Source organism: Streptomonospora salina (genome assembly GCF_014204715.1).
GTDB lineage: Bacteria > Actinomycetota > Actinomycetes > Streptosporangiales > Streptosporangiaceae > Streptomonospora > Streptomonospora salina.
In genome coordinates, this window is sequence record NZ_JACHLY010000001.1 from 2812501 (window position 1) to 2868150 (window position 55650).

Below are 55650 nucleotides of genomic sequence, written 5' to 3' on the forward strand. Positions count from 1 at the left end.
GGTGTGCGGTTTGATTTGTGGATAGTGTGCGCGAGCATCTTGTATCTGCGGTGGCCAAGCAAGAGTGGCATACGGTGGATGCCTTGGCACCAGGCGCCGATGAAGGACGTGGGAGGCCGCGATAGTCCACGGGGAGCCGTCAACCGGGCGTTGATCCGTGGGTGTCCGAATGGGGGAACCCAGCCCGAGTTGTGTCGGGTTGCCGCCGTCTGAATGTATAGGGCGGTCGGTGGTGACGCGGGGAAGTGAAACATCTCAGTACCCGCAGGAAGAGAAGACAACAGTGATTCCCTCAGTAGTGGTGAGCGAACGGGGATGATGGCTAAACCGTGCGCGTGGGATAGGCGGCAGTCGTTGCGTGTGCGGGGTTGTGGGGTATGTCTGTTCCGGGTCTGCCGATCCGGTCCGTGGTGGTGTGTGTCAGCCGAAGCCGTTGGGAAGCGGCGCCGGAGCGGGTGAGAGTCCTGTAGGCGAAGGCGCATGGCATCGTGGTGGGCGTGGCCCCGAGTAGCGCGGAGCTCGAGGAATTCCGTGTGAATCCGGCAGGACCACCTGTCAAGCCTGAATACGTCCTGGTGACCGATAGTGGACGAGTACCGTGAGGGAAAGGTGAAAAGTGCCCCGGTGAGGGGTTGTGAAATAGTACCTGAAACCGTGTGCTGTCAAGCCGTCAGAGCTTCGCTTGAGTGCGGGGTGATGGCGTGCCTTTTGAAGAATGAGCCTGCGAGTCATGGTGTGTGGCGAGGTTAACCCGTGTGGGGTAGCCGTAGCGAAAGCGAGTCTGAACAGGGCGGTGGAGTCGCATGCTGTGGACCCGAAGCGGAGTGATCTACCCATGGCCAGGGTGAAGCGGAGGTAAGACTTCGTGGAGGCCCGAACCCACCAGGGTTGAAAACCTGGGGGATGAGCTGTGGGTAGGGGTGAAAGGCCAATCAAACTCCGTGATAGCTGGTTCTCCCCGAAATGCATTTAGGTGCAGCGTCGTGTGGTGCTCCCCGGAGGTAGAGCTACTGTTTGGCCGATGGGCCCGACCAGGTTACTGAGGTCAGATAAACTCCGAATGCCGGTGGAGTGAGCGCGGCAGTGAGACTGCGGGGGATAAGCTCCGTGGTCGAGAGGGAAACAGCCCAGACCTCCGGCTAAGGCCCCTAAGGGTGCGCTAAGTGGGAAAGGTTGTGGAGTTGCTGAGACAACCAGGAGGTTGGCTTAGAAGCAGCCATCCTTGAAAGAGTGCGTAATAGCTCACTGGTCAAGTGATTCTGCGCCGATAATGTAGCGGGGCTGAAGTGCGCCGCCGAAGCCGTGGGGCCGGCACGTTGGTGTCGGTTGGTAGGGGAGCGTCGTGCGTTCGGTGAAGCCGCCGGGTGACCGTGTGGTGGAGGGCGTGCGAGTGAGAATGCAGGCATGAGTAGCGATACCGGAGTGGGAAACTCCGGCGCCGATTGACTAAGGGTTCCTGGGGCAGGTTGATCCGCCCAGGGTGAGTCTGGACCTAAGGCGAGGCCGACAGGCGTAGTCGATGGATGACGGGTTGATATTCCCGTACCCGTGCGCGTGCGCCCGTGTCGATAGCCCTGATGCTGACCATGCATGCCCGTCTTCGTGCCTTCGGGTGCGGGGGTGGTGGTGTGCCTGGGACCCGAGGGGTGTGTAGGCAAGTGATGGGGTGACGCAGTGGGGTAGCTCTACCCGGCGGTGGTTGTCCGGGGGTAAGCGTGTAGCCCGGGGTGGTGGTAAATCCCTGCCCTGTTACAGGGGTGAGGCGTGATGCCGAGCCGTTTCGGCGAAGTGAGTGATCCCGTGCTGTCGAGAAAAGCCTCTAGCGAGTGCGTGTGCGGCCAGTACCCGAAACCGACGCAGGTGGTCAGGTAGAGTATACCGAGGCGTTCGGGTGATCCGTGGTTAAGGAACTCGGCAAATTGTCCCCGTAACTTTGGGAGAAGGGGAGCCCTGTCCGGTGATCAGGTTTTCCCTGTGAGCGGGGCGGGGTCGCAGATACCAGGGGAAAGCGACTGTTTATTAAAAACACAGGTCCGTGCGAAGTCGTAAGACGCTGTATACGGACTGACGCCTGCCCGGTGCTGGAACGTTAAGAGGACCGGTTAGCGCTTGTGCGTGAGGCTGGGAATCTAAGCGCCAGTAAACGGCGGTGGTAACTATAACCATCCTAAGGTAGCGAAATTCCTTGTCGGGTAAGTTCCGACCTGCACGAATGGCGTAACGACTTTCCCGCTGTCTCAACCGCGGGCCCGGTGAAATTGCAGTACGAGTAAAGATGCTCGTTTCGCGCAGCAGGACGGAAAGACCCCGGGACCTTCACTATAGCTTGACATTGGTGTTTGGGATGGTTTGTGTAGGATAGGTGGGAGCCGGTGAAGCCGCCACGCCAGTGGTGGTGGAGGCGTTGGTGAAATACCACTCTGGCTGTTTCGGGCATCTAACCTCGGGCCGTGATCCGGTCTGGGGACAGTGTCTGGTGGGTAGTTTAACTGGGGCGGTTGCCTCCTAAAGGGTAACGGAGGCGCCCAAAGGTTCCCTCGGCCTGGTTGGCAATCAGGTGGTGAGTGTAAGTGCACAAGGGAGCTTGACTGTGAGACGGACGTGTCGAGCAGGTGCGAAAGCAGGGACTAGTGATCCGGCGCCGGCGTGTGGAAGCGGCGTCGCTCAACGGCTAAAAGGTACCCCGGGGATAACAGGCTGATCTTCCCCAAGAGTCCGTATCGACGGGATGGTTTGGCACCTCGATGTCGGCTCGTCGCATCCTGGGGCTGGAGTTGGTCCCAAGGGTTGGGCTGTTCGCCCATTAAAGCGGCACGCGAGCTGGGTTTAGAACGTCGTGAGACAGTTCGGTCCCTATCCGCTGCGCGCGTTGGAGACTTGTGAAGGGCTGTCCCTAGTACGAGAGGACCGGGACGGACGAACCGCTGGTGTGCCAGTTGTTCCGCCAGGGGCATGGCTGGTTGGCTACGTTCGGGAGAGATAACCGCTGAAAGCATCTAAGTGGGAAGCTTGCTTCGAGATGAGGTCTCCTGCCCTGTGGTGGGGGTAAGGCCGCCAGGTGATGACTGGGTTGATAGGCCGGGTGTGGAAGCCTTGTGAGGGGTGGAGCTGACCGGTACTAATAGGCCGAGGGCTTGTCCGCCGTGGATGCTGGGTGCTCGCGCATGCTATGTTTTCTCCTGCTGGCCTGGTGTGTGGGGTCGGTGGGGGTTCCGCAGGTTTCGCCTGTGCGTCTGCCGTTGTTGGCGGGTGTGTGGGTGGTGGGTTTTGCGGTGGTGATAGTGGGAGGGTCACACCCGGTCTCATTCCGAACCCGGTCGTTAAGTCTCTTTGCGCCGATGGTACTGCCTCCATGGTGGGGGTGGGAGAGTAGGTTGCCGCCGCATTTCTTTGTAGAAGGGGGCGGGTCGTCGTCGGGCGGCTCGTCTCCTTCTTTTTTTGTGTCCGGGGGTGTGACTGGGGGTTGCGGTGCGGGTGCGTAGTGTCACAAGCCCGGGCTGGCCGGGTCGCGGGTGCTCATGGTGGCGGGTGTTCAGGGGTGGGGGGCGGTGGTGGGTGTGTGCAGGTGGCGCTCCCACGTCCGACACCCCACCGGGCGGCCGCTCGCGAGGTTGGCGCCGGTGCGGAAAGCCGAGGCGGTCTTCCCTGGAATCGGGACCTTCTTCACCGGCCGCTGCCGGCCCCGGATCCGCTCGTAGGAGGCGGCGAGGCTCTCGACCGACCTGACCTCGGGGCCGCCCATGTCGTGTGCACGGCCCTCCGGACTCTCCCGTGCTAGCCCGACGAGGCGCTCCGCGACCTCGTCGGCGGCCACCGGCTGGAACCAGAACCCCGCCGGGACCGGAACGAACGGCAGGCGGACCACACCGCTCAGCAACCGATCGACGAGTTCGTGGAACTGTGCGGTGCGCAGGATCGTGAACGCCAGCCCGGACTCCTCGATCAGATCCTCCACCGCGAGCTTGCTTCGGTAGTACCGGAGCGGCACATAGTCGACCCCCACGATGGAGATGTAGAGGAAGTGTCTGATCCGGGCGCGCGTCGCCTCCGTCAGCAGATGCGCGGCGGCCGATATCTCCTCCAGCGGGAACGCGGGGGCGTGGGCGCAGTGCACGACGGTATCGACACCGTCCAGCGCCCGCCTCAGCCCGCGGCCCGCGGCGAGATCGCCGGTGAACCACCTGGCTCCGCGGCTCTCAGCGGGGGCGGCCCGCCGGCTGAGGACGCGGACCTCGGTGTCGTCGTCCTGCACCAAGCGCCGGACGACGCGGCTCCCCAGCGTTCCGGTCCCGCCTGTGACCAGTGTCGGTGTCGGGTTGATCGCCATGTCCCGATTCTCCTCCGCCGTCGCCTGCCCGGTGTGCCGCCGCGCGCAGTCGGGCGCCGGCGGACTGTCCGGGGTCGCTCCCCCACCTGCGACTAACCACTGGTCCGGCCGCAACCACGTGCGCGGACGACCCGAGAGTCGTCAAGGGGCGCGCCGTGCGCCGGCTACGCGCCGCCCCGCCCGGGGACCGGGGGGACGAGGAGCCCCGGCGAAAGGAGAGGCCGAGACAGGGTCGGCTCCTGGGATGGTGGTCGGTACGTCGACATGTCCGGGAAGGGATTCATCGATGGTGGTCGCCGTGGATGACGGAAGGCTCCGTGTGGCACGGATGCATGCGCAGCTGCTGATGGGGCCGCCTGCCGCCGGGGCGGCGGGGGCGGTGCGGGCGGCCGCGGCCCTGCAGGCCCAGGACGCCTACGCGGTCCGAGCGGCGATCCGCGCCCGGACCGCGGGTTTGGAGGCCGCCGACGTCCGGAGCGCGATGGTCCAAGAGCGCTCGATCGTGCGTACGTGGGCCATGCGGGGGACCCTGCACGCGGTGCCCGCGTCCGATGCCGGCTGGATCGTGGATCTGCTGGGGCCGGTGTTCGTGCGCCGGTTCCGTACCCGACGCTTGGCCCTGGGGCTGGACGACGCGTTGTGCGAACGCTCCGAAGCCGCGATCGGCGAGGTGCTGTCGGGCGGTGCGGCCCGGACGCGCGAGGAACTGATCGAGGATCTCAACGGGATCGGCGTGCCCGTCCCCGAAGGCGGGCAGGCACCGGCGCACCTGGTCGCCTATGCGGCGTTGCGCGGGATCGTCTGCCGGGGGCCCGACACGGCGGGCGGCGACTCCGGCGAGCCGACCTATGTCCTGATGCGCGACTGGGTGGGCCCGTGGGAGCCCCGCGACACCGGTTCCGCGCTGCTGAAATTGGCGCGACGCTACCTGTGGGCGCACGGGCCCGCGGCGTTGGAGGACTTCGCGGCGTGGTCCGGGCTCCCGGCGCGCCCTGCGCGCCGCGGCTGGGACCTGGTGGCCTCCGAAGCGGCCGAGGTGTCTACGAGCCGCGGTCCGGCGCTGGCGCCGCGGGAAGTCGCCGAGGCGCTGCCCTCCGCGGCACCGGCGCCTGCTGTGCGGTTGGTCGGAGCGTTCGACGCCTGTCTGCTGGGCTACAAGGGGCGCGATGTTGTGGTGCCGCCGCAGTATGCGCGCCGGATAGCGCCGGGCGGCGGGATCGTCCACCCGGCCGTGCTCGTCGACGGGCGCGCCGTGGCGCGGTGGAGGTGGGGGCGCGGCGGCGCAGCGGTGGTGGTCGAGCCCTTCGAACCCGTTCCGGACCGACTCCGCGAGCGTCTGGAGGACGAGGTGGCCGATATCGGTCGGTTCCTGGGTGCACACTCACTGCGGCTGGATCTGCACGAGCCGAACGGACGTGACTGACCGGACGGGGGCACGGCCGCCCTGCGGGTCCGCGGCCGCGGCCGCGGCCGGCGCTTCGGCACTGGCGGCCCCGCAGATGTCGGCGGTCGGGCCCCGACGGGGCCGGACCGCGCGACCGGAAGCGAGGTGTGCGATCGCACGGTCGGAGAGGACCGGGCACACACCTCTGCACACGGGAGCGGGAATCGCGCCCGCGTTGCCGTCGACCGGGAGTACGAGAGTGCCGGCGGGGGCTACTCTTCGTCGGACTCCGGCCCTGTCGGGGTTTCCATCAGCTGGCGCACCAGCGCCATGAACTCTTCGTCGCTCATCGCGGCCCAGTCCACACGCTCGTTCATGGTGGCCCGATTCCCCGGATTCAAGATCAATAAGCCTGAATCGGTCCCACGGCGGGCCAATTCCTGGTAAAGGATCGGTAGCCGACGGTAGGCGCGACGTCGCAGCGCTGCCGCTGCGGCTGTGACCTCCGGAATCGCCGCGGGCGCGGCTGCGGTGGCGCGGCCGATCGGGCGGAGGGCCGCGGCGTCACAGCCGGCGGTTCACCGCGCCTCGGCACTGCGGGCAGCGGCAGCGCTTGTTGTACGCGGTCAGCGTGCCGTGGGCAAGGTCGGGGTCCCGCTCGGCCGTGAGTGTGGCGTCGAGCTGCTCGCCGAAGGTGGTGAGGATGCGTGCCGCAGAGAACACGCGTTTAGGGCTGACACCGAGATCGCGGGCTGCGTCGTCGATGTGGGCGCCCTTGCGCAGCTTCGCGATCAGGCGCGAGCGCGTCGGCGGAGGAAGCTCCTCCTCGGCGTTGGCGATGAGCTGCTCGGTGTCGTCGATCGGATGGCTCATTGGGTTCCTTCACCTGTGCACGGGTGCATGCTCCCGTCGGTCTCATTGCATCGTATGCGGTCACTGCGACGGTTCGGCGCGGAGGTGTCGCCGAACGTGGCCCCGCCGTCACATGGAATAGGAGCGCTTGCTGAACGGGTTGCCCGGTTCGGGCGGGGCCGACCCGGCCGCCCCCGGACGAGGTGCGCCGTACCCGGTCAGCGACAAGACGGCGTGGTTCGGAGGCGTCATGGCCTGGCTGTTGCTGGTGGTATCCGGAATGCTGGAGGCCGTCTGGGCGCTCGCGCTGGCCGCGTCGCACGGTTTCACGCGCCTGTGGCCGTCGCTGATCTTCGCGGTAGGGCTCACGCTCAGCATGTCCGGCCTCGCGGTCGCGCTGCGCTCGATCCCCGTCGGCACCGGATACGCCGTATGGGTGGGGATCGGCGCCGTCGGCACCGCTGTCGCCGGGATGGTGTGGTTCGGTGAGCACGCCAGTGTCGCGCGGGTCGTGTGCCTGCTGCTGATCGTCAGCGGGATCGTCGGACTCAAGCTGCTGCACTGAGCGCCGGCGGCGGCCGCGCCGCTGCCGGGCGGAGTCCGCAGTGTTGTTCCCGACCGGACCGGTGCATTCGGTTGTGCTCCGGTCCGGGATTCGGGACAGCACCGAATTTCCGTTCCCCATTCCGGGGAGCGCCGGCGGCGATGCCGGAATCGGTGCCGCTCGCGCCCCCGATTCCCGCTGGTCAACCAGGGCGATGCACGCGAAACCCGAGCCGCGGCGGCTGCTGCCCCCGGATCCCGAACCCCGTGGTCACGGTCGGATTTCTAGAAACGCATTGCTAGAGACTAGGTCGCGTGCTTCTCTGGAGCCACGTATCCAGTACTCAGCGTGTACGGGACGGGCCGCTATGACCAGCCCCACTGTCCGCCGCCGCCGGCTCTCCGCCGAATTGCGCCGGCGGCGTTTCGAAGCGGGATTGACCCTAAGCGACGTAGCGGACGTCCTCGAGTGGTCCCCGGCCAAGCTCGGCCACATCGAGACCGGCATACGGAAGTGGCCGTCGGTGGTGGAGGTATCCGCGCTGCTGAAGCTGTACGGCGTGACCGGCGGGCAGCGCGAGGCCGTTCTCACCATGGTGCGTGAATCACGGCTGCGCCCGTGGTGGACGGAGTACGAGGACGTGATCCCCTCGGCCTATGTCGGCAACGAGGCGGGGGCGGTGGCGATCGACGCCTACGGCGGGACGCTGGTCCCCGACCTGCTGCAGGTCCCCGAGTACACGGCGGTTCTGGCGCGCGCGCAGGGGCACGGCGACACCGGTACCGAGCGCATGGTCGCCGCGTCCCTCAAACGCCAGGAAGCCCTCGACCGGGGCACACTGGAGCGCTACCACGCGGTCGTGGACGAGGACGCCCTGCGCCGAATCAGCGGCGACACCGGCCTGCTGCACGCCCAACTCCGCCGCCTGATCGACCTCGGCCGCCGCCACGACCGCGTCGCCATCCGGTTGCTGCCGACCTCGGCCGGACCGCACGCCGGCAGCGCCGGGCCGTTCAGCGTCTTGGGGTTCGACGAGGGCGAGGCGTCTCTGGCCTTCGTCGAGGCGACCCACGGCGGCGGGATCGTAGAGTCCGAAGAGGGGGTTCGCGCTTGCCGGCGGGTGTGGCTCCGCCTGGTCGAGGCCTCCAGCGATCCCGAGGCCACGGTGACGACACTCAACCGTATGGCGCTGCTGACCTGAATCCCCGGCGGCGCGGGGCGGGAACGCGCCGACGGGTTGCTAGTCTGCTGGGAGACAACCCCATAAAGTTCTCTAGTGGCGCCTTCCGCACAGCATGCGGGAGTCGGCGGGAAGTATCCCTACCGCACTCCCCCGACCGGGCGGTGGCGCGCATGACCCGATTATCCGTATCCGAGACCAAGAAGGGGTGCACGCCATGAAGAAGATCGTCGTTCTGGTGCTGGTGGCACTCGGTGCGTTCGCCGTCTACCGCAAGATCCAGGCGGACCGCGCCGAGCTCGACCTGTGGACCGAGGCTACCGCGGGCGACGCCTGAGCCTGGTCGGTCCCATCAGCCACGACGCGTCCGCGTGTCGTCGGCTGTTTTCGGCGTACCCGAAGACGTGGGTGGACGTCGTCCCCTGCGGCCCCCACGCTTCCGGGCCCGAACAGCGAGTGGTGCCTCCTCCAGACCGAGCGCTGCACCGGAAAAGAGCGACCGGCACTGCCCGCCGCACGGTATGATTGACACAGATCAAACCGGGGCCATAGCTCAGCTGGCAGAGCGCCGGTTTTGCATACCGGAGGTCAGGGGTTCGACTCCCCTTGGCTCCACGGTTGTTTTCGCTGCTCAAGCGAACACACGACGGCCGCCCGAGGTTCGCCCCGGGCGGCCGTCGTGTGTCTGATGCACATTCAATGCACACGGCTGGGGACTACCCCGCCTTCTTTCGGCCCCGAGCCCCGGCGGACTTCGCCTTGCGGAGCGCCGCCGCGCGCTGGTCGCTCATCTGCTTGGCGACCTCGTCCAGGCGGTCCGGGAAGAGATGCCCGTAGGTGTCGAGCGTCATCGTCGCGGTCTTGTGGCCGAGCATGGTCTGAATCACTTTCACATCCGCGCCCGAGGCGATCGCCAGCGAGGCGGCCGTGTGCCGGAGCTTGTGCGCGGTCAGGTTGAGACTGGCCAGACCGGCCGCGTCCACCGCAGGTCCGAAGACGCGGCGCCGGAAGTTGTCGTAGTGCAGCGGCCCGCCCTTGGGCGCGGTGAACGCCAACTCGTCGGTGTCTCTGTCCTTGAGTAGCCCGTGCAGCTCCCCGGCGAGGAAGACCGGAACGGGAACCGCCCGTTGTTCGTGGTTCTTGGGAGTGTCGACATAGATCTCTCCCGACTCGCGGCCGTGCGTCTCCTCCACGTGGATCCGCCGGCGGTCGAGGTCGATCCGGCCGACCTTGAGCGCCGAGGCTTCGCCCCAGCGAAGGCCGGTGTAGGCGAGCAGGAGCACCAGGAGGCGGTACTTCCCCGAGTGCTCGGCGAGCCGCTCGGTCTGGACAGGGTCGAGGTAGACGTGTTCGCCCGGCTTGATCAGCGGGAGGCTGACGCCCTTCGCGGGGTTCACCATGATCCGCCCGGACTTCACCGCCCAGGACAAGACGTGCGAGAGCGTGTAGTAGACCTTGCGCACGTAGGACGGGCTGAGCGTGTTTCCCCGCTTGCCCGGTTGCCGAACAAGGCGGATGACCCAGTCGGACACGTCCTCGAAGCCGACCTTGCTCACGGGGACCGCGCCCCAGGTCGGGAGGACGTAGTTGTCGAGGTATTCGCGGTAGTCGCGGCGCGTCGAGCGCTTGAGATGGTGCTGGGCGTCGAGCCACTTCTCGGCGACCTCGGAGACGGAGACCTTGCCCGCCGCAGGGTCGCGGAAGGTCCCGGTTTCGAGCTGTCCCTCGATCTCTGTTTGCCGACGCTCCGCTTCGGGCTTCTTCTTGAAGGTTCCGCCGCTCTTCAGCTCACCGGTTGCCGAGTAATAGCGGACCAGCCAGCGCGCCGGAGGGGTGCGCTTGGCCGCCTTGGCGTTGGCGACTTGGTCGCGATAGCGCTTGTCCTGCTGCCGGTCGTAGATCCAGGCCCGAGCCATCTGGGCCGCTCCTTTCCGTGTATCCGATGGTTCAGGGCTGTTGCAGGACCCACGCGTGGACCTCGTCGGGGTCATAGCGGACGTAGCGCCCGACGCGGTGCGAGGGAGGGCCGGTTTCCAGGTAGCGCCACTGGTAGAGCGTCTTCTCGGGCACGGAGAGGAAACGGGCAGCCTCACGGACCGACCAGAGGTGAGCGTCGGCGGCTGCGCTGGTGGTTCGACTTGAAGCGGTCGCAGGCATCAGGCGGCACCTTCCATTGCCGAGAGTTCGTCGGTTCGCTGTTGCCGAGCGGCGTCGAGCTGGGCGCGGCGTTTGAGCGCTTCGCCGACCGCGCGGAGTAGGCGGTGTTCGCGCGGTGGGACGTCGGGATCGGTCGGGCGGGCGAGTTCCCAGGCGTGGTTGCCGGAGGAGACCGAGGAGAGGGCGGGAGCGGCGTTGTCGCCCTGGCCCTCGTCGGCGTCGGGATCCACGCCGAGCTTGTCCAGCACCCACCGCAGCCGGTCGGCCTTGTGGTCGGCGACGGTCTTGCCGGACCACTTGCGCGAGACCAGGACGCGGCGCCCGGCGTAGCCGAGGTGTTCGCGCCGGTGGGCTTTGTTGCGGCAGAAGCCGGGCACCATGCCCGCTTTGGCGTTCTCGGGTTGGACGCCGTAGCGCAGCCAGTTGGCGCAGCGCGGCGAGCAGGGTTCGTACCGCAGGGCCTCGACGAGGCGTTCCACGTGCCGGGCTTGGGCGTCGGTCTCCACGGCGTGGCATTCGGCGATGTCCTTGGTGAGGTACTTCGCCAGGTAGCGCACGCATCGGTCGGCATCCTCGGTGCCGGCCACCACGCCCTTGGCATCCACCTGCGGCCCGAAGCGCACCACGTGCATCGGTTCCGCGTCCGGGTCGGCGTCGAGGGCATCGAGCGCCTGTTCCCAGGTGGGCAGCACTTCGCCGGTGGTCATGTCGACATAGCCGCCGATCGACTCGTCCCAGGCGGGCAGGTTCTCGCCCGTGTAGACGGCTTCGTCGGCGTTGGGCCACCACACCTGGTGATACGTGGCCGCCGCGATCTGGCGCAGTTCCGCGCGTGGAATGGTTCCCCGCGTGGCCATGTGCAGGTGCGGCGCCAGCCTGCGTTGCGGTTCGACGGTGGCGAAGTACTGCACGTCGAACCCGGCCACGCGGCGCAGGTTCTGCACGAACCGGTCGACGAGCTTGGAGAAGTGCAGCGCATCCCGCGCCGCACGCCGGTAGTCATAGGTCGACGAGTCGACCGGAGTGCCGTCCGAGCGCACCCGCCCGTAGGTGTCGCACGTCAGCGTGAGGAACAGCGAGGGCCGGAAGGTCCTGCCGGTCGCCGGATCCTCGTAGGCGCGCCCGACGGTGGTCTTGGCCATCTGCCGTTTCGGCAGGTCGGGCGCGTCCTGCCGCCGCTTGGTCGAGCGCACCCGCCGTGAGGTCGATGACGAGGAGGAACCCCGTGAGACCGAGCCGCGCATGCCCGAGTCCGCGATCTCGGCGTCCAGGTCGGCGATGGCCTGATCGAGCGCGGCCACTTCGTCGGCATCGGCGTTGCCCGCGTCGACGAGCCGGTCCCGCTCGGCCGTCACCACGGCACGGCGTTCCACCCACGCGCGTTGCACCTCGGAGGGATCATCCGGGACGACGGTCGGTTCTTCGTCGAGGTGCCAGCCCTCTTCGCACTGGCTGCGCCGGATCGAGCGCTTGCGCTTGGCGCAGGAGGGGCACCGGGATTCCAGCGTGGAGCTGCACGGCACGTCCACAATCTCGGTTCGACCCGTGGCGATGTCGGTGCGGCGCAGGGAGACGGGACGGATGCACACGCCTTTGTCGGCGGCGATCTGTTCGGCCACCTCACGCGCCAGCGGTTGCGCCTGGCGCTCGGCCCGTGTGGACTTACCGGTCGGAGTGGGCACTATGCACCTCCCGACGAAACGAGGTTTGGCAGCGCGTATGCGAGAGCGACAGAAGCGCCGACGAGAGATCGCGTCGGGCCTCATGCTGGGCGTGGCATGCGCGCTGATGACGCCCGTGGCATGGGAGAACGGCGCTCGGGTCTTGCTCGCATTCACGGGTGCCGCCTGCGTGATGAACCTGGCTTTCAGCGCGGTTGCCGCGATACGGCTCAAGCGCATGCCCCGTCATGAACAGTCCTCCGGTCCGGACGAGGTGATCGAGGAGGACTTCCCGTAGTCGGTTGCCATGTGGTCGATGTCGGTATCGGTGACGAAGGCGGCCCGCACCCGTACCGGAGTCGGGGAGCCTTCCAGCTTCACGAACGCCACACCTGGCAAGTCGGGGTCGATCAGGTGGGCGTTGGCGCCCCGGTCGCGTGCGCCGTCCCCGAGCACCATGTCCACCTGCGACGCCTCGTCGAGGCGCAGGGCGATCTTGTCGGGGAACAGGTTGCGCAGGTTCAGCACCTCCTTGCGCGGATCCTGGAGCGCCGCCAGGACACAGAAACCCACCGAGCGCCCCTGACTGGTCAGCGTGGCGATGGCGTTCTCCGCGCGGCGGCGGATGTCGCGCTCGGGGTGGTAGGCGGTCAGGAACGCGACCTCGTCGAGCACCACCACGACGAACGGATCCCGCGTGCTGGGCACGTGGACCCGTTTGCGGCCCGCGTAGCGCTCGGCCCGCTCCTGCATCGCCCCGACAGCGTCTTCGAGGAGGGACACGGCCTCGTCGGCGGCGTCGGCGTAGCGGGCGAACAGCCGCCGTCCGTAGGAGAGTTCCATGCGCTTGGGATCGATCGCCCACACCTGCGCCGTGCCCTTCGAGATGGCGGGGGTCATGGCGCGGATGGCCGACCACAGCACCGACCCCTTGCCCGCACCGGTCACACCTACGGTCAGCACGTGGGTTCCGTGCAGCCGCAGCCGCCACGGTTGCCCGTCCTCGCAGCGGCCCACGGGCAGCGCGGCCAGGTCCACACCCTGGGGATCGTCGGGCACGGGTAGCGCGTCGATGGGGTCGGCGAGCATGTCGCGGCGGGGGAACTCCAGCACCAGATCCCGCGGTCCGCGCACCTCGACGCGGCAGGAGGGGGCGCCGAAGCCGTGCGCCAGCTCGGACACCCGTTGTTCGAACTCGGCCGGGGCGGTGCCGGCCACCAGCTTGACGCGGACGCGGTCGGCCCAGGCCGAGCAGGTCACGCCCCGGATCTGGGGCAGGTACTGGCGTTCGAGGTAGGACTCGGCCAGCCCGGAGACGACGAGGACGGGTTGCCAGTGGCGGCGGTAGATCCAGAACCGGCGCCAGGTCGCCAGAGCCCGCAGCGCCACACGAGCCTTGAACGAATGTGGCCAGCGCCGCCACCACACGAGAAGGCCGAGGTCGACCACCGTCCACAACACCGCCAGGCCGACCCAGCCGGTCAGCACGTAGGCCGCAACCGAGCACGCCACGACGGCGACCGAGACCGGGAACTGGACCGGAAGCAGGAGGCACAGGCGCAGGAAGCGCCAGAGCCACCCGGTGAGGATGAAGATGCCCGGCGTCTCCACCACGGGCGTGGTGAAGCGCACCGCCTGTGCGGGCACGGGCGCGGTGGGCCGCTGGACTTGGGAGGCGCCCGCTTTGGAGTTGCCCAGCATCACCGACCACCCCCGAACGCGGCGTCCGTGCGGACCTGGGCCAGCTCGGCGCGCGCCTGCTCGGCGACCGCGTTGGTTTCGGTGTCGTCGGTCTGGGCGGCGATCCGGTCGAGGATGGAGGACTTCCACGCCAGCAGCGCCGCGTCCGGTTGCGGACGGCCGTTGAAGGCGGCGGTGCGGTGGGCGCGGACCGCGTCCATGAACGCGGTGATCTCGCGGATACTCACCCGCGCGCTCTGGTGGGACATACTGGGGACACACCTCTTCCGTGGTCTTCAGCGAGGTACACGAGGGGTTGGAAGGGGCGGCCGCAGGTGTTGGCGCACCAGGCCGCCCCGCTTACTCGGCAGGCAGGTTCAGCCCGCGTCCTTACCGCCGGAGCCACCGGCACCAGCACCGGAAGCGGCTGGAGCCTTGCGGGAACCACCGCCGCCGGGGGTCTTCACCCCGCGCGCCCGCAGCGAGTAGGCGACGCGGGGCCGGCGGCCGGAGTCATCCACGTAGGGCATGACCGACATCTGCTCGAACTCCACCGGCCGGAAGGGCAGGCCGGGCACCTCGTCGGGCAGGGTCGGGCAGTGCTCGGCGGCCACCTTGACCTTCACCGACTTGGCCTTGCCCCTGGCTTCCGGATCGGCGTCGATCACGTCCACCGCCCACAGCGGCAGCCCGGACACCTTGTCCATCTGCGGACGCTTGGTCTCGAAGTCGGTGATCGCCTCCACGCCGAGCGCGTAAGCGCCGTGCGGGAACACCGTCCCGAACTCGATCGGCAGCGCACCCTGAATCGCCATGGCGTTTCTCCTCAACATTTCAAACGGTCGACCACTCGTCCAATCAAGTGGATGCTTGAAATGTAGCCTACCCGACTCGTCCGATCAAGTGGTTAAGTCGCGGGTAGGTGCGCCGACTCAGGTCGCGGGATAGCTGTCCTCAAGCTCGTGCAGGTCACCCGGGAGAGCGATGTCGGCCACCGCGATCGCATCCCCGGACGCGTCGAAGACGGTCGCCAGCACGCCGAGCACAGGGGTCCCCGCCTCAAGGTGCAAAGCCTCTTGTTCGCCAGGTGTGGCCAAGCGCGCCGAGAGGCGTTCCACGATCCGCGCCGGGCGGACCTGCTTGACCGCCTGGAGGTGTTCACGCGCGCCGATGGCGATCACCTCCCTTGCGCTCAGGTCGGTACCCGAGGCGACATCGAGCGGGAACCACAGCGTCACCAGCTCACTCGGCGCACCCTCCTCCGAGATGACCCGCTGGCGCACGATGGCCGGCGAGCCCTGCGGCACGCTCAGCACCTCGGCCACCGCAGCCGGAGCGTTCGCGCGGCCAGCGTGCGTGATCGCCGTATCGGCGGCGTTCTCGGGAGCGTCGAAGGCGCTTGCACCGGCGCGCGAGCGTTCGTTCGACTGGGCGGGGATCCCTTTGACGAAGGAGCCGCGCCCGTGCTCCCGATCGATCCACCCGTGCATGCTCAGGATCTGCAACGCGCGCACGACCGTGCTGCGGCCGGACCCGAACTCGCGCACCAACTGGGATTCGGAGGGCAGCATTCGCCCCACGGGATAGGTGCCGTCCTCGATGCGGGCTTGGATTGCCTGCACGATCTGGGCGTACTTGGGTGGAGCGAACTCCAGGTTCGACATCACGACCGTCCGGTGACTCTAGTACTCGTCTGGTCAAGCAGCATACGGGTGAGGGGGTGGACTGTCACCGCCGGGGCAGCACAAACGCCCATGACAGCGGCGCAGCAGGGGATGCGGCACACCCGAACCGAGCCCCCTCAGAAGCGGGGCGGGCGTGCGGACCCGCCAGAGGTAGACAGCGGTGTTCGCACGCCCGCGAACGCGCGGCCGGCGGGAAGGCCGTTACCAGGGCTACCGGCCGCGCGGGCTTCACCTACGTGTGGGGCGGGGTGTCCTGCCAGTACACGCCATCGCCGATCTCGAAGAGCTGTTCGGCGACCCACGGTGAGGAGAGCAGGGACCGCGAGGAGCCCCCGGCGCGGGCGGGCGGATCCTCCAACTGCTGCACGAACCGCTCGACGTCGGGTTCGATCAGTGTCGGGGCGTGCTCGGCGTCGCGGTCGACGGCCGTGGCGACCCAGAGGTGTTCGGTGCGCCGGATGGTCCAGCGTTCGCCGTAGCGGGACCGTAGCAGCGCCAGCAGGGCGTCTTTCGGGGCGTTCATGCGAGCACCCCCGTACCGGCCAGGGCGACGGCGGTCGCGCGGCGGCGTTCTTCGCGCCGAGCCCGTTCGGCGGCTTCGCGTTCGCGCATGCGCCGCTCGTGGGCGAGCACGTAGGGGCGGACGTAGGACGCCCGCGCGTGCCGGGCCGGGTAATAGGACTGGGGGTGCGGCGTTAGCCTTGTCATCGTTCCACCTGTCTCAGTCAGGTCGGGACCACGCCCCCGGACGGCGCCCACCGTCGCGGGGGTCTTCGCTGCCGGAGCAGCCGGACGGATGCGAAGCCGCAGGCGAAGGAAAGAACGCCGGCAGTTCAGCGCGCCGAGCAGTCGTTCCGCCGGAGGCTTGTTGCGCGGGAGTCACGCGGCAGACGAGACGCCCGTGCCACGACAGGCCACGCACACGACAATCCGCACCGGGATACCGGTGACGCCGGACCCGACGACGACCAGCTTCCGCGGTCGCACCGTCTTGCGGCCCCGCCCGCGGCAGGAGCGGCACTTGGGGGTTGCTCGCGTGTCTCCCATAGGACCCAGCATCCCGAGCAGTAAGGGACGATCAAAGGTCCTCCATAGGTCTCATTGAGGACTCTCATAGGACTTTCTCTGGATTTTCTCGGGCCGAGAGTCCGTTCGGTGCCCTCTTGAGCGCTATGGTCGAAGGACGGGACGAGCCCAACCGGAGGTAAGAGAACATGGCCCGCTCGGCTGGCAACACTCGACTGAAAGCAGCCCGGCAGCACGCCGGTTACGCGTCTCAACAGGCCCTCGCCGATGCGATGACCGCCGCCGCACCCATGCTCGGCATCCGCACCATGCAGGTCAGCGCCCGTCAGATCCGGCGTTGGGAGTCGGCGAACCCACCGTGGCCGCGCAACGACCATCAGCGCATCTTGGTGCACCTGCTCCAGCTCCCGATCGAGGAGCTCGGGTTCACCTCCCCGTGGAGTGAAGCGGAGGCCGAAGGGTCGCCGGCGCGGGCTTCTGCTTCGGTGCCTTACATGCCAGCCAACTCAGGCGGATCGGCCTTGCCTCTTCCGCACGCCAATGTGGCCGTCCAACCGGCGACGGCGGGATCCGACTTCGCCGCGATCAACGCGGCATACCGACGCTTGTACTTCACGGTTCAGCCCGCCCAGCTCCACCCGGCCGTCTCCGAACACACGCGCTTGGGCACGCAGCTTCTCGCCGAAACCACCGGCGTACCGCGCCGCATCCTGGCAGCAGCTCTGGCCGAGTCGCTGCTGCTGGTGGGGCGCATCGAGTTCTTCGACCTGCGCCAGGAGTCCGACGCCGACGCGACCTATGTCCGCGCCCTCCAGGCGGCGGGAGAGGCCGACGACCCGCTCATGGGTTCGGCGATCCTGGCTCACGCGGCGTTCATCCCCGGTTGGGACGGCGACCGCGAAAAGGCAGCCGAGCGCATGCGCGCATCACGCACCTACGCGCGGCGCGGTCAGCCCTCGGCCGAGTTCCTGGCGTGGCTGGACGCCGTCGAGGCCGAGTGCGAGACCCTGTGCGGCTACCCGCGCGAAGCGTTGCGCCTGATCAACCACGCCGAGGCGGTGTTGGCCGAGGCGGGCGACGAGGCGTCGCCCGAGTGGTTCAACTGGTTCTCGCCGGTGCGCTTGGCGGCGTTCAAGGGCAACACCCAGCTCAAGGCCGGACAGCCCGCCCAGGCGAAGGAAACGCTGTTGGGCGCGCTGGATGTGATCGGCGCGGAGAGCGGCAAACAGCGCTCGGTCGTTCTCGGCGATCTGGCGGCGGCCGCAGTCGCGCAGAAGGCCCCCGAGGAGGCGTGCAGGTACGCCGAGCAGGCGTTGAACCAGCTCGCAACGGCGTGGTACGCGACCGGCATGGACCGCATCAACGAGGTCCGCCGGTCGTTGCAGCCGTGGGCGGACACCGATTGCGTCCGCCGCCTCGACGACCGCCTCTACGGCTGGGAGGCGACGCTCAGCGCACTTCGGCGTTGAAGTCGGCGACGCGGCCCGGCAGCTCGGAAAGGGTATCGATCCGCATCGTGGGGATGCGATCGGCGTCCGGGTCGCCCTGCTGAATGGTGCCCCACGGCCCCCGCCTGATGAGCGCGGTAGGCAGCCCGACCGCAGCCGCCGGCATGACGTCGTTGTCCAAGCGGTCGCCCACATACAGAATCTCGTCGGCCGCGCACGGCGCTTCCTGCACGAGGCGTCGGAAGAACCCCTGGTCGGGCTTGGACACGCCCCAGTCGTCGGACGTGGCGATCATGTCGTTGGGCAGGTCGAGCGAACGCAGGATGCCCCCAGCCCGCACGGTCTGATTGCCCGCGATGCCGACCCACAGCCCTTGCTTTCGCAGCTTCGCCAGCGACGGCCGCACGTCGGAGTAGAGGTCAGCTTCGCCGAAGGTCTCGGGTTGACCGGCCTCAGCCCGCTTCTGCCGCTGCTCGGCCAGGTCGAAGCCGGGTTGGAAGACCTGGAAGGTCTCCCGGTAGTCGAGTCCCCGAGCGATGATCGCCCCGAACATCGCCGAGAACGTATGACGCGGCACCCCGAGCCAGTCAGCCCACGTCCCGTACTCGGTCGACTCGTCCACCAGGCACTCACCGACATCGAACACCACAGCACGAATCATGCGGCCAGCCTAGGACGCAACCGCCCGACGAGCAGACAGCGCCCCAGCGTTGCCGAATTGGGCTATGTGAGATCAAGGCGACGGCGCTCCGCGCCGTCGCTACCGGCTTGCCGTCCGCGCGCTCGGGCTGCGGGCTGCCGCCCGGTCCCGAGCGCGCGGACGCCCGCCGGGGACCGCAGTACCGCGCGCCGCGTGGACCACCTTCGACCCATGGCAACGTGCCGTCGCGAAACTAAGGCAGTTCCCAAGCTCCTAAATCCTCCGTTTTTGATCCCTCGGCGTGTATCAGCCGCGCATGGAATACTCCCGACCATGAGTGAGGAGACATGGCGCCCACTGGGCGTCGACACGGAAGAGCAGATAGCCGCTTATGACGCCCTCCATGACGGAGTGCCACCTTGGATGCACGCTTCGTTCTGGGCGTGGGTGGCTGAAGCCATTTCGGTATCTATGCGCTATCGGGATGGTAGTGGACGTGTGCCCATGCTCGATACCGATCTGGCCGAGCAGATGAGTCATAGACTTCAAATTTCTTTCCCTAATTTGCGAGCGCAAGTAGTTGATCACGGCGTCGGACAACGTCAGATCAATGACGCTTTAATTGTGTTGCTTAAGTGTGAAATTCCACTGCAGATTGCCGATTATCTGTTGGCTCATGAATGTCACGCAAGGCCGGACGATTTGAATGGTTTGTTGGGGCGCAGCAAGTCGGCGTGGGAAGTCGGTATTCGATCGGGGCGACCAGGACTAATCCGACGAGTCCCTCTCGGCGTCCAAGCCGCCGCCGACAGCATCATGGAACGAGCCGGTCGGTCCGGTGTGCGGCTGGCCAAGGCTTGGGAGGAACTCTATGGAGTAGTTCCTAACCCAAGCGAGGCTTACCGACTGGCAATCTTGGCTGTCGAGGATGCGGCCGTTCCGGTCGTTTCTCCCACGAACTCGAACGCAACGTTGGGGACAGTGCTCAGGCAAATCGAGGATCAGAAGAATTGGCGCCTACCGATGGACCGCGAATATCCCGATACTAGCTCGGGAGAAACCCTCGTGAACATGATGCGTATGCTCTGGCGTGGCCAACATGATCGGCACGGTGGCCAGCCATCTGCGCCTGGAAATGTTTCCTTTGATGAGGCGACAGTGGCTGTGTCGCTGGCCGTGACCCTCGTTCACTGGTTTGATGCGTCTCTGCCGCAACGATCGACATAGAACCATTTCATTGGGTGCGACTGCTGGAGCAATTTGCAAGGTAGGTATTTCTATCAATCGAATCAAGCCGGTTAGATATGGTCGGTAACAGGGCTTTGGTTATTCCTCGGGTCATTGACGTTCTTTATCCCGAGGCACTCGGTCGCGCGACCCTGTCTGTCTTGGGTGGCCGGCACCAGCGCGACCAAGCACCTCGGACCGGGACCGTGGTTGCCGAGCGATCGGGGTTGCTGCGGCCGTGGCGTAGGGTCGGCGGGCAGGTGCGGCGGCGTTGGTGGCGGGCGCATGGGCTGGGGAGACGAGCACACCCGTGATGCACATTTGATGCACACGCCGTCGGGAGACCAGGGGAAAGCGCGGGAACCGGCGGGAGGCATCCGCCCAGGCAGAGAGCGGTTCCGCTTGATCATCCCAGGTGCCAAAGCCGCCCCCAGGCGATTTGCATACCGGAGGTCAGGGGTTCGACTCCCCTTGGCTCCACGGTTGTTTTCGCTGCTCAAGCGAGTACACGACGGCCGCCCGAGGTTCGCCCCGGGCGGCCGTCGTGTGTCTGATGCACATGCGATGCGCATGGCTCCGCGCCGCCCGCCGACCTCTTCGGGGCCGGCGGCACCCCTCCAGAGCGAGGAGCCGCATTCGGCGGGCGGGTCCGGGAGTGCGCGGCCTCACCGGCCGCTGTTGCGTTCCTGTACCAGCTCGTCAGCGGCGATCCCGCTGCGGCGCCCCGCACCAGGGGGGTCGGCCAGGGTGACGCCGGCGTCGGTGAGCATGGACAGGTCCAGGGTCCACGTGCGTGTGGAGCGCTGTTCCCAAACGGCGAAAGCCCGCTGGACGTGGGAGTCGGCCTGGTCGGGGGTCATGCCGGTGACCGCGCACAGGTGCTCGAAGGCTTGGTCGGCCCGGCCCTTCACCCGGGCCAGCCCGAAGTGGGTCGTGCGGTGGCAGTCGGTGCACAGGCAGATGAGGCGGCGCAGCGCCTGGACTGAGCGGCGCTCGTCGTAGGCCCACCGCTCGTGGGCCTCCAGCCACCGCTCGGCGGCGCGGTCTTCGCCGCGCCCGCAGATCTCGCACAGGTGTCCTGCACGGTCCAGAAGCATCCGGCGGAGCCGTTCCCAGTCGCGTTGGGAGACGCAGGTGCGAACGTTGGTGAACCAGCAGGAGCTGGGGACCACGTCGACGAAGAGGCCGGCGCCGAACGAGCGGTCCTCGCCGGGGAGCAGCGCGGGGATCGCCGGGCGGGCCGCCCAGGGGTGGAGGGCCCCGATGCCGGGACGCGGCGCATACCACCGCTTGGCGTGCGGGTCCCAGCGGGCACCGGCCGCCTTGGCCTGGTCTTTCTCGTTGTAGGGGACGTCGAGCCAGATCCGTTCGGCCACGCTTTCGGTACCTTCCGTTATCGCGATGGTGCGGAGCCTGAAGTTCGGGGGAATCAGCCGGCCGCCGTGTCGGAAAACTACGGGGGAGGATGCGACTGTTCGCTCGGTGGTGGCCGGAATCGGACGGATTCTCCTGCACGGCGTGCCCCGTGCAGGGAGCGGCACACGGCGGCCGCCCGGAGCGCGCACCCGGGCGACCGCTCGGTCGGGGGTGTTCGGGTGCGCGCCGGCGGCGGTGCCGTCGTCGGATCAGGCGGGCTGCTCGGCGCGGACGGCGGTGAGGTCGTCGGCGGGCGGCCCCGGGGCGGGGGACGCGTGGGTGCGCGGGCGGGGGCGCAGGGCGCTGCGCGAGCACATCCGGCACGGGTTCGTGTCATGCGGTGTGTTCGTCATACTCCGATTCTCGTCTTTGCCACCGACAAGAACCTGAGTACCGGCACCCAGATACGGAGTGTGGCCGGACTCGGCCATCCGGGGATTCAGCCGCCGCCGAGGGCGCGGCCCAGCAGTTCGCGGAGCCGGTCGCGGTCGGACCCGTCCAGCCCGTCGAGGACGCGCTCCTCGGCGTCGGCGACCAGGCGCCGACCGCGTTGTTCGGTCTCGTGTCCGGACGCGGTGACGGTGAGCAGGTTGGACCTCCGGTCGGCCGGGCTGCGCCGCCGCTCGACCAGCTCCCGCTCGTCGAGGGCGTCGACCACGCCGACGACGGTGGTGCGGTCGACGCCCATGCGCCGGCCGAGCTCCTGCTGGGTCATCGGGCCTTCACCGACGAGCACGCTGAGCGCGGCGTGCTGCTTCACGCCGACGTCGAGCTGCGCCAGTCCTTCGTCTTCGGCTTCGAGGGTCAACAGGTGGAGCTTGCCGAGGAGGAAGCTGAGTCGGCCGAGTAGCGGCGGAGGGAACCCGGAAACCATGGCTCGACTCTAGCCGCACCGAATTCATGTGCCTTAGCTGATAATCAGTATCGCTGTTATATTAGTCGTCTGTGTGCGAGCGGTCGCCGCTTCAGCAGGTCGCGGCCGGCGTACCGGCCCGGCTCGATGCGAGCGCCGCCGATCCGCGAAAGGCAGGAAACCGTGCAACAGGTCGAGGCGGCCCGGTTCGGCGGGCCGGACGTACTCCACGCTCGCGAAGGCCCCGATCCCGCCGCCGGGCCGGGCGAGGTCGTGCTCGGGGTCGCGGCGGCCGATGTGCTCATGCTGGACGTCCTCGTGCGGCGCGGATCACCGGGGCCGTGGAACGTCCGCCCGCCCTACGTCCCCGGTACGGGCGTCGCCGGGACCGTCGCCGCCGTCGGCCCCGGAGTCGACGCCGCGTGGGTCGGCCGGCGGGTCGCGGCGAAACCGGGACGCGCCGTCGCCGCGAGCGCCGGTTCCGGGAACGTCGCCGACGCCGCCGAAGGGTCGGCTCCGGTCGGCGGATACGCAGAGCTGGCCGTGGCGCCGGCCGCAGCGCTGGTCGCCGTTCCCGACGGTGTGGGGCTGCGCGAGGCGGCCGCACTCGTCAACGACGGCATGACCGCGATGCTCATCGCCCGTGCGGCGGCGGTCCGCGGCGGCGAGAACGTTCTCGTGACACCCGCCGGCGGCGGTCTGGGGAGCCTGCTCGTGCAGCTCGTCCGTGCTGCGGGGGCGACCGTGATCGCCGGAGCGGGCGGTCGGTCCAAACTCGACCTCGCGCGCGGACTCGGCGCCCACCACACCCTCGACTATTCCTGCCGAGGGTGGGTCGCCGCCGTCCGCGACGCGACCGGCGGCACCGGGGCCGACGTCGTGCTGGACGGCGTGGGCGGCGAGATCGGGGCCGCCTCCTTCGACGCGGTGGCGCGGGGCGGCCGCTTCTTCGCCTACGGCGCCCCTGCCGGCGGCTTCACTCGCGTAGAGCCGCAGCGGGCACGGGAGCGGGACGTGTCCGCGGTGAGCCTGCTGGAGGTACCGATGCGGGCCGGCGACCACACGAGGCTGCCCGAAGCCGCGCTGGCCGCGGCCGCAGCCGGGACCCTCGCCCCGACGATCGGGCAGGCGTTCCGGCTCCGCAGCGCCCGCGACGCCCACCGTGCGATCGAGGACCGTGCGGCTCTGGGCAAGACCCTGCTGCTGCCCTGACCCTGCGGCACCGCGCCGGCCTTCCGTTCGCCTGCGGCGTTGCGCCGCCCGGCCTACCCGCCCCGACCGTCGGGCCGGTCGCCTGCGGGGGAACGCCCCGTGCGGGGCCCGGGGAGGCGCGGCGCCGCGCCTCCCGTCGGGTGGTCGGCTCCCCTGACCAGGTAGGCGATCTCCACAGAGCAGTCGTGCCCGCGGGCGCGGACCGGCCCGTCCAGATAGAACTCGAACCGCCCGCCCCACACCTCGTTTCCGCCCTGCCCGCGGTTCATCCACGCGAGCCCCCGGTCGGAGGCCCAGGACTGCAGACGGGCGTGCGCTCCGTCGATGCGCTCGGGGTCGCCGGTGTGCACCAGGGCCACGTAGTCGCCCGCGGGTACGGAACCGGCCACGACGCGGCCGTCGCCGGGGACCGGTTCGCCGACCGGCGCGCCCACTTCCAGGATGTGCTCGCGTTCTCCGCCCCCGATCGTCCAGTAGCGGAAGAACGGCGGTCCGGCGGCGGACACGCCCGCGCCGTGCAGCCAGTCCTGGACTTCGGTGACGAGCGCGGCCGCCTTCGGCCGCTCCCGCGGTGTCACCTTCGCCGGGATCGCGACATAGGGCTGCTCCGCGCGCACCTCATGCCTGGGCCCGCTGGTCATCGAGACTCCCCCGGTATCCTGCTCGCGTCGTCGCCGCCGCTCCGCATGCGGCGTCGCGGCGGCCCGACGACTGGTCCTGCTCGGAACTCTCCCCGGTCGCGGCGCCGATCGCCCGGAGGCGCACGGCGGGGCGCGCCGACCGCTCCGCTACCCGCGCCGGCCGCTGGGCAGTCCCGTGTCCGCGGACCGCCCGGCACAGCGGTTCGCGGGTGTGCACACCGCCTGGCGGCCACCGCCCCACCGCATAGGATGGAGAGTCGAGAACGGCGTCCGGGCGAATCCGCGAACCAGGGAAGCCTCAGGGGCTTCCCCCATATCCTGCGTGCCGCCGATCGCGCACCATGGAGATGGGACCTACCCGCCGTGCCGTCGGCGGCGCCCGAGCGTCGAGGAGTTGAGGGTGGCTGTGCACGAACCTCCGTCTCCACCGCCCCCGGGCGGGCGGTGGAACCCGGTCCCGCAGTACCGCCGCGGCGGCGGCGCGGAGCTGCGGCTGACCCACGCCGACCGCGACACCGCGGCCGAGACTCTGCGTGATGCCTACGCCTCCGGCCAGCTGGACGACGACGAGTTCGAAGAGCGCCTCGATCGTGCCCTGAACGCCAAGTTCCCGTCCGACCTGGAGCCGCTGCTGCGGGACGTGGCGACCGCCGGGAAGGCTGCGGCGGCCGTGGAAGGGCCCCGCTCCGGGGGCGACCGCCTGTACGCCGGCGCAGGCCACCTCGCCGGGTATTTCACGTTCCTCGGCCCGCTACTGCTGCTGCTGACCAGCCGGGACATCTCACCGTTCGTCCGCAGGCACCTCACCGAAGCGCTGAACTACCAGATCACCGTCGCGGTGGCCTCGGTCGTGGCGATGGGCTTGGGGTTCTTGATCCTGCCGCTCGTCGTGTGGGGGGTGATGATGCTGGGCTGGGTCTTCCTGCCGGCGATCGCCGCGTTCACGGCTCTGCTCGGCGGCGACATGCGCTATCTGTTCACCTGGCGCCCGGTGCGCGACGACTCGGAGTCCGGATCCTGACGAACGGTTCCGGACCGCCGTGACCGACTCGGGTTCCGCTGCCGTGTGCGGACGCGGCGCGGGGGCGGCGGGGCCGCTGTCCGGAAACGACGACGGCCCCGCCGCGATGCGGCGGGGCCGTCCCGTCCGACTCGGGGATCACCCGGGCGTTCACGGGTTGGCGCGTCCGTCGAGGTCGCCGGCGGCCTGCGTGGACCCGGCTGCCGCGTCGTCATCGGCCTCGTCGGCGTCGGCGCCCGACACCTTCTCCTTGGCGCTCTTGGCCTTGGCGGTGAGCTGGTCGCGGGTTTCGCGGACCTGGTCGCGCGCCTGGTCGAGGTTGTCCTGCCAGCGAGCGTCCTGCGCGGCTCGGCGCAGCCGGACCACGCCGTACAGTGCGGCGGCGCCGGCCGCGGCGGCTCCGACGTAGACGAGGGTACGCGGCACCTTGCGGCCGCCGCAGCACGACAGGAGTCCGCGCTTGACCGGACGGGGCTCCACTCGGGCGGCGGCGTCGCTGAGGAGGTCTGCTACGCGGGGCGCGACGGTGTCCTCGACACGGTGCGCCGCGGTTTCCAGACGGGGGGCGGTCCATCCGCGCGCCTGGTAGAGGCGCTCGGCGGCCGTCTGCCGAGCCTGGTCGGCGTAGGGGCCGAGCCGCTCGGACTGTTCGCGTGCGAGCTGCTGCAGTCGGGCCATAGCCGCCTCAGTCTCGAAGTCGCCCTTCTGGCGCTTCAGCGTTTTGGCCACGGTGACCTCCTTTTCTTCCAGTTCCTATGTGCCTCTGCCCGGTACTGGGCGGCCTATGCGCGGGCGTCCGGCGAGACACGTCACCGATGGAGCCGCCTGCGGTTCCGCCGTTTCCCGCCGTTAGAGCGCTTTTCCACGTTATCGACGTGTTGGCCCAACATACTCCGACCCGGCGCGGAGGCCGGGCATTCAACACGCAGCCCCCGCTCGGCCGGTCCGGAAGCGGCGGCGGCAGCGATGCGCGCCGGAACCGTGGAGCACGGTTCCGGCTCCGGTGGGCCGCCTTCGGGCCGCGGTGGGTGGCACCGTGGGGCCGCGCGCCCGTTTGGACGGTGCGCAGGAACGCGATCCAGGCCACTGCGGGTAACGTGGAACGCGCAACTGCAGACAACGGAAAGGCACACCCAGGTGTCCGAGGTCAACGGTCAGCCCCGCGCGCGGCTGAACACCACACAGGGGACGATCGTCGTCAAGCTCTTCGCGGAGCAGGCGCCCGAGACAGTCGAGAACTTCATCGGCCTCGCCGAGGGGACGAAGCAGTGGATCGACCCCACTACCGGTAAGCCCAGCAACGCGCCGCTGTACAACGGCACGATCTTCCACCGGATCATCGACGGCTTCATGGTCCAGGGCGGCGACCCGCTGGGCAACGGCCGCGGCGGCCCCGGGTACAAGTTCGCGGACGAGTTCGACCCGTCGCTGAAGTTCGACCGCCCCTACCTGCTGGCGATGGCCAACGCCGGCCCCAACACCAACGGCTCGCAGTTCTTCATCACGGTCGGCACCCCCGACTGGCTGAACCGCAAGCACACCATCTTCGGCGAGGTCGTCTCGGGCACCGAGATCGTCGACACGGTCTCGAAGGTCGCCACCAACGCCCAGGACCGTCCGCTTGAGGACATCACCCTGACGTCCGTCGAGATCGAGCGGTCCTAGGCGGCGGCTGCTCCGATGGCCTCCTCCCCCGCCGACGGCCCCGGTCCGGACGCCGCGGACGACGTCCCCACGTGTTACCGGCACCGCGGCCGCGAAACCTACCTGCGGTGCTCCCGGTGCGACCGCTCGATCTGCCCCGACTGCACCAACGACGCGCCGGTGGGCCAGCACTGCCCCGAATGCGTAGCCGAGGGCAATCGGAATCTGCGGCGTTCGCGCACCGTCCTCGGCGGCCGCGTCGCTTCGCGGCCCACCGTCACGTGGGTGCTGCTCGCCCTGATGGGGGCGGGGTTCGCGGCCCAGCTCGCCCTGCCCGGCCAAGGGCTCGCCGCCGGCTTCGGGATGTACGGACCGATGGCCGTGTTCGAGGGGCAGTGGTACCGGCTGCTCACATCGGCGTTCCTGCACGGCGGGGTGATGCACCTGCTGTTCAACGGGTTCGCGCTGTACATCGTCGGTCGGCAGGTCGAAACCGTGCTGGGCCACGCCCGCTATGCCGCACTGTGGGTGCTGAGCGCCCTGGGCGGGTCGGTGCTGAGCCTGCTGCTGGAGCCGGAGACGCTGTCGGTGGGGGCTTCGGGCGCGATCTTCGGCCTGTTCGGCGCGATCTTCGTGATCGGGCGCAAGCTGCAGATCGACACCCGGTTCATCGTGGGTCTGCTCGCGGTGAACCTGCTGATCACCTTCGTCGTGCCGAACATCGCCTGGGCCGGGCACCTCGGCGGGCTCGGCGTCGGCCTGCTGATGGGGGCGGCGTACGCGTACCTGCCGCTGGGCGGCAAGCGCCCCGGCGGGGACGGCGACCGCCATCTGCAGCTTGTGCACGGACTGGCCACCGCCGGAGTCGTCGCCCTGCTCGCTGCGGGTGCGATGGCAGGGGCGATGCTGCTGCAGGCCGGAGTCGTGCTGCTCGGCCTGTAGCGGACTCGGCAGGCGACTGCAGCGTGCGAGGTGCACGCGTGCACACAGTATCCCCCGGGCGTGTTCCGCGCCCGGGGGATACTGCTTTCCGGCGGAACCGCGGGTCGGGCGCGGCCACGCGTATGCCTGCGCCTCCGCGGTCGGACATGCCGAAAAGAGCTACCCACAACGTGTGGATAACTCTGTGGAAAACCGTCGGTCCGGTTATGTCGGGACGCGCCTGGAGGTGCTTTCGCCGCAGGAGGCGGCCGCCGCCGTGGCGCCGCGAGGCGAATCCGAGAGAAAGCGGAATCCCGCCCGCGCGTGGCCGCTCGACGCGTCAGTGCCAGCGTGTGCCCAGGATGAGCGCGAGGATGATCCCGCCGAACCCGATGGCCAGGTTCCAGTTCCCCAAGTCGCTCATGTAGGGGATCATCGAGCCGGCGATGTAGTACACCGCGATCCACACCACGCCGAGCACCATCACCGTGACCAGCGTCGGCAGCAGCCAGCGCGGACTCACCTGGGGCTTGGTGGCCGACGGCGGCGGCGTGTAAACGGCCTTCTTCTTGCGATCGTTGCGGGACTTGGGCACGGTCGCTGCTCCAAAAACGAATCGGCCGGGAACTGATGGATCTCGGTCGTTACCAGTCTACGCCCAACAAGGCGCCTGCGGGACGGTCGAATCAACCGCCTCACCGGGTGCAATGTCTATGACCTGCACGGATGTGGCTATCCGGCTCCAGGTCGTGGACGCCCCGGAACCCGACGTCGGCTCCCGCCCGGGCCGGGGCCGCGCCGCGCGGCACGCCCCGGCCCGGGGGATCACTCTTGATCGGGCGGCCACGGGAGGTCGCTCTGCCAGTCATCCGGAGTCTCGTTGCCGTCGCCCTCCGGAGTTGTCGGCGGGGTCTCGGGCGGAGACTCCTCCCCCTCGTCCTCGTCGTCTTCGGGCTCGGTGGCCACCCACACGGTTACGGAGCTCTCCGGGTCCACCTCCGTGCCGCCCCCGGGCTCTTGGCGGGTCACCCGGCCCGGTTCCACGTCTTCGCTGGACTCCTCCTGGAAATCGCCGTTCAGCCCCGCGTCGCTCAGCGCACCCTCGGCTTCTTCCCGCGTCATCTCGGACAGGTCGGGCACCGCCACCTGTTCGGGGCCGGAGGAGATCACCAGGTCGATCCTGCTTCCGGGATCGGCGGACTGGCCCCCGGGCGGGCTCGTGCGGACGACTTGGCCTTCGGGGTAGGAAGCCGACGCCTCCTCGCTGGTATCGCCGACCTCGAACCCGGCCTCCTGCAGCGTCTGCGACGCGCCGTCGCGGTCCTGGCCCACGACGTTGGGGATCTCCGCAGACCCCGGACCGCTGGAGATCAGCAGCGTGATGTCGCTCGTGGCGGCGCGCTCCTCGCCGGCGGCCGGCTCGGTGCCGATCGCGTCGCCCTCGCCGATTTCGTCGTGGTTCTCCTCTTCGGCGGAGACGTTCTCGAATCCGCGCTGGTCGAGGCTCTGCTCGGCCTCGGACTGCGACATCCCCTGGACGTCGGGGATCTCCATGGTTTCAGCGGGGTCCGGCCTGACCAGCCAAAGCGTGAAGGCGAGGGCGGTCACCACGGCGATCCCGAGCAGGACCCACAGTGCGGTGCGGCCGCCCCTGCCCTCGCGGCGGTCGTCGTAGCCGTCGTCGTAATCGTCGTAGTCGCCGCGCCCGCGGTCGTCCACGGGCGGAAGCGACGACGTCGCGCCGGCGGCCGCCATGGCCATCGTGCCGGCCTCGGTGGTCATCCCCTGCAGGCCGCGCTGGATGTCCTGGCGCATCTCTTCGGCGGTCTGGTAGCGCCGGTCGCGGTCCTTGGTCATCGCGCGCAGCGTGATCTGCTCCAGCCACGCCGGGATCTCCGGGTCGGCCTGCGACGGCGGCACCGGCTCTTCCCGCACGTGCTGGTAGGCGATCGAGACCGGCGAGTCGCCCTCGAAGGGGGGACGGCCGGTCAGCAGCTCGTACAGGACGCAGCCGGTGGAGTAGATGTCGCTGCGGGCGTCGACCCGCTCACCGCGCGCCTGCTCGGGGGAGAGGTACTGGGCGGTGCCGATGACCTGCGAGGTCTGCGTCATCGTCGCCTGGTTGTCGTTCATCGCGCGCGCGATGCCGAAGTCCATCACCTTGACTTCGGCCTGACGCGTCAGCATGACGTTGGCCGGCTTGATGTCGCGGTGCACGATGGCGTTCTGGTGGCTGTACTCCAGCGCGCGCAGGATGCCGTCGGTCACCTCGGCGCAGCGCTCGGGCAGCAGCCGCCGGTCGTCGTCGAGCAGCTCTTTGAGCGTGCGCCCGTCGACGTGCTCCATGATGATGAACGGAATCGCCAGCCCGTCGACCATGTCCTCGCCGGTGTCGTACACGGCGATGATCGACGGGTGGTTCAGCGATGCCGCCGATTGGGCCTCGCGCCGGAACCGCTCCTGGAACGTGTGGTCGCGGGCCATGTCGTGGCGCAGCATCTTGACGGCCACCATGCGGTCCAGCCGCAGATCACGGGCGCGGTAGACCTCGGCCATGCCGCCGCGCCCGATGAGTTCGTCGAGCTCGTAGCGACCGCCGAGTAGCCGTGGCTGAGACATGTCGTGAACTGTTCCTCGTAATCTGCGCGGGTATGCGGGGGCCCGCGTCGCCTGGCGAATGTCGGATCGTCGCGTGCTCTGCGGTCAGCCTTCTCCCGAAACGTCTTCGGAGTCGCCGCCGGTGCCGTCGCCCCCCGATTCGTCTTCGGAACCGCCCTCGGTGCCGTCGTCGCCCGATTCGTCTTCGGAACCGCCCTCGGTGCCGTCGTCGCCCCCGCCGGGGTCCTCGGTCCCGGTCGAGTCGGGATTCGGGCCGGTTCCGGCGGTCCCCCCGTCGCCACGGCCGTCACCGGGCGGGCTCGCCGGTGCCGTGGACGTCGGACCGGGATCCGGCTCGTAGTCGGATCCGCCGTTGTCCGGCGGCGTGTAGTCCTCGGTTCCGGAGTCCTCCACGGAGGTTTCCTGCTGTGTCGGCGACGGCGGTGGTTCGGACGAGCCGCTCTGCGACTGTTCCGGTTTCGGGTCGTCTACATTGCTGCCTTCCGCCTCGGGCCAGCCTAAGCCTTCGCGTCCGGCCCAGACCGCCCCGAGCACCAGCACGACGGCGGCCGCCACCGCGACGAGGACCAGGGGTAGGCGTGCCCGGGACCTCCGCGCGGGAGCCGGGCCAACACTATCGGACCCCTGCCGGCCGTCACCGTACCCCGGCCTACCTCCGTCCACCGGGGTGGCGCCATCGGCCGCGGCGGGCGCGCCGGCGCCGGCCGTCCCCACCACCGTCGTGTGCGCGGGGTCGGGAAGATCCATGGCCGTGGTCCCGCCGAGCACGGCGCCCAGGTCGGCCCGCAGTCGCTGGGCCGACGCGGCGACCTCGCTCGTCGAGGCGGGGCGGGCCTCCGGCGACTTCTCCAGCAGCCGCTCGACGAGAGCGGCTGCCTGAGGAGGGACGGTGTCGGGCAGGGGCGGCGGCGGTTCGCGGGTGTGGGCCAGCGCCAGAGCCAGAGGGGTGTCGGAGGTGAAGGGCGGCTGGCCCGCCAGGCACTCGTAGGTCACCACCCCCAGCGCATAGATGTCGGAGGAGTGGGTGGCCGGGCGGCCCGAAGCCTGCTCCGGCGAAATGTACTGGGCGGTGCCCATCACCATGCCGGTCTGGGTGAGGGTGACCGACTCGTTGCCGCGGGCGATACCGAAGTCGGTCAGCTTGACCGTGCCGTTCTCGGTCACCAGCAGGTTGCCCGGCTTGATGTCGCGGTGGACGACGTCGCGCGCGTGGGCCGCCGCCAACGCCGCCGCGGCCTGGCCCAGGATGTCCAGTGTGACGCTGGGCTCCAGGCCGTCGTTGCGCCGAAGGATGGACGACAGGGGCTCGCCCGGAACGAGCTCCATGATCAGAAACGCGTGCCCGTCCTGCTCGCCGTAGTCGTAGACCTGGGCGATGCCCGGATGCGACAGTCCGGCGGTGATCCGCCCTTCGGTGCGGAAGCGTTCGCGCGAGGTGGGCTCGGCCATCTGCGCGGGGTGCAGGAGCTTCACCGCGACTTCGCGGTTGAGCAGAGTGTCCTCGGCGCGCCAGACCGTGCCCATGCCGCCGGAACCGATCTGCTCCTGAAGGCGGTAGCGGCCGCTGAGCACCGTTCCGGCCACGGCGCCCGCGCCGGGCGGTCCCGCGTCGTTCTCGCTCACTCGTCGATCACAGCTTCCATCATCCCCTTGGCGATCGGAGCCCCCAGCTCTCCGCCGCTCTGGTCGCCGTTCTCGACGACGACCGCGACGGCGACCTGGGGGTCGTCGGCCGGCGCGAAGGAGATGAACCAGTTGTGCGTGTGCCCGGTACCGGTCTCGGCGGTGCCGGTCTTGCCGGCGACCTGCATCCCGGGGATGGCGCCGGCGGGCCCCGACGCTTCGTCGCCTTCGGTGACGCCGATCATCATCTGGGTCAGGTCCTCGGCGGTGCCGGAACTGACGGCCTCGGAGAAGACCTCCGGCTGGGCGGCCTTGACCTCTTCGAGGTTCGAATTCTGCACCGAGTCGACGAGGTAGGGCTTCATGACGTCGCCGTCGTTGGCCACACCCGAGGCGACCATGGCCATCTGCAGCGGCGTGGCCTCGACGTTGGCCTGGCCGATGCCGTTGCGGCCCAGGATGTTGGGATCGGTCTCCAGGGGTGCGGAACTCTCCGTCACATCCACCGGGACTTCCATCGGCCCCTGGTTGAACCCGTACGCCCCGGCCTGCTCGTGCATCTTCTGGCCACCGAGCTCGATCGCCCAGTTGGCCATCGAGGTGTTGCAGGAGATCTCGATGGAGTGCGCCAGCGAATCGGGGGCGCCGTTGTTGCACGAGGCGTCCCAGGCGTTGGTCAGCGGAGCACCCAGATCCAGGGACTCGGGAGCGTCCATCGTGGATTCGGGGGTGGCCCCGTCCTCCAGCGCCGCGGAAGCGGTGACGACCTTGAACGTCGACCCGGGCGGGTAGACCTCGTTGAAGGCGCGGTTGAGCAGCGGCTTCTGCTCACTCGCCTCCAGCTCCTCCCACTTCTTGCCCGCCTGCTCGGTGTCGGTGACGCTGGCGACGCTGTTGGGATCGAAGCTGGGGGTGGAGTAGGAGGCCAGCACCGCGCCGGTGCTGGGGTCGAGGGCGACGGCGGCGCCGTTCTTGCCCAGCGGATCCAGTCCGTCCATGGCGGCCTGCTGGACTTCGGGATCGACGGTGAGGTAGACGTCGGCGCCCTTGGGCTCTTCGCCGGTGAGCATGTCGCGGAAGTTGTTGACCGCCAGCAGCTGGTTGGAGCCGTCCAGGAAGGAGTTCTCCGCCCGCTCGATTCCGGTGGCCGAACCCGCGCGGAACGCCCCCACGACCGGGGCGTACAGCGTGCCGTTTTCGTACTTGCGCTGGAACTGGTCGCTGTCGCCGCCGACGGGGTCGGAATAGGCGACCTCTTCGCTGCCCACGAGGATGGAGCCGCGGTGCTGGGTGAGGCTTTCGATGAACTGGCGGCTGTTGTAGGGGTGCTCCTGCAGGCTCTCGGCCTGGAACGTCTGGATCCAGGAGATGTTGAGCATCAGCACCCCGAAGAGCGCCAGGGAGAAAATCGCCAGGCGGCGGATGGGTTTGTTCATCGGGAGATCACCTGTGTCGCGCCTTCGTCCTGGATGGCCTGCGGGGCCGGCTTGCGTGCGTTGTTGCTCATCCGCATCAGCAGCGCGAGCATGACCCAGCTCGAAAGCAGGGCCGAACCGCCCTTGGCGACGAAGGGGATGGTCGCACCGGTCATCGGGATCACGCGGGTGACCCCGCCGATGACGACGAATGTCTGGAAGGCGATCAGGAACGAGATGCCCGATGCGAACATCTTGATGAAGAGTTCCTTGGAAGCCAGCGCGATGCGCATGCCGCGCTCGACCAGCAGGGCCATCGCCATCAGCATCACCATGCAGCCGGCCAGGCCCAGCTCTTCGCCGAACGCGACGAAGATGAAGTCGTTCTGCACCTCGGGGACGAAGCCCGGTTTCCCGCCGCCGAGCCCGGCACCGGTCATGCCGCCTTCGGCCATCGCGAACAGGCCCTGCACGAGCTGCTGGCTGTTACCGGCGGTCTGGCAGAAGGATTCGGGGTCGGCCATCGCCTCGTCGGTGCAGAACACGTCCGGGCGGAACGCGTCGAGCCAGGTGACCATGCGCACCCGGAAGTGCGAGACGAACGGGTAGATCAGGGCGCAGGCGCCGAAGAACGCGGTGAGCCCGATCACCAGCCAGTTGCTGCGGTGGGTGGCGACGTAGATCATCGCGAGGAAGGTGCCGAACAGCATCAGCGCCGTGCCCAGGTCGTTCATCAGGATGACCAGGACGATGATGCAGAAGCCCCACATGGCCGCCATCGGCGCGAGATCGCGGGCGCGGGGCAGGTCCAGCACCTTCAGCGGCCCGATCTTGACCTGCCGCGAAGCCAGGGCGAGCACGTCGCGCTTGGTGACCATGTAGCCGGCGAGGAAGACCACCAGGGCGATCTTGGCGAACTCCGAGGGCTGGAGGCTCGTGAATCCGAGGTCGACCCACTGCCGGGCACCGTTGATGCTCGTGCCGACGATCGGGAGCAGCGGCGTGAGCAGTAGCACCACGGCGGCCAGCGCCATGATGTAGGGGTAGCGCTGCAGCGTCCGCGGTTCCTTGAGGAAGAAGACCAGCGCCGCGAACACCGCCATGCTGGCCGCTGTGAGGATCAGCTGGTCCTGGGCGCTGCCCTGCTCGGTGTCTCCGGTGGCCTCGAAGAGCCGCCAGAGCATCGCGATGCCCAGGCCGTTGAGAAGCGTCGCCAGCGGCAGCAGCAGGGGGTCCGACCACGGTGCGAAGTAGCGGATGAAGACGTGCGCCAGCATCGCCAGTCCGCCGAAGAGCACGGCGTAGACGAACAGGCTCGCCGGCATCTCGCCGTTGCGGGTGAGCCCGGCCTCGATCATCGCGAACAGCGTGATCGCCACTGCGCCGAGCGTCATGACCAGCTCGGCGTTGCGCCGCTTGACGGGCGGCAGCTGGGTGGGAGCTTCGGTCGTCACCTCATTCCCCTCCCGTCGGGGTCGCGATGGCGTCGGCGGAGTCCTGCGTGCTGTCGCCGCCCGCGTCCCGCTGCCCGGATCCGGCGGAGTCGAGTCCGCAGGACTCGGGGTCGGCCGCGCAGTCGTCGGCGGTCCCGCGCAGTTCGGCGATGCGCGCGTCGGCTTCGTCGCTGTCGTCGAGGGGGATGGTGGCGTTGACGGCGTTGCGCTGGGTCTGGGGGAGGCCGTCGAGGGGGATGTCGGTGCTGCGGATCTGCTCGGCGAGGTCGTAGCCGGCGACGTCGGTGTTGAGGCCCTGGTAGACGGCGACGGTGGAACCCTCCTGGGAGGGGCCGATGAAGAACTGGCTGCTCAGGTAGCGCGAGCCGAAGTAGAAGCCGGCCGCGGCGACGGCCGCGACGATGACCAGGAAGGTGACGACCATCGGCCACCATCTGCGGGTGCGTCGATCGGAACTCGGCCCGGTCCCGGAGCCGGGGCCCGAACTCGGGGAATCCTCGCGGGCGTCTTCCGCCGGGGGGATGCGGTCCATCTCGGCGGTGTCGCCGGACGATCGGTTCAGTCCCTGTGCGCGGCCGGCCGGGGTGTCGGGGGTCATCACGGGTTCGCGGCGCTGGTCGGCGGCGCCCGCGATCGCCGGTGCCTGTGTGGGGCCGCCCTGGTCGGTGGCGGTGTCGATGATGTCGGCGACCACTGCGGTGATGTTGTCGGGGCCGCCGCCCCGGTTGGCGAGGTCGATCAGCCGCCGTGCGGCGGCGTCGGGGTTGGCCTCGGTCTCCATCGTCTGGCGGATGGTGTCGGTGCTGACCACCCCGGACAGGCCGTCGGAGCACAGCATGTAGCGGTCGCCGACCCGGGCTTCGCTGACGGAGATGTCGGGGTCGACCTGGCTGCGGCCGTCCAGCGCGCGCAGCAGCAGGGACCGCTGGGGATGGGTGGCGACCTCTTCTTCGGTGATCTTGCCTTCGTCGACGAGGGTCTGCACCAGTGTGTGGTCGTGGGTGATCTGCCCGAACTCGTCGCCCCGCAGCAAGTAGGCGCGGGAGTCGCCGACGTGGACCATGGCCATGCGCGCGCCCGACCAGAGCATGGCCGTTAGAGTGGTCCCCATGTTCTCCAGGCGGGGTTCGTCCTGGACCCGCTGGGCCAGCGTGGCGTTGGCGTTCTCGACGGCCTGCTGGAGGGATTCGGCCATCTCCTCGGTCGAGGGGACGTCCTCGTCGAGCGCCGCCAGTGTCGACACGGCGATGGCGCTGGCGATCTCACCGCCGGCATGACCGCCCATTCCGTCGGCGACGGCGAGGAGGTACGGGCCGGCGTAGGCGGAATCTTCGTTGCCTTCGCGGAGGCATCCTACGTCGGAGTACGCCGCGTATCGGAGAGCGATTGTCATTTGCGCAGTTCCAGGACGGTTTTGCCGATGCGGATGGGTTGTCCGACCGAAATGGGCTCAGGGCGGGTCAGCCGCTGCTGACCGAGGTAGGTGCCGTTCGTCGACCCCAGGTCCTCGACGATCCAGCGGCCTTCGTCGGAGAAGATGCGGGCGTGCCGACCGGACGCGTAGTCGTCGTTGATGACGAGGGTGGAGTCGTTGGCGCGCCCTATGACGATCGGCTGCGAGGTGAGGTTCAGCGAGGTTCCGGTGAGCGGTCCCTTGGTCACGACGAGTGTGCGCGGTTCGTTGCGGCGCGCCTTGGGCGCGCGGGAGGGCCGCGCGGGACCGGAGGAGCGCTCCTCGCCGCGTTTGCCGCTACTGCGCTTGGACTTGTTCTTGGCGGGGCCGAGGAGATCGGTACGGATGACGCCGACCGCCATGATCACGAACAGCCACAGCACGCAGAGGAACGTGATCCTGATCAGCATGAGGGTCAAGTCGGACATTGAACTGCTCTTCAGCCCCTGTCGTGCTTCGGCGAGGTGGCGGTCATCGGAGCCGCCACCGCGTCTGATCGGCGTCGGACCCTACGAGATCGTGTCGGAAAAGCCGAACGAACTCAATGGAAAGGGATCCTAGAGGCCGCCGCCGGATGATTCGGCCGCCGTCTGCCGTGTGGTCGGAGGCGGCGCTTGTGGAAGGTCTCTCTACGTCTGCTGTGACGCGGCGGGCGCGCGTTTGGTTGCGGGGGTCCGGGTCTACGGGGGCGCCCGGATCGCGCTCCGGGGTCAGTCGCGGCGGAAGGTCATGGTCGTGCGGCCCAGGCTGATGCGGCTGCCGTCGACCAGGCGCGCACGCTGCACCTGCTCGCCGTTGACGAACGTGCCGTTGGTCGAGCCGAGGTCGACGAGGACCGCCTCGGCGTCCTCCACCCGGATTTCGGCGTGGTGGCGCGAAACGCCGTTGTCCACCAGCCGCAGGTGGCAGTCGGTGCCCCTGCCCAGCAGGGTCACCTGGGTGTTGAGAACGAAGGACTGCTGCATGCCCTGGCCGGCCGTCGAGCCCTCGGTAGGCGCTCCGCCCGGTGAGATCAGCAGGCGCGGCTGCCCTTGGACGTCGGCGGAGCTGCGCGGCTGGTCGCTGACCGGCTGCCGGATCTCACCGCTTTCGACGGTGGATCCGCGGATCACCCCGGAGCGGATACGGAAGCGGCCGATCTGCAGGTCGCCTTCGGACTTGAAGTGTACGCGAACGGGTCCCACGAAGGAGTAGCCCTGCTCGGTCGCGTAGTCGCGCGCGAGCTTGGCCAGTTCCTGGCCGATGGTGTCGGCCAGAGCGTCCATCTGTTCGGCGTCCTCGCCGGAGAGCTCCACGACGAAGTCGTTCGGCACCAGGGTGCGCCCCTGAGCGACGATGGCGGCGCGCTCGTCCATCTCGCGCTGGACGGCACTGGCGATCTCGACCGGTTCGAGCTTCGACTTGAAGGCCCGCGCGAAGGTGCCTTCGATCATGCCTCCAAGCCTGCGCTCGAAGCGTTGGAGCACTCCCACGAGGTACCTCCCTTACTCCACTCCGGATGTACTCACGATCGTAACCGGGCGATCGCCCCCTTGAACTCACGCGCGCCCGCCGGTGGAGATCCGGCCGGGGCCGCGGTCCGCCGCCTGGCGGAGTGGAGCACAGCGGCGGAGGAGGAAGCGTGCACAGGCATCCCGGCGGTCGTGCTAATCTGGACTTCGTCGCCGGGAAGGGACGGACTCCGGGCCTTCGGGCCGGTACCGGACTCCCGGCGGATCCACTGTATATGTGTGCAACCATATACGGGTTCACCCGGGCGGGTGGCGGAACGGTAGACGCGCACGGTTCAGGTCCGTGTGTCCGAAAGGACGTGAGGGTTCAAATCCCTCCTCGCCCACCGAAACGACGGGCCCTGCCGCATGAGGCGGCGGGGCCCGTTTTCGTGTCACCGCCCGTCGCAGCGGCGTGCGGGCGTGCCGCCGCGGGCCGAGTGCGCGGCGGCACGCCGGACGGTCCCGTCACGGGGCCAGGACCGCGCCCAGGTCGTCGTAGCGCTGCAGCTCGCAGCCGTCGGCCCGGGTGATCTCGGTGTCGATCGGGGTGTCGCCGACATGGCCCTCGACGCGGGCCACTTGCGGGCCGCCGTAGATGAAGGTGCACGGACTGTTCTCGGGGACGTCGTCGAACGCGTCGGCGCCGCCGGCTTCGGCGAGGTCGGCGCAGGCGTCGTCGGGCGCGGGATGGTCGCCGCCCGCCGGTTCGCAGGTCAAGCGCCATGTCCGGGGTTCGTCGGGTGACGGGCTGGGAATCGGGGAGGGGGTCGCTTCGCCGCTGGGGCCGCCCTCGGGGTCGGCCGTGATGCGGACGGTGAGCTCGGTTTCGGGCGGCGGGCCGCCGGTGCCGGAGCCCGAGGGCGCCGTGTCGGTCGGAGGGGACGCCGGCGTGGTCACGTCTTCCCCGCCGCACCCCGCCGCGGCCAGTCCCAGGCCGAGGGCGAGTAGGGCGGTCGCTGCGGTCGGCATGCGCATACCCTGTCCGACGTGGCGGGGCGCCGGGAAGTTCCTTCGGTGAAACCCGCGCCACGCACTGTCGCCGCCCTGCGGAGCGTGTGTCCGCCCGATGCCCCACGTCAGAGGGCTCGGTCGGGGCCCGCGTCCGCGGAGACGCACGAGAAGATTCGAGGAGTATCCGGTGTTCGCTGAGAGTGTGCCCGTGGTCGAGGTCGGTTCGGTGCCGCCCGGCGGCTACCTGCTCGACGTCCGCGAGGACGACGAATGGGCGGCGGGCCACGCGCCCGAGGCCGTGCACGTCCCGCTGGGGCGCCTGGCCGAACGAGCGGGCGAGATCCCGCAGGACCGGCAGGTCTATGTCGTCTGCCGGGTCGGCGGGCGGTCGGCTCAGGCGGTCCAAGCCCTCAACGAGGCGGGCTGGCAGGCGGCCAACGTCGCCGGCGGGATGCAGGCGTGGGCGCTGGCCGGCGGCGAAATGGTCAGTGAGAGCGGGGACGAGCCGCGCGTGGCCTGACCTGGCGCCACCGCGTCCGCTGAGCAGCCGCGGTCGGCGCGGAACGGGCGCGGCGCCCGGGTTTTTCGGAGGATGGCCGACCGCGGGGGCGGTCCGGGGTGGCACTATGTCGAGGTGGCCCCCGATCACTTCGCCCCAAGCGCCGACGCCGTACTGGCGTACGCCGCCGACGCGATCGTGGCTGTGGACACCGACCAGCGGGTCGTGCTGTGGAACCCGGCCGCCGAGCGCATGTTCGGCTGGACTTTCACCGAAGTGGCCGGCCGACCGCTGCCGATTGTGCCCGACGAGCTGATGGCCGAGCACCACGCCGTCCTGGAGCGGGTGCGCGCCGGCGACCCCCTGTCCATCGTCAGCCGTCGGCTGCGCCGCGACGGATCCGTCGTCGACGTCCGCATCGACTCCAGCTCCCTGTGGGACGAACAGGGCAACCTCACCGGCTGGATCGACGTTTTCCACACCTACGAGGAGATCGGCGCCGTCCAGAGCCACATGACGGAGCGGGCGCGCCTAGTGCGCCGGCTCACCGACGTGATGGCCGACATCAACGCCGACCTCGACCTCGACGCGGTGCTGGATCGCATCGCCCACAGCCTGACGGAGCTGACGGGCGCCGACGCCGGCGGGTTCGCGCTGATCGAAGGCGACCAGCTGCGGCTGGTGAGCCTGACCCAGCTCTCCGACCACCTGCGCGGCTACCAGGGCCCGCTGGATTCAAGCCTGTTCGGGGAGCTGCTGCGCAGCGGGAAGACGGTGCTGCTGGCGACCGACGACACCCGCAGTCTCGACGACCTCATCTGGGCCGACCTGGAGGGGCTGCACACCATCGCCCTGGGGGTCTCCAACGTTCAGGGGCGCCCCTACGGCGCGCTGTACGCGCTCTACAGCAGGCGCAAGGTCGGCCACGTCGAGTTGGAGCTGCTGGAGCTGCTGGCCGCCCACGCCGGGGTCGCACTCGGAAACGCTATGGCGTACCGCGAGATCGTGCGGCAGCGCGCCCACGAGCACGCCGTCGTCGACTCCAGTGCCGACGGCATCGCGGTGCTGGGGGCCAACGGGCTGGTGCGCAAGTGGAACCGCTCGGCCGCGGAGCTGACGGGCTATGCCATGGCCGACGCGGTGGGCCGCCACCCGCCGTTCCCGCTGCCGGCGCACCAGGGCGAGAACATCCGCCACCGGCTGGACAACGGCCGCTGGTTGGAGATCCTCATCACCGACATCCCCGAGACGGGCGAGCGGGTGGTGGACTTCCGCGACATCACCGAGGCCAAGGCGCTGGAGGAGGAGAAGGACCTGTTCCTGGCCACGGCCGGGCACGAGCTGCGCACGCCCATCACGGTGGTGCAGGGGTTCGCCAGCACCCTGGTGCGGCGCTGGGAGCAGCTCGACGACGACGCGCGCCGCAGTGCCGTCGACACCATCGCCGAGCGTTCGGGCACGCTGGCCCACCTCGTGGAGAACCTGCTGCTGGGATCCGACGCCCGCGAAGCCGAGCAGAAGACCGGCAGCCACCCCTTCGACCTGGAGCGGCTGCTGCGGGACTGTGCGACGGCGTTCCAGCCGTTCTCCGACCGGCACACGCTGGAACTGGATCTGCCCGGGCAGTTGCCATTCGCGATGGGCGACCGGGCCGCCACCGACGTGATCGTGGGCCAGCTGCTGGAGAACGCTTTCAAGTATTCGCCGGAGGGCGGGCGCATCGTGCTGCGCGCGTCCGCGGAGGACTCCCGGGTGGCGGTGTGCGTCGAGGACGAGGGCATCGGGCTCCAGGGCGGCGACGAGGAGCGGATCTTCGGGCGGTTCGTGCAGGGCGAGGCCGGCGATCGCCGCAGGTTCGGCGGTATCGGGCTGGGGCTCTACATCGCCCGCAGGCTGGCCCACGCGCAAGGCGGCGAGGTCACCGCGCACGCCAGGGACGACCGTGGGACGCGGATGAGATTCACCTTACATTCGGTCCACGCCCCGAATCCTGGCGATACCGACATCCCGGACCAGTAGTCGGGTCGCGCGGCTCAGGGTGCGACCGCTCGCAGACCGGTGAGCGCAACCGGTCGGACGAGCACGCGAGGTGTGTTTCCCAGGTGGGCGAACGGGGCATTTCGGTCCTGGCAGAGTCGCACTGCCGGGACTTTGCCGCGAACCGACCAAGTGAATACGGACTGATCGAGGTCGGGGCGTGGGCGGCAGGCTCGTGCTCCCGCCGGTTGCTGAGCGACACCGGGCGCGCCCATCCGGCGCGCCGAGGAACGGGAGAAGGACGTGTCACGAGTTGTACTGCTGCGGCACGCGGCGTCGAGTGTGACGAGCGCGCGCCGGGGGCTGTGCTCCGATCTGCGCGCCTGCGGAGTCGCCGCCGATACGGTCGACGACGCCGCCATCGTTCTGAGCGAGCTGCTGAGTAACGCCCTGCGCCACGCCGCCCCGTTGCCCGAGCCCTTTCCGTCCGAATGCGTCCGGGTGAGCTGGGACGTCGGCGGCGCCGCGGCGGCCGAAGCCCGGGACGGATGGCTGGAGGTGGCCGTATGCGACGGCGGGGCCCAGACCCTGCCGCGCTTGGCCCGCCCCTCGGTTTCGGCCCTCGGCGGGCGCGGGTTGGGCATCGTCGAGAACATCGCGGCCAAGTGGGGCACCGAGGTCGACGACCGCGTAACCACAGTGTGGGCGGTCCTGGAGGCCGCCGTCCCGCCCGGGCGCTGTGTGCCGGGGACCCGCGAGCGCACCCCCGGTTCTTCCGGCGCCTACGGCGGCGACGGCGGTGCGCGCGTCGCCGCCGCGCCGCGCCAGCAGGCGGCCAGCGCCTGAGGACCCGCTCGGGGGCGGCCGTGCCACCCGCTCGCGCCGTGCCCGCTCGCGCCGCGATCGGGGGATCCGCACCCGCTGCGGCGCTTCTCGCGGAACGCGCCCGATGTCCCGAAACGCCGCTGCCGATGTGGCCCGCGCTCTCCGTGGGCGCTACAGTCGCGACCGTGGAGTTGAAGATCTCGAGTCGGTCTCAGGACGGTTGCGCGGTCGTCGCCGTGCGCGGTGAGATCGACCTCTATACGGCACCGCAGCTGCAGAGCGGACTCGTCGACGCGCTGGAGGACGGCGCGCGGCGCCTCGTGGTCGACATGTCGCGGGTGGAGTTCTGCGACTCGACCGGGATGAGCGTCCTGCTGTCGGTCATGAAGCGTGCACGCGCCGCGGACGGCGACCTCGAACTGGTCGCGCCCAAGCCCGCCGTCCGCAAGATCCTGGAAGTCACGGGACTCGACGCCGTCTTCACGGTCCAGGACTCCACCGACGCGCTGCCCGAGACGGCCGGATCGAGCGCTACACCCTGATTCGGCCCGCCCGACGTGGCCGGGTAGGCGAAACGCGCAGAGTAGCGTTTTCATTACGCATAGTGGCGACTACTCTCGCAGTGTGACGACTACGCTTATTACCTATCTGGCCGTTTCCGCTGCGCTGGCAGGGCTGGGCGGACTCGTCCTGGGCGCTTGGGCGATCATGCGCGTTCGCAACGCCGTGCGCGACTGCCGTGACGTGGTCCACCGGCTGCAGCCCGACGACAGCGGGCTGGACACGCGGGCGGTGCGCGACGTCGCGGTCGTGCGCTACGACGCTCTGGAGGAGATGTCGGGGGCACGCTCGTTCTCGTTGGCCCTGCTCAACGCGGCGGGCAACGGTGTCGTCGTGACCTCGATCAACGGGCGCACCGAGACCCGCACCTACGCCAAGACCATCGAGCACGGCCGCGCGGAAGAGGCGCTGTCCCCCGAGGAGTACCGGGCGCTGCGATCGGCCCGCCTCGGCCGGGGACCGGGCAGCCCCGATTCCGAAGAGTCCGCCGGACCCGCCGCACGGGGCGGACGCGCCCCGGGGCGCCGGCGCAAGCGGTCCGGGGCGTCGGCGCCCCAAGGCGCCTCCGCCTCCGCCTCCGCCTCCGAAGCGGGGGGCGCGTCGGCGGGCACCGCGGTCGGCGCCGGCGACGAAGGCGCATCGGTGCGCACGCTGGGTGCCGCCCCGAGCGGGGCGAAGGCGAGCGGACCGGCGAGCGCATCCGAGTGACGCCCCGGGCGGCGCGTGCGCCGCCCGACCGGCGGGGCCGGACGCCGCCGCCGAACGAGCGGTCTCCGGTCTGTGCACAGGGCGATGCCGCAGGTCCCGCGGGTATAACCTGAATCGTATGCGCTACGCCTATCTCGGCCCCGAGGGGACCTTCACCGAGGCCGCACTGCGCGCGCTCAAGCCCGATGCACCGGATTCGGACCGCATCCCCTACCCCGGCGTCGACTCCGTGTTCGCCGCGGTCCGCCGCGGCGACGTCGACGGCGGGACGGTGCCGCTGGAGAACTCCGTCGAGGGCAGTGTCACCGCCACCATCGCCGAGCTGATCAACGGCGATCCACTGCTCATCGCGGCCGAGGTCGCGCTGCCCGTGGAGTTCACCCTGTTCGCGCGCGCAGGATCGGCGATCGCCGACGTCAAGCGGGTCGCCACCCACCCGCACGCGCTGGCGCAGTGCCGCGGGTGGCTCGCGCGCCACCTGCCCGACGCCGAGGTGTTCACCGTCTCCTCCACGGCCGCAGCGGCCCAGAGCGCGTCCGAGCCCGGAAGCCCGTACGACGCCGCCATCTGCGCGCGCATCGCCGGCGAGCGCTACGGTCTGGCCCCGCTCGCCCAAGGCGTCGGCGACCGCGACGACGCCGCGACGCGCTTCGTCCACCTGATGCGGCCGCAGCCGCTGCCCGCACCGACCGACGCCGACCGCACGTCCCTGGTGGCCTTCATCTCCGACGACCACCCGGGCGCGCTGGTCGAACTCCTCAACCAGTTCGCGATGCGGGGGGTGAACCTCACCCGGCTGGAGTCCCGCCCCACCGGCGACGGCCTGGGCCGGTACTGCTTCTGCCTGGACGCCGACGGCCACATCGCCGACCCGGCGGTCGGTGAGGCGCTGATGGGGCTACGGCGGCTGTGCCAGGACGTCCGGTTCCTCGGCAGCTACCCGCGCGCCGAGGCCGAAACCGAGCTGACCCCGTTCATGCCCACACGCGGAACCACCAGTGCCGACTTCTACGAGGCCCAGGAGTGGCTGGCCCGCATCCGCGCCGGCCGGGTCGCCTGAGCAGCCTGCACCGCCGACGCCGTACCCGCCGCTCACCCCGCCTGAGCGGCGGCCTCCAGCGGCCGCTTCCGGTCCAGGGCGCTCGCCAGCCGGTCGCGCAGCGCCTTCTCCAGAGCGGCGTCCTCCGGACAGAGGTAGGGCAACTGGTTCAACGCGGCCAGCACCTCCGCCGCCGTCATCGCACCGAGCGTCTTCATCGGCCACAGCTGTGCCATGGGTCTGGCTCCCCTCCGCTACCGGCGCACCCCCTCCGGTGCGCCCGTGCCTATTACACGATGGCGGACCCCGGTTATGACGCGCTTTCGCACCGGAACCGCCCGGCGGTGGACGCGGGTGTGCGGATGCCGGCCTCCCCGAGCACCGGTAGCCTGCAGATGTGATCGACCTTCGCGCTGTCAGAGAGACCCCCGACCGCCTGCGCGCCTCGCAGCGGGTCCGCGGTGAGGACGAGACCGTCGCCGACCGCCTGCTGGACCTCGACTCCCGGCGCCGTGCCGCGCTCGCGCGCTTCGAAGAGCTGCGCGCCGAGCAGAAGAGCGCGGGCAAGGCGATCTCTTCTGCGGCCCCCGAGGAGCGGGATTCCCTGCTGGCCGAGGCCAAGGAGCTGGCCTCCCGTGTCAAGCAGGCGGAGTCCGAAGCCGACGAGCTCGGCACCGAGGTCGACCGCCTGCTGCGGGAGATCCCCAACATCGTCGACGAGGACACCCCCGATGGCGGGGTCGACGACTTCCGGGTGCTGGAGCAGGTCGGCACCCCGGCCGACTTCGACTTCACCCCGCGCGACCACCTGGAGCTGGGCGAGCTGCTCGGCGCCATCGACACCGACCGGGGCGCCAAAGTCTCGGGGGCGCGCTTCTACTTCCTCACCGGGGTGGGCGCGCTGCTGGAGCTGGGCCTGCTGAACATGGCCATGCAGCAGGCGGTCGCCAACGGCTTCACCCCCATGGTCCCGCCGGTCCTGGTGCGGCCGGAGGCCATGGAGGGCACCGGTTTCCTCGGCGAGCACGCCGACGAGATCTACCGGTTGGAAGCCGACGACCTCTACCTCGTGGGCACCTCCGAGGTCCCGCTGGCCGGATTCCACTCCGACGAGATCCTGGGCGCCGACGGGTTGCCCAACCGCTACGTCGGGTGGTCGTCGTGCTTCCGCCGCGAAGCCGGCTCCTACGGCAAGGACACCCGCGGCATCATCCGGGTGCACCAGTTCAACAAGGTCGAGATGTTCGTCTACACCCGTCCCGAGGACGCCCGCGAGGAGCACGAGCGGCTGCTGTCCTGGGAGCGCGAGATGCTCGACAAGCTCGAACTCCCCTACCGCGTGGTCGACATCGCAGGCGGCGATCTGGGCACCAGCGCCGCCCGCAAGTTCGACTGCGAGGCGTGGATGCCCACCCAGGGCCGCTACCGGGAGCTGACCTCGACCTCCAACTGCACCGACTTCCAGGCACGGCGGCTCAACACGCGCTTCCGCGACGACGCCGGGAAGCCGCGCTTCGCAGCCACGCTCAACGGAACACTGGCCACCACCCGCTGGATCGTGGCGATCCTGGAGAACCACCAGCGGGCCGACGGTTCGGTCGTGGTCCCCGAGGCGCTGCGCTCCTTCGTCGGCCGCGAGGTCCTCGAACCCGTCAAGGGCTGAGCTCTCTGCCCGGAGGCGCCGATGGAGGCGTCGATCTTGTAGCTACGGTGCGTGAAAGCGATTTCCAGTGACCGTAGCTACAAGATCGACGCGATGTGCCGCGGGGCAGGTTACAGATAGGGCCCGGACCGCAGGTCGCTCTGCTCGCCCTCCCCCGCGGTCCCGCCGGCCGGCAGGGCGTGGCGCATGTTCTCCAGCTGCGCACGGGCCGCCATCTGCTGGGCGAACACGGTGGTCTGGATGCCGTGGAACAAGCCCTCCAACCACCCCACGAGCTGGGCCTGGGCGATGCGCAGTTCGGCGTCGCTGGGGGTGCCGCCCTCGGCGAACGGCAGGGTGAGGCGCTCCAGCTCCTCGATCAGCTCGGGGGCGAGGCCGTCCTCCAGCTCCGTTATGGAGTTGGTGTGGATCTCACGCAGCCGGGCGCGGCTGGCCTCGTCCAGCGGGGCGGCCTTCACCTCCTCCAGCAACTGGCGGATCATACTGCCGATCCGCATGACTTTGGCAGGCTGCTCGACCATCTCGCTCAGTGGACGCGACGCGGCCTCCCCGCCGCCTTCGGCGCCCCGTCCACCGGATCCGGGCGCGGAACTTTCGCCGGCGGATCCCATGACCAGCACGTCCGGATGCTTGTCCTCGTCGAACCGTTCGCTCATCAATCCCTCACCTGAAAGATGTCCGATCGTCAGCGGGTGAGCACGATCTTACCGACGTGCGCACTCGACTCCATGATGCTGTGTGCTTCGGCGGCGCGCTGCAACGGCAGCTCCCGGTCCACGATAGGGCGGACGGTGCCGTCGGACACGAGAGGCCAGACGTGTTCGGCGACACCGGCCACGATGGCCGCCTTCTCGTCGACCGGCCGGGCGCGCAGTGTCGTGGCGTGCACCGACAGCCGCTTGACGAGCATGCGTCCCAGGTCGAGTTCGGCGGATCGCCCGCCCATGAGTCCGATGACGGTCAGCCTTCCCCCGACGTTGAGCGAGCGCACGTTGTCGGCCAGGTAGGACCCGCCCATGATGTCGAGGATGACGTCGGCGCCCGCGCCGCCGGTCTCCTCCTTCACCCGGTCGGGGAAGTCCTCCTCGCGGTAGTTGATGCCGGCGTCGGCGCCGAGCTCACGGCACGTCCGGAGTTTCTCGGCGCTGCCGGCGGTAGTGAGCACCCGGGCTCCGCGCGCGTGTGCGAGCTGGATGGCGAACGTGCCGATGCCGCTGCCGCCGCCGTGTACCAGGAGGGTTTCACCGGCGGTGAGACCGCCGACCATGAACACGTTGGACCACACGGTGCAGGCCACCTCGGGCAGGGCGGCCGCTGTGACCAGGTCGATCCCCTCCGGAACCGGCAGCAACTGGCCCACGGGCACACCGACCCGCTCGGCGTAGCCGCCGCCGCTGAGCAGGGCGCAGACGGGGTCGCCCACCGACCAGCCCGACCCTTCGGTGCCGGGCCCCAGGGCGGCGATGCGGCCGGAGCACTCCAGGCCGGGGTACTCCGGGGTTCCGGGCGGCGGGGCGTAGTTGCCCAGACGCTGCATGATGTCGGCGCGGTTGGCCGCCGTTGCGGAGACGTCGACGAGGACCTCGCCGTCGCCGGGGGTGGGGTCGGGGACCTCGGTCCAGGTCAGGACGTCGGCCGGGCCGGGTTCTGTGATGCGGATCGCGTGCATGCGGCAACGCTACCCAGCCGGGGGCCGGTCGCGCTTCCCGTCCCGGCCTGCTGCGGACGGCGGGCTTCGGCCGCACGGGGGTTCCGGTTTTGGCCGCGGCTCGTATCTTTGTTGGCGGAGGAGACAATGAGTCGTGAGTCCGGGTCTGGTCTGCCCGAGTCCCCCGGCGCAGCCAGGCGGCAGCGATCGGACATCGCGCACCCGAGCAAGCGTCTTGAGGAGAACCGCGTTGGCAGACCGAGAGCACGACGGTTCCGAGCATGCCGGTACGCGCGCCTGGGACGGGCGGCACGACCGGGACGCCGGCACGGGTGAGGTTCCCGCCGATCAGGGGGCGGCCCCCGCGCCGCCCGAGCAGTGGTTCGGCGACACGGACCCGCCCCCTCCCCCGTACGCCGTCGACGAGAGCGCGGTGTCGCCGCCCTACGCGGTAGGCGGCAGGGGCCCGTCCGAAACCGGCCCGCGCGAGCAGCAGCCGCCGCAGCCGCAGCGGAATCCGCAGAGTTCCGCCGCGGACGGGTCCGTCGAGGACGCGTATCCGGGCGGACCGGAGCCGGGCTATCCCTACAGCCCGGCTTTCCCCCGCGATTCCTCCGGTTCCGTCCCGCAGGGTCCCCCGCCCGGGCCGGGCCCGCAGGACGACCGGCAGCCGCAGCGGCCGGCGGCCGGAGCTTCCGGCGGGCCGCGGCAGCAGCCGCCCGGGGACCCGTGGCAGGCGGACTACCCCTCGGGCCCCTACCCGGCGCCGGAGCCCGGTCGGCAGGACGGTCCGCCGCAGCCGCAGCAGCGTCCCGGCGGTACCGCGCCCGCCGGAGGGGCGTACCCGGGCGGACCGGGGGCCGGCGATCCCTACAGCCCCGCCGCGCCGTACGACGCTTCCGGCTCCGGGACGCGGCCGGAGCCCTACTCCGCGCCGGGCGCGCCCGGCGGCCGACCGGTGCCCCCAGCGTCCCCGGGGCACGAGGAGCGCCCGCCCGGCCACGGATGGGCGCCGCCCGGTGCCGCCCCCGCCCCGCACTCCCCGCAGGACCCCGCGGCCTCCGACCGCGGGCCGAGCGGCCCGCCGGCTCCCGGACGCGGTTACGCGGACGGGGGGCCGGAGCGGTCCGGGAACGGCGCCCCCGGGGAACCGGGCCGGGACTCCGCCGGCCCTCCGGGACGGCAGCCGGCCGCGCCGCCGTGGAGCACCGGCGCGTCCAGCGGCTTCTCGCAATGGGCGCCGCCCGAGCGCGCGCCGAGTCCGGGCGCCGACGCCCGCACCGGAACCGGAGCGCACCCGAACGGGACCGCGCCGCGTCCCGGCGAGTCGACCGACGTCATCCCGCCGTTGCGGGACGGCGCCGCGCCGCCGCCCGGAACGCGGGAGCCCCGCGCGTCCGCCGACGCGGGTGCGTCCGCGGGCGCACCGGCCGCGGGCGGTCCCGCGGCGGCGGGACCGGAGCAGGACGTCCCCGCCCCCGAGCAGCTTCCGCCGCTGCCGCCCGACACGGCAGCTCCGCAGGCGTGGGGGCCGCAGCGCCCCGCATCCGCGCCGCAGCCCCCGCCGGGGCAATGGGGACGGGGACAAAGGGGACCGGGGGAGCCGCCGGGACCGGAGGCGGCGCCGTCGGGTCCGCAGAGCCGGGACGCGCCGCCTCCGGCGCCCGGCCCGGCCCACCCGCCCGGCCCCTGGCAGCAGGGCGGGCGGCCCCGTCCCGGGCCCGACTACGACGGGTCCTACGATCCGTACCGGCAGCCCGGAGCCGGGCCGGCCGGCGCGCCCGCGCCGCACCCCGGTGCGCCGCCCGGACCCCACCAGCCGGGGCAGCCGTACCAGCCGGCGCCCGGTCCGCAGTCCGGTCCGCAGCCGGGGTTCCAGTACTCCGCCCACTTCGCCGAGGGTGTGCAGCCCGCCCAGCAGTACCCCGGCCAGGGCGGCCATCCCGAGACCGCCGAGGACCTGCGCGCGGAGAACCTCGTCGGCGACAAGAGCCGGGGGCCCGGCAAGGGCTGGCGCAAGGCGCTGCACTCGGCCACGTTCGGCCTGATCAACGTGGGGGAGTCCGCGGCCGAGCAGCGCCGCCGGGACCTGACCGAGCGCGCGCGCACGCACGTGGGCGGCGGTCACCACCGGGTGGCGGTGCTGAGCCTCAAAGGCGGCGTGGGCAAGACCACCACCACGGTGGCACTGGGGTCGATGCTCGCCTCGCTGCGGGGCGACCGGGTGCTGGCCGTCGACGCCAACCCCGACCGCGGCACCCTGTCCGACAAGGTGCGGCTGGAGACCGCGGCCACGATCCGCGACCTGCTCAACGAGCGGGGCGCGGTCTCCCGCTACGCCGACATCCGCGGGTTCACGTCCCAGGCCGACAGCCGTCTGGAGATCCTCGCCTCCGACCGGGACCCCGCGGTTTCGGAGGCTTTCAGCGAGGAGGACTACCGCGAGGTCTGTCGACTGCTGGAGCACTACTACTCCATCTGCCTGACCGACTGCGGAACCGGTCTGCTGCATTCGGCCATGAGCGGCGTTCTCGGGCTGTCCGACCAGATCGTGCTGGTCAGTTCGGCGTCGGTCGACGGGGCGCGCAGCGCGAGCGCGACCTTGGACTGGCTGGAGGCCCACCAGTACGGATCGCTGGTGCGCGGCGCGGTCGTGGTGCTGTCCATGGTGCGCACCGGCAAGAGCAGCGTGGACCTGGAACGGCTGGAGCAGCACTTCGCGAGCCGGTGCCGCGCGGTCATGCGTGTGCCGTGGGACTCCCATTTGGAGGAGGGCGCCGAGGTGGATCTGGAGCGTCTGGCACCCGGCACCCGCGACGCCTACCTGCAACTGGCCGCGACCGTGGGCGAGGCTTTCGCCTGGCCGCGGTGAAGGCGGCCCCGGGGCGCCCCGGGGCCGTGGACGCGAATAGCCCTCCGCCGACCGGGAGGTCCCGACCGGCGGAGGGCTGCACCGTTGCGGAGGGTGTGGGATTCGAACCCACGAGATCCCGCTAAGGATCTTGTGCTTTTCAAGAGCACCGCACTCGGCCGCTATGCGAACCCTCCGGGAAGGCGGCCACGCAGGCCGCCCACAGCATAGCGCAGACATCGGCGTGGCCCCGGGATCGCGCGGGTTCCTCTGCGCCGTCCGGGCGTCCGGCCGTCCGGGCGCCCGGGTGGCCGGTCGGACCGGTGGTCAGGCGGAGAGGTGGTCCTCCAGGGCGGCGACGCACGCGCGGATCGGCGGGGTCTGCGATCCCGTCCGCCACACCGCGGTGATCCGGCGCCGCAGAGGCGACTCCAGCGGTAGGAAGCGGACCTCCGGCGGGGCGGGCCACTGCGCCATCTCGGGGGTGAGGGCGGCGGCGAGGCCGGCGGCGACCAGAGCCAGCTGAGTGGGGATCTCGTCGAGCAGGTAGCGCACATCCGGCTCCACACCCCGGCTGCGCAGCGCCTGCACGAGTGCTTCGTGCTGCTCCGTGCCGGGCGAGCAGCAGGCGAACGGCGTGCCCTCCAGCTCGGCCAGGCCGATCCGCTCGCGCTCGGCCAAGGGGTGGTCGGCCGCCACCGCCGCACTGACCTCTTCGTCGACCAGCGGTCGCACGGCCAGACCCGGCGGCAGGAAAGCCGGGCGGTTGGCCCAGCTTTCCACCAGCAGCAGGTCCAGTTCGCCGCGGCGCAGCAGCGGCATCAGGTCGATGACCTCGCCGTCGCGGACCGAGGGAACGAGGCGCGGGTGCGCACGGGCGAGTTCGGCGAGGGATCGGGGGAGCAGGGTGCGGACGGCGCTGCCGACGGCGCCGATGCGCAGCGGCCCCAGAATCTCCTCGCGCAGGTCGGCGAGATCGGTTTCGGCGGCGCTGACCTGCGCCATCACGCCGGCCGCATGGGCGGCGAGGACGCGGCCCGCGTGGGTGAGGCGGACGCCGCGCCCGTCGGGCTCCAGCAGGCGGTGGCCGGTCTCGCTCTCCAGCTTGCCCAGGTGCTGGGAGAGGCCGGACGGTGTGACGTGCAGCGCCTGCGCGGCCTGCGCGACGGTGCCGTGTACGGCGACCGCGTCCAGCACGCGCAGCCGCTCCAGATTGAACACGTGAGCGATGCTACCGAGCGGCGCTCGCCCCTACCCCCGGGCACCCCCGGCTCCCCCGGAATCGCGGTGATCTTGTAGCTACGGAGAGTGAAACCGATTTCCCGTGACGTTAGCTACAAGATCGACGCCCGAGAGGGTGGCGGCCTGTCGCCGGCCTGCGGTACACATAAGCGTCGCTACCGATTTTCAGGAAGAAATGATCGCTTTTGCTTCCTGGGTTCGGTCGGCACAGTGGTTGCCATGCACAGGCAGGATGACCCGACGACGACCATCGCGGCTGCGGACACGGCCCGGCCCGCGGCCGCCGGTACCGGCTCCGCGGCCGGGTCCGGACGGGGCGCGGGTCCGCTCGACCGGCTGAACCCGGTACCGGCGGCCCTGGCCGGAGCCGCCGGGAACTCGACCTCCGCGGCCTTCGCGAAGCTCGCCGCGGCGGGTCCCGGCACGACGGCGTTCCTGCGCAGCGCCCTCGCCCTGGTCGTCCTTCTGCCGCTGGCGGCGGCCGAGTACCGCGCACGGGGTCCGCGCCCGAGGCGGCTCCTCGCCGCCGACGCCGCGGCCGGCGTGCTGCTGGGCGTGGACTACGTGTTCTGGGCCCGCAGCATCGACGGCGTCGGCGCCTCCGTCGCCGCCGTTCTGATCAACGTGCAGGTCGTGGTCTTCCCCCTGCTGGCCTGGGCCTTCAGCGGTGTCCGCCCGTCCGCCCGGTTCGCTTTCGCCGTGCCGGTGATGCTGGCCGGGGTGGCTCTCGCCGGCGGCGCGGTCGGCGGTGCCGCGCCGGGCGGGTACCCGGTCTCCGGCGCCCTCAGCGGTGCCGCTGCCGGCGTCGCCTACGCCGGCTACCTGTTCATCGCCCGATCGGCGGGAGGTACCGGCCACAGCGCAGTGCCGGTGTTCGTCTCGACGCTGAGCGCGGCCGCGGCGGCGGCCGTAGTGGGCGGCTTCTGGACCGGCATCGACCTGTCGCTGCCGCTCGCGTCGTGGGGATGGCTGGCGGCCCTCGCGCTGCTGGGCCAGGTCTTCTCGTGGCTGCTCCTGGGCTCGGCCCTGCCGAAACTCGCCCCGGGCACGGGCGCGGCCCTGCTGCTGGTGCAACCGGTGCTGGCGCTGGGAGTGGGGACCGTCTTCCTCGGCGAGCGGCCGACCGCCGCCCAGACGGGCGGTTGCGCCCTCGTCCTGCTCGCGGCCTGGGCCGCTGCCGCCGGACGGCCGAAGCCGGCTCGGCGGCATGCCCCCTGATGAGTACGAGGTGGCCGACAGCACCCGAGACGGGCCATCCGACATCGATACCACCGGCCGGAGCCTCACCCAGCCAGGTAACCCGGTCTCCGGCGAAACGGGGGAACCTCACCGTCGACGCCCAACAGGTGGAGGCCGCATCCAGCCGCCTCGCCCGGGTGTCGCCCCGCCCGCGGGTTCGGACCGTCGTCGGCTTCGGGGGAACCGGTCGGAGCGCGCATACGTCCGTTTTTGCGGCAGCCGGTACCCGCCCGGACACGAACGAGGGACGGAGATCCCGTGGACGAAATCTTGAGTGGACTGACCGACCCGTATGTCCTCTTCGCGCTGTTCTACATCGCCTGTGCGGTCCCGTTGCTGTTCACACCGACGTGGCGCCTCTTGCGGTCGAGCGCCCACAGCCAGGACGAGCCGTCCTCGACGAGAATGCGGGTCGTGCGACTCGCCCTGGTGCCGCTCTGCCTGCTAGCCGCCGTGTTCGTGGTCGTGAACATCTGATGTCCGTACTCGCCGAAACCCTCACCGACCCGTTGACTCTGTTCGTGCTGGTCGGCTTGGCTACGCAGACCGCGGTTACGGTCGATCCGGAGATCGTCTGGCGGCGTCGGGGCCGCAACCGCCTCGATGCCCTGCCTCCCCGCCTGGCCGCGGTGTTCCTGTGGACGACCCGGATCTCGGCGCTCGTGGCCATCGTCGTCTTGGTCGCCTTCCTGTTCATTTGATGCCGGGGGCGGAGCGGGGCGAACGCCGACGATCCGAGGGCTCAGACGTGGGTCGGCGTGTCGACGTCGACGACCGTGTCGCCGTTGCCGGCGTCGAGCGCGCCGGTGGGTTCGTCCGCCAGGACCACCGAGGGCCGTTCGACCATGAGCCGGGCCAGGGCGACGCGCTGCTGTTCGCCGCCGGAGAGGTGGTGGATCACCCGGCGCGGAATGCGAGCGGCAGCGAGGCGAACGGACCGGCGGCTCCGGCGCACCCACGCGGACTCACTCCTTCGGTGCGATCCGGGTGCCGTCCAGGTAGCACCAGGCCCAGTCCTCACCGGGCTCGGCGGAGGTGACCAACGGGTGCTCGGAGCCGCTCGCGTGGGCCGAGGCGTGGCGGTTCGGCGAGGAGTCGCAGCAGCCCACGTTCCCGCAGCTCAGGCAGATCCGCAGGTGCACCCAGTCGCGCTCGCCCATGCGCAGGCAGTCGGCGCAGCCCGCCGTGCCGGGCAGGACCGGCCGGGTTTCGGCGGTGTGCGGGCAGGGCGACTGCGGGTCGGCGGTGAAGCCGACGGGTACGTGCGGGTCGGGGCGGCGTCCGGGGGCCGGTGCCGGCAGGCCGAGCGCGTCCAGCACGGTGCCGGACAGGTCGGCGGAGACGCTGCCCGTCGTGTCGACGATGCGGTCGGCGCCGGCGGGGGCGAGGAGGCCGGTTTCGGGAGCGTCGACGGTCCGCACCACGATGGGCGCGCCGGGCACGAGCCGCCGGAGGACGGCGACGATGCGGGCGCTCTCCTCGCTGGTGTTCTCCGCGACGACGACGGCGCGGGCCGCGGACACCCCCGCGTCCTCCAGGACGTTGTGCCGCATCGGGTCGCCGCGCACCACCGTGTGGCCTTGGGCCTCGGCGGCTGAGGCGAGGTCGGGGCCCAGCGTCGTGACGGTGACGGGGATGCCGCGGGCCCGCACCGCCGCGGCGAGTTCGGCGGACACCGGCCCCCAGCCCGAGATGAGCACCGGCGCTTCTGCGGCCGCCTGCCCGGCGCTGGCGCCGGAGGGCGCTCCCGATTGCGGGGGTGTCCCGCGGCGGGAACCCGCCCATCTGCCCAGCCGGTCGCCCAGCGCCGACAGTGCCGGGGTCAGGGTCATCAGCAGCACCGTGACCGCGATGAGCACTTGTTCTCCGTCTTCGCCCAGACCTCCCGGTTCGAGCCCGGCCTGGGCGCCCGCGCGCTGCAGGACGAACGAGAACTCGCCGATCTGGGCGAGCAGCAGGCCGCCCGCGACCGCGGTCGAGGTGCCCACGCCCAGGGTCGCCAGGGCCGTCGTCGCGGTGGCGGCCTTGATTACGACGACCGCGGCGGCCAGCAGCAGGACCAGCCACCACAGGTCCAGCAGCGTCCGCAGGTCCAGCAGCATGCCGATGGAGACGAAGAACGTGGCGCTGAAGAGGATCTGCAGCGGCAGCACCTCGCCGAGGGCGTGGGCGCTGTGCCGCGATTCGCTGACGACCAGCCCGGCCAGGAACGCGCCCAGCGCGACGCTGACGCCGGCGAGCGAGGTCAGGTAGGCGGTGCCCAGCCCGATGGCGACCACGGTCAGCAGGAAGACTTCGGGCGAGCAGGCCCGCGCGACCCGCTCCAGCAGCGGCGGCATGACCTTGCGGGCCACGAGCAGCACGACGACCAGCACGGCGGCCGCGGTTCCCAGCGCACGCGCGATCTCCAGGGGGCCTTCGCCCGATCCGCCCAGCAGCGGGACGAGCAGCACCATCAGCACCACGGCCAGGTCCTGGAAGATCAGTGTGGCGACGGAGGCTTGGCCGACCGGCTCCGTGGTGCGCCCGGCCGAGGCGAGCACCTTGAGCACGATGGCGGTGGAGGACAGCGCGACGAGGAAACCGGTGAACACGGCGGTCTGCCAGTCCGCCCCGAACGCCAGGACCAGTCCCGCGGTGGCGCCGGCCGTGAGGAGCACCTGCAGGCCGCCGCCGACCAGCACGTGGTTCTTGATGGCGGCCAGGCGGTCCAGGGAGAACTCGATGCCGATGGTGAACAGCAGGAGTATGACCCCGATGTCGGCGGCGGCTTCGACGGTTTCGGTGGTGGCGACCAGGCCGAGCTGGTGGGGACCGATCAGCACGCCCGCCAGGAGGAACCCGACGATGGGTACGACGCGCACCTTCACG

General features: G+C 70.2%; 51 protein-coding genes, 3 tRNA genes, 2 rRNA genes, 2 pseudogenes and 1 riboswitch (1 of these 59 only partly in view). Of the genes and pseudogenes, 25 read left to right on the forward strand and 33 right to left on the reverse strand.

Annotation, left to right across the window (positions count from 1 at the left end; translation table 11 throughout):
• The first annotated feature begins 51 nt into the window (after positions 1 to 51).
• Together HNR25_RS12820 and rrf are read left to right on the forward strand one after the other, a co-directional pair.
• Positions 52 to 3143 (forward strand): 23S ribosomal RNA (locus tag HNR25_RS12820).
• Between the two features lie 125 nt (positions 3144 to 3268).
• Positions 3269 to 3386, forward strand: a 5S ribosomal RNA gene (rrf, locus tag HNR25_RS12825).
• Positions 3387 to 3532: 146 nt separating this feature from the next.
• Here the strand turns inward: rrf and HNR25_RS12830 are convergent.
• Positions 3533 to 4327 carry an SDR family oxidoreductase gene (locus HNR25_RS12830; RefSeq protein ID WP_184635358.1) on the reverse strand — a complete coding sequence of 265 codons (795 nt, stop codon included), beginning with the start codon at positions 4325 to 4327 and terminating at the stop codon, positions 3533 to 3535.
• Between the two features lie 328 nt (positions 4328 to 4655).
• Between HNR25_RS12830 and HNR25_RS12835 the strand changes: the two genes are divergently transcribed.
• Entirely contained in the window at positions 4656 to 5750 is a 1095-nt protein-coding gene (locus HNR25_RS12835; RefSeq protein ID WP_246464291.1) for a winged helix DNA-binding domain-containing protein, read from the forward strand.
• A 525-nt stretch (positions 5751 to 6275) separates the two neighbouring features.
• Here the strand turns inward: HNR25_RS12835 and HNR25_RS12840 are convergent.
• Positions 6276 to 6584: a hypothetical protein gene (locus HNR25_RS12840; protein ID WP_184635362.1), complete on the reverse strand. Its 309-nt coding sequence runs from the start codon at positions 6582 to 6584 to the stop codon at positions 6276 to 6278.
• Positions 6585 to 6735: 151 nt separating this feature from the next.
• Positions 6736 to 6802, forward strand: a riboswitch (guanidine-III (ykkC-III) riboswitch).
• 11 nt (positions 6803 to 6813) lie between these two features.
• On the opposite strand from HNR25_RS12840, the gene HNR25_RS12845 reads away from it, so the two are divergent.
• The 4 genes from HNR25_RS12845 to HNR25_RS12855 all read left to right on the forward strand — a co-directional run bounded on the left by HNR25_RS12845 (position 6814) and on the right by HNR25_RS12855 (position 8902).
• Positions 6814 to 7128 carry a DMT family transporter gene (locus HNR25_RS12845; RefSeq protein ID WP_184639251.1) on the forward strand — a complete coding sequence of 105 codons (315 nt, stop codon included), beginning with the start codon at positions 6814 to 6816 and terminating at the stop codon, positions 7126 to 7128.
• 415 nt (positions 7129 to 7543) lie between these two features.
• Positions 7544 to 8308, forward strand: a complete 765-nt coding sequence (locus HNR25_RS12850; RefSeq protein ID WP_246464294.1) for a helix-turn-helix domain-containing protein — start codon at positions 7544 to 7546, stop codon at positions 8306 to 8308.
• 196 nt (positions 8309 to 8504) lie between these two features.
• On the forward strand, positions 8505 to 8624 hold the full coding sequence (locus HNR25_RS25365) for a DLW-39 family protein (RefSeq protein WP_221457558.1): 120 nt from the start codon (positions 8505 to 8507) through the stop codon (positions 8622 to 8624).
• A gap of 205 nt (positions 8625 to 8829) precedes the next feature.
• Positions 8830 to 8902 (forward strand) — tRNA-Ala (locus tag HNR25_RS12855).
• A gap of 101 nt (positions 8903 to 9003) precedes the next feature.
• Here the strand turns inward: HNR25_RS12855 and HNR25_RS12860 are convergent.
• The 9 genes from HNR25_RS12860 to HNR25_RS12900 all read right to left on the reverse strand — a co-directional run bounded on the left by HNR25_RS12860 (position 9004) and on the right by HNR25_RS12900 (position 16178).
• Positions 9004 to 10203: a tyrosine-type recombinase/integrase gene (locus HNR25_RS12860; RefSeq protein WP_184635366.1), complete on the reverse strand. Its 1200-nt coding sequence runs from the start codon at positions 10201 to 10203 to the stop codon at positions 9004 to 9006.
• Positions 10204 to 10234: 31 nt separating this feature from the next.
• A complete protein-coding gene (locus tag HNR25_RS12865; protein ID WP_184635368.1) occupies positions 10235 to 10444 on the reverse strand; it encodes a helix-turn-helix transcriptional regulator in 210 nt (69 codons plus the stop codon).
• A complete protein-coding gene (locus tag HNR25_RS12870) occupies positions 10444 to 12126 on the reverse strand; it encodes a replication initiator (RefSeq protein ID WP_184635370.1) in 1683 nt (560 codons plus the stop codon). The genes HNR25_RS12865 and HNR25_RS12870 overlap by 1 nt, the downstream gene beginning before the upstream one ends.
• Positions 12127 to 12351: 225 nt before the next feature.
• Positions 12352 to 13806, reverse strand: coding sequence for an FtsK/SpoIIIE domain-containing protein (locus tag HNR25_RS12875; RefSeq protein WP_184635372.1), 1455 nt, complete (start codon positions 13804 to 13806; stop codon positions 12352 to 12354).
• A complete protein-coding gene (locus HNR25_RS12880) occupies positions 13806 to 14054 on the reverse strand; it encodes a hypothetical protein (protein ID WP_184635374.1) in 249 nt (82 codons plus the stop codon). The genes HNR25_RS12875 and HNR25_RS12880 overlap by 1 nt, the downstream gene beginning before the upstream one ends.
• Positions 14055 to 14162: 108 nt before the next feature.
• Positions 14163 to 14600 carry a plasmid replication, integration and excision activator gene (locus HNR25_RS12885; RefSeq protein ID WP_184635376.1) on the reverse strand — a complete coding sequence of 146 codons (438 nt, stop codon included), beginning with the start codon at positions 14598 to 14600 and terminating at the stop codon, positions 14163 to 14165.
• A gap of 117 nt (positions 14601 to 14717) precedes the next feature.
• Entirely contained in the window at positions 14718 to 15449 is a 732-nt protein-coding gene (locus tag HNR25_RS12890) for a GntR family transcriptional regulator (RefSeq protein WP_184635378.1), read from the reverse strand.
• Positions 15450 to 15702: 253 nt separating this feature from the next.
• Positions 15703 to 15993 carry a hypothetical protein gene (locus HNR25_RS12895; RefSeq protein WP_184635380.1) on the reverse strand — a complete coding sequence of 97 codons (291 nt, stop codon included), beginning with the start codon at positions 15991 to 15993 and terminating at the stop codon, positions 15703 to 15705.
• The gene (locus HNR25_RS12900; RefSeq protein ID WP_184635382.1) at positions 15990 to 16178 is read right to left on the reverse strand and encodes a hypothetical protein; all 189 of its coding nucleotides are present in this window, start codon (positions 16176 to 16178) and stop codon (positions 15990 to 15992) included. The genes HNR25_RS12895 and HNR25_RS12900 overlap by 4 nt, the downstream gene beginning before the upstream one ends.
• Positions 16179 to 16684: 506 nt before the next feature.
• On the opposite strand from HNR25_RS12900, the gene HNR25_RS12905 reads away from it, so the two are divergent.
• Positions 16685 to 17965, forward strand: a complete 1281-nt coding sequence (locus tag HNR25_RS12905) for an NsdA family TPR-like regulatory protein (protein WP_184635384.1) — start codon at positions 16685 to 16687, stop codon at positions 17963 to 17965.
• On the opposite strand, the gene HNR25_RS12910 is transcribed toward HNR25_RS12905, so the two are convergent.
• On the reverse strand, positions 17946 to 18605 hold the full coding sequence (locus tag HNR25_RS12910) for an HAD family hydrolase (protein WP_184635387.1): 660 nt from the start codon (positions 18603 to 18605) through the stop codon (positions 17946 to 17948). The genes HNR25_RS12905 and HNR25_RS12910 overlap by 20 nt on opposite strands.
• Positions 18606 to 18917: 312 nt before the next feature.
• Here HNR25_RS12910 and HNR25_RS12915 point away from each other — a divergent pair, with 312 nt between their 5' ends.
• Positions 18918 to 19811, forward strand: coding sequence for a hypothetical protein (locus HNR25_RS12915; protein ID WP_184635389.1), 894 nt, complete (start codon positions 18918 to 18920; stop codon positions 19809 to 19811).
• A gap of 665 nt (positions 19812 to 20476) precedes the next feature.
• On the opposite strand, the gene HNR25_RS12920 is transcribed toward HNR25_RS12915, so the two are convergent.
• From HNR25_RS12920 to HNR25_RS12930, 3 genes are all read right to left on the reverse strand, one after another.
• On the reverse strand, positions 20477 to 21187 hold the full coding sequence (locus HNR25_RS12920) for a DUF5710 domain-containing protein (RefSeq protein WP_184635391.1): 711 nt from the start codon (positions 21185 to 21187) through the stop codon (positions 20477 to 20479).
• A 249-nt stretch (positions 21188 to 21436) separates the two neighbouring features.
• Positions 21437 to 21580 carry a hypothetical protein gene (locus HNR25_RS12925; protein ID WP_184635393.1) on the reverse strand — a complete coding sequence of 48 codons (144 nt, stop codon included), beginning with the start codon at positions 21578 to 21580 and terminating at the stop codon, positions 21437 to 21439.
• An 86-nt stretch (positions 21581 to 21666) separates the two neighbouring features.
• Complete coding sequence (locus HNR25_RS12930; RefSeq protein ID WP_184635395.1) at positions 21667 to 22101, reverse strand: MarR family winged helix-turn-helix transcriptional regulator; 435 nt, start codon at positions 22099 to 22101, stop codon at positions 21667 to 21669.
• A gap of 162 nt (positions 22102 to 22263) precedes the next feature.
• On the opposite strand from HNR25_RS12930, the gene HNR25_RS12935 reads away from it, so the two are divergent.
• Positions 22264 to 23292 carry a zinc-binding dehydrogenase gene (locus HNR25_RS12935; protein WP_312862510.1) on the forward strand — a complete coding sequence of 343 codons (1029 nt, stop codon included), beginning with the start codon at positions 22264 to 22266 and terminating at the stop codon, positions 23290 to 23292.
• 53 nt (positions 23293 to 23345) lie between these two features.
• Here HNR25_RS12935 and HNR25_RS12940 read toward each other — a convergent pair whose 3' ends face one another.
• On the reverse strand, positions 23346 to 23933 hold the full coding sequence (locus HNR25_RS12940; RefSeq protein WP_184635399.1) for a GyrI-like domain-containing protein: 588 nt from the start codon (positions 23931 to 23933) through the stop codon (positions 23346 to 23348).
• A 400-nt stretch (positions 23934 to 24333) separates the two neighbouring features.
• Here HNR25_RS12940 and HNR25_RS12945 point away from each other — a divergent pair, with 400 nt between their 5' ends.
• Complete coding sequence (locus tag HNR25_RS12945; protein ID WP_184635401.1) at positions 24334 to 24954, forward strand: DUF1707 and DUF4870 domain-containing protein; 621 nt, start codon at positions 24334 to 24336, stop codon at positions 24952 to 24954.
• 150 nt (positions 24955 to 25104) lie between these two features.
• Here HNR25_RS12945 and HNR25_RS12950 read toward each other — a convergent pair whose 3' ends face one another.
• Positions 25105 to 25683, reverse strand: coding sequence for a hypothetical protein (locus tag HNR25_RS12950; protein ID WP_184635403.1), 579 nt, complete (start codon positions 25681 to 25683; stop codon positions 25105 to 25107).
• Between the two features lie 408 nt (positions 25684 to 26091).
• Between HNR25_RS12950 and HNR25_RS12955 the strand changes: the two genes are divergently transcribed.
• Together HNR25_RS12955 and HNR25_RS12960 are read left to right on the forward strand one after the other, a co-directional pair.
• A complete protein-coding gene (locus HNR25_RS12955; protein WP_184635405.1) occupies positions 26092 to 26619 on the forward strand; it encodes a peptidylprolyl isomerase in 528 nt (175 codons plus the stop codon).
• A gap of 15 nt (positions 26620 to 26634) precedes the next feature.
• Positions 26635 to 27540 carry a rhomboid family intramembrane serine protease gene (locus HNR25_RS12960; protein ID WP_184635407.1) on the forward strand — a complete coding sequence of 302 codons (906 nt, stop codon included), beginning with the start codon at positions 26635 to 26637 and terminating at the stop codon, positions 27538 to 27540.
• Between the two features lie 319 nt (positions 27541 to 27859).
• Here HNR25_RS12960 and HNR25_RS12965 read toward each other — a convergent pair whose 3' ends face one another.
• From HNR25_RS12965 to HNR25_RS13000, 8 genes are all read right to left on the reverse strand, one after another.
• Positions 27860 to 28114 carry a cell division protein CrgA gene (locus HNR25_RS12965; protein ID WP_184635409.1) on the reverse strand — a complete coding sequence of 85 codons (255 nt, stop codon included), beginning with the start codon at positions 28112 to 28114 and terminating at the stop codon, positions 27860 to 27862.
• Positions 28115 to 28344: 230 nt separating this feature from the next.
• Complete coding sequence (gene pknB, locus HNR25_RS12970; RefSeq protein ID WP_184635411.1) at positions 28345 to 30138, reverse strand: Stk1 family PASTA domain-containing Ser/Thr kinase; 1794 nt, start codon at positions 30136 to 30138, stop codon at positions 28345 to 28347.
• A gap of 84 nt (positions 30139 to 30222) precedes the next feature.
• Positions 30223 to 31761 carry a serine/threonine-protein kinase gene (locus HNR25_RS12975; RefSeq protein WP_312862511.1) on the reverse strand — a complete coding sequence of 513 codons (1539 nt, stop codon included), beginning with the start codon at positions 31759 to 31761 and terminating at the stop codon, positions 30223 to 30225.
• Entirely contained in the window at positions 31758 to 33197 is a 1440-nt protein-coding gene (locus tag HNR25_RS12980) for a peptidoglycan D,D-transpeptidase FtsI family protein (RefSeq protein ID WP_184635413.1), read from the reverse strand. The genes HNR25_RS12975 and HNR25_RS12980 overlap by 4 nt, the downstream gene beginning before the upstream one ends.
• On the reverse strand, positions 33194 to 34570 hold the full coding sequence (locus HNR25_RS12985) for an FtsW/RodA/SpoVE family cell cycle protein (RefSeq protein WP_184639255.1): 1377 nt from the start codon (positions 34568 to 34570) through the stop codon (positions 33194 to 33196). Before HNR25_RS12985 ends, HNR25_RS12980 begins: the two co-directional genes overlap by 4 nt.
• Before the next feature lie 61 nt (positions 34571 to 34631).
• Positions 34632 to 36023: a Stp1/IreP family PP2C-type Ser/Thr phosphatase gene (locus HNR25_RS12990; protein ID WP_184635415.1), complete on the reverse strand. Its 1392-nt coding sequence runs from the start codon at positions 36021 to 36023 to the stop codon at positions 34632 to 34634.
• On the reverse strand, positions 36020 to 36511 hold the full coding sequence (locus HNR25_RS12995; protein ID WP_184635417.1) for an FHA domain-containing protein FhaB/FipA: 492 nt from the start codon (positions 36509 to 36511) through the stop codon (positions 36020 to 36022). Before HNR25_RS12995 ends, HNR25_RS12990 begins: the two co-directional genes overlap by 4 nt.
• A gap of 282 nt (positions 36512 to 36793) precedes the next feature.
• Positions 36794 to 37555: an FHA domain-containing protein gene (locus HNR25_RS13000; RefSeq protein WP_425579742.1), complete on the reverse strand. Its 762-nt coding sequence runs from the start codon at positions 37553 to 37555 to the stop codon at positions 36794 to 36796.
• Between the two features lie 282 nt (positions 37556 to 37837).
• Between HNR25_RS13000 and HNR25_RS13005 the strand changes: the two genes are divergently transcribed.
• Positions 37838 to 37920, forward strand: a tRNA-Leu gene (locus tag HNR25_RS13005).
• A gap of 121 nt (positions 37921 to 38041) precedes the next feature.
• On the opposite strand, the gene HNR25_RS13010 is transcribed toward HNR25_RS13005, so the two are convergent.
• Positions 38042 to 38545 (reverse strand): SSI family serine proteinase inhibitor, encoded by a 504-nt coding sequence (locus tag HNR25_RS13010; RefSeq protein ID WP_246463645.1) that lies wholly within the window; start codon positions 38543 to 38545, stop codon positions 38042 to 38044.
• Between the two features lie 169 nt (positions 38546 to 38714).
• Between HNR25_RS13010 and HNR25_RS13015 the strand changes: the two genes are divergently transcribed.
• From HNR25_RS13015 to pheA, 6 genes are all read left to right on the forward strand, one after another.
• Positions 38715 to 39047, forward strand: coding sequence for a rhodanese-like domain-containing protein (locus HNR25_RS13015; protein ID WP_312862512.1), 333 nt, complete (start codon positions 38715 to 38717; stop codon positions 39045 to 39047).
• A 114-nt stretch (positions 39048 to 39161) separates the two neighbouring features.
• A complete protein-coding gene (locus tag HNR25_RS13020; protein ID WP_312862513.1) occupies positions 39162 to 41045 on the forward strand; it encodes a PAS domain S-box protein in 1884 nt (627 codons plus the stop codon).
• Positions 41046 to 41306: 261 nt separating this feature from the next.
• A complete protein-coding gene (locus HNR25_RS13025; protein ID WP_184635425.1) occupies positions 41307 to 41849 on the forward strand; it encodes an ATP-binding protein in 543 nt (180 codons plus the stop codon).
• A 164-nt stretch (positions 41850 to 42013) separates the two neighbouring features.
• On the forward strand, positions 42014 to 42370 hold the full coding sequence (locus tag HNR25_RS13030) for an STAS domain-containing protein (RefSeq protein ID WP_312862514.1): 357 nt from the start codon (positions 42014 to 42016) through the stop codon (positions 42368 to 42370).
• A gap of 82 nt (positions 42371 to 42452) precedes the next feature.
• Positions 42453 to 43097, forward strand: a complete 645-nt coding sequence (locus HNR25_RS25945; RefSeq protein ID WP_312862515.1) for a DUF4446 family protein — start codon at positions 42453 to 42455, stop codon at positions 43095 to 43097.
• A gap of 118 nt (positions 43098 to 43215) precedes the next feature.
• Entirely contained in the window at positions 43216 to 44157 is a 942-nt protein-coding gene (gene pheA / locus HNR25_RS13040) for a prephenate dehydratase (protein WP_184635429.1), read from the forward strand.
• Positions 44158 to 44189: 32 nt separating this feature from the next.
• Here pheA and HNR25_RS13045 read toward each other — a convergent pair whose 3' ends face one another.
• Positions 44190 to 44372, reverse strand: coding sequence for a hypothetical protein (locus HNR25_RS13045; protein ID WP_184635432.1), 183 nt, complete (start codon positions 44370 to 44372; stop codon positions 44190 to 44192).
• 161 nt (positions 44373 to 44533) lie between these two features.
• On the opposite strand from HNR25_RS13045, the gene serS reads away from it, so the two are divergent.
• Positions 44534 to 45799, forward strand: coding sequence for a serine--tRNA ligase (serS, locus tag HNR25_RS13050; protein WP_184635433.1), 1266 nt, complete (start codon positions 44534 to 44536; stop codon positions 45797 to 45799).
• Positions 45800 to 45909: 110 nt separating this feature from the next.
• Here serS and HNR25_RS13055 read toward each other — a convergent pair whose 3' ends face one another.
• Positions 45910 to 46455, reverse strand: coding sequence for a bacterial proteasome activator family protein (locus HNR25_RS13055; protein ID WP_184635435.1), 546 nt, complete (start codon positions 46453 to 46455; stop codon positions 45910 to 45912).
• A gap of 29 nt (positions 46456 to 46484) precedes the next feature.
• Positions 46485 to 47468, reverse strand: a complete 984-nt coding sequence (locus HNR25_RS13060) for an NAD(P)H-quinone oxidoreductase (RefSeq protein WP_184635437.1) — start codon at positions 47466 to 47468, stop codon at positions 46485 to 46487.
• 1510 nt (positions 47469 to 48978) lie between these two features.
• On the opposite strand from HNR25_RS13060, the pseudogene HNR25_RS27060 reads away from it, so the two are divergent.
• A pseudogene (locus tag HNR25_RS27060) lies at positions 48979 to 50319 on the forward strand (MinD/ParA family ATP-binding protein); the annotation flags it as partial.
• A gap of 87 nt (positions 50320 to 50406) precedes the next feature.
• Here HNR25_RS27060 and HNR25_RS13070 read toward each other — a convergent pair.
• Together HNR25_RS13070 and HNR25_RS13075 are read right to left on the reverse strand one after the other, a co-directional pair.
• Positions 50407 to 50495, reverse strand: a tRNA-Ser gene (locus tag HNR25_RS13070).
• Positions 50496 to 50625: 130 nt separating this feature from the next.
• On the reverse strand, positions 50626 to 51519 hold the full coding sequence (locus tag HNR25_RS13075; RefSeq protein ID WP_184635441.1) for a LysR family transcriptional regulator: 894 nt from the start codon (positions 51517 to 51519) through the stop codon (positions 50626 to 50628).
• A gap of 240 nt (positions 51520 to 51759) precedes the next feature.
• Here HNR25_RS13075 and HNR25_RS13080 point away from each other — a divergent pair, with 240 nt between their 5' ends.
• The 3 genes from HNR25_RS13080 to HNR25_RS13090 all read left to right on the forward strand — a co-directional run bounded on the left by HNR25_RS13080 (position 51760) and on the right by HNR25_RS13090 (position 53480).
• Positions 51760 to 52758, forward strand: a complete 999-nt coding sequence (locus HNR25_RS13080; RefSeq protein WP_184635443.1) for an EamA family transporter — start codon at positions 51760 to 51762, stop codon at positions 52756 to 52758.
• Positions 52759 to 53037: 279 nt separating this feature from the next.
• Positions 53038 to 53256 carry a hypothetical protein gene (locus HNR25_RS13085; protein WP_184635446.1) on the forward strand — a complete coding sequence of 73 codons (219 nt, stop codon included), beginning with the start codon at positions 53038 to 53040 and terminating at the stop codon, positions 53254 to 53256.
• On the forward strand, positions 53256 to 53480 hold the full coding sequence (locus HNR25_RS13090; RefSeq protein ID WP_184635448.1) for a hypothetical protein: 225 nt from the start codon (positions 53256 to 53258) through the stop codon (positions 53478 to 53480). Before HNR25_RS13085 ends, HNR25_RS13090 begins: the two co-directional genes overlap by 1 nt.
• 62 nt (positions 53481 to 53542) lie before the next feature.
• Here HNR25_RS13090 and HNR25_RS26520 read toward each other — a convergent pair.
• A pseudogene (locus HNR25_RS26520) lies at positions 53543 to 53734 on the reverse strand (ATP-binding cassette domain-containing protein); the annotation flags it as partial.
• 10 nt (positions 53735 to 53744) lie between these two features.
• Positions 53745 to 55650, reverse strand: the 3' portion of a protein-coding gene (locus HNR25_RS13100) for a cation:proton antiporter domain-containing protein (protein ID WP_246463647.1). It continues 137 nt past the right edge of the window; 1906 of the gene's 2043 nt are visible here — the last part of the coding sequence; its start codon lies beyond the right edge, outside the window; its stop codon occupies positions 53745 to 53747.

Bases quoted from the DNA above. Each gene is read 5' to 3' on its own strand.
- HNR25_RS12830 (WP_184635358.1), bottom strand. From the start codon at position 4,327: ATGGCGATCAACCCGACACCGACACTGGTCACAGGCGGGACCGGAACG.
- HNR25_RS12835 (WP_246464291.1), top strand. From the start codon at position 4,656: ATGCATGCGCAGCTGCTGATGGGGCCGCCTGCCGCCGGGGCGGCGGGG.
- HNR25_RS12840 (WP_184635362.1), bottom strand. From the start codon at position 6,584: ATGAGCCATCCGATCGACGACACCGAGCAGCTCATCGCCAACGCCGAG.
- HNR25_RS12845 (WP_184639251.1), top strand. From the start codon at position 6,814: ATGGCCTGGCTGTTGCTGGTGGTATCCGGAATGCTGGAGGCCGTCTGG.
- HNR25_RS25365 (WP_221457558.1), top strand. From the start codon at position 8,505: ATGAAGAAGATCGTCGTTCTGGTGCTGGTGGCACTCGGTGCGTTCGCC.
- HNR25_RS12860 (WP_184635366.1), bottom strand. From the start codon at position 10,203: ATGGCTCGGGCCTGGATCTACGACCGGCAGCAGGACAAGCGCTATCGC.
- HNR25_RS12865 (WP_184635368.1), bottom strand. From the start codon at position 10,444: ATGCCTGCGACCGCTTCAAGTCGAACCACCAGCGCAGCCGCCGACGCT.
- HNR25_RS12875 (WP_184635372.1), bottom strand. From the start codon at position 13,806: ATGCTGGGCAACTCCAAAGCGGGCGCCTCCCAAGTCCAGCGGCCCACC.
- HNR25_RS12880 (WP_184635374.1), bottom strand. From the start codon at position 14,054: ATGTCCCACCAGAGCGCGCGGGTGAGTATCCGCGAGATCACCGCGTTC.
- HNR25_RS12885 (WP_184635376.1), bottom strand. From the start codon at position 14,600: ATGGCGATTCAGGGTGCGCTGCCGATCGAGTTCGGGACGGTGTTCCCG.
- HNR25_RS12890 (WP_184635378.1), bottom strand. From the start codon at position 15,449: ATGTCGAACCTGGAGTTCGCTCCACCCAAGTACGCCCAGATCGTGCAG.
- HNR25_RS12895 (WP_184635380.1), bottom strand. From the start codon at position 15,993: ATGAACGCCCCGAAAGACGCCCTGCTGGCGCTGCTACGGTCCCGCTAC.
- HNR25_RS12900 (WP_184635382.1), bottom strand. From the start codon at position 16,178: ATGACAAGGCTAACGCCGCACCCCCAGTCCTATTACCCGGCCCGGCAC.
- HNR25_RS12905 (WP_184635384.1), top strand. From the start codon at position 16,685: ATGGCCCGCTCGGCTGGCAACACTCGACTGAAAGCAGCCCGGCAGCAC.
- HNR25_RS12910 (WP_184635387.1), bottom strand. From the start codon at position 18,605: ATGATTCGTGCTGTGGTGTTCGATGTCGGTGAGTGCCTGGTGGACGAG.
- HNR25_RS12915 (WP_184635389.1), top strand. From the start codon at position 18,918: ATGAGTGAGGAGACATGGCGCCCACTGGGCGTCGACACGGAAGAGCAG.
- HNR25_RS12925 (WP_184635393.1), bottom strand. From the start codon at position 21,580: ATGACGAACACACCGCATGACACGAACCCGTGCCGGATGTGCTCGCGC.
- HNR25_RS12930 (WP_184635395.1), bottom strand. From the start codon at position 22,101: ATGGTTTCCGGGTTCCCTCCGCCGCTACTCGGCCGACTCAGCTTCCTC.
- HNR25_RS12940 (WP_184635399.1), bottom strand. From the start codon at position 23,933: ATGACCAGCGGGCCCAGGCATGAGGTGCGCGCGGAGCAGCCCTATGTC.
- HNR25_RS12960 (WP_184635407.1), top strand. From the start codon at position 26,635: ATGGCCTCCTCCCCCGCCGACGGCCCCGGTCCGGACGCCGCGGACGAC.
- pknB (WP_184635411.1), bottom strand. From the start codon at position 30,138: ATGTCTCAGCCACGGCTACTCGGCGGTCGCTACGAGCTCGACGAACTC.
- HNR25_RS12980 (WP_184635413.1), bottom strand. From the start codon at position 33,197: ATGAACAAACCCATCCGCCGCCTGGCGATTTTCTCCCTGGCGCTCTTC.
- HNR25_RS12985 (WP_184639255.1), bottom strand. From the start codon at position 34,570: ATGACGCTCGGCGCAGTGGCGATCACGCTGTTCGCGATGATCGAGGCC.
- HNR25_RS12990 (WP_184635415.1), bottom strand. From the start codon at position 36,023: ATGACAATCGCTCTCCGATACGCGGCGTACTCCGACGTAGGATGCCTC.
- HNR25_RS12995 (WP_184635417.1), bottom strand. From the start codon at position 36,511: ATGTCCGACTTGACCCTCATGCTGATCAGGATCACGTTCCTCTGCGTG.
- HNR25_RS13010 (WP_246463645.1), bottom strand. From the start codon at position 38,545: ATGCCGACCGCAGCGACCGCCCTACTCGCCCTCGGCCTGGGACTGGCC.
- pheA (WP_184635429.1), top strand. From the start codon at position 43,216: ATGCGCTACGCCTATCTCGGCCCCGAGGGGACCTTCACCGAGGCCGCA.
- HNR25_RS13045 (WP_184635432.1), bottom strand. From the start codon at position 44,372: ATGGCACAGCTGTGGCCGATGAAGACGCTCGGTGCGATGACGGCGGCG.
- HNR25_RS13055 (WP_184635435.1), bottom strand. From the start codon at position 46,455: ATGAGCGAACGGTTCGACGAGGACAAGCATCCGGACGTGCTGGTCATG.
- HNR25_RS13060 (WP_184635437.1), bottom strand. From the start codon at position 47,468: ATGCACGCGATCCGCATCACAGAACCCGGCCCGGCCGACGTCCTGACC.
- HNR25_RS13080 (WP_184635443.1), top strand. From the start codon at position 51,760: ATGCACAGGCAGGATGACCCGACGACGACCATCGCGGCTGCGGACACG.
- HNR25_RS13090 (WP_184635448.1), top strand. From the start codon at position 53,256: ATGTCCGTACTCGCCGAAACCCTCACCGACCCGTTGACTCTGTTCGTG.